Genomic DNA, 57,671 nt, shown 5'->3' on the forward strand with positions numbered 1-57,671 from the left:
AATATTTTCATTAACATTGAGTCAGCGTTTATCTCACGCGCCGCTGGCCTCCCCTCACCGGCTGACGTATCATGGCGCCAGAATATCAAGGTCGTGACTGGCCTGATGAGACGCTTGCCAGGGACCTGACATCCAAATCTGGTGAGCACGAAGCACCGCTCGGCTCGCAAGCCTTCCTCCCTGTCATTGGCAGACGGAAAGCAAGTGAATCGAGAAGTGCTTCCGGACGCCTCCCTCGCGCAAGCGAAGGAGGCGTCTTTTTTTGCGCATAAAAAAGCGGCTCACCCCGTAGGATGAGCCGCTGGCAAGGACCGTAAAACTGTCTGATGAGAAGCCTCCCGGACAGGGGCCTGACTCCGCTGGCCGGGACACCGCTACCCATGGCGGGGAAGCGATGACCCCAGAATATGACCCGCGGGCTCAGACGTCAACACTAATGAGAAATATTTTCATTAGCATTGGAGAGTCAGGCACTTGCCGTTCCCTCTCGCCTCAGCTTCAGCCCTGCTTGTGCCACTCGAACTTCTTGAACGGCTCGTCGATCGGCGTCTCGGCCAGGTGATTGGTGTAGTTGCTCATCACCTTCTGGGACAGGCCCAGAATCACTTCCAGCACATTGCGCTTGGTGTAACCGGCATCGAGGAAGGTCTGCACGGTGGCGTCATCGACGAAGCCACGCTCACGCACCACGGCCAGCGTGAAGGTGCGCAGGGCTTCCAGGCGCTCGGTCGGCAGCGGCGTCTCGTTGCGCAGCGCCTCGATGATGGCGTCATCCACTTTCATCGACTTGGCGATACCAGTATGCGCCGGCACACAGTAGTGGCAGTTGTGCTCGACGTTGATGGTCTGCCACACGACGGTGGTCTCTTCATCATCGAAGCTGCTGTCGAGGAACAGCTGGTGCAGCACCTGGTAGCCTTCCAGCAGGCCCGGCGCTTCCGCCATCACGGCGTGCAGGCCCGGCACCATGCCGAAGGCTTCGACAGACTTGCCGAGCAGCGGCTTGCTGTCCTGCGGGGCATTGTCGGCGGTGTAGAGTGTGAAATCTGTCATGAGAACTCCTTCGGAATGATGAGCGAGATGCGCGGAGCCTCAGGGGCGGGCTGCCAGTCAGTGGCATGAAGCCTTGAGCAGCGCCCCTGGGGATGCAGGGCAAGATATGAGCAAACGCTCAAAATAACGCCTGACAATCCGCTGCACTGCGTTGTCGGGGAACACACTAGCTGGATTTGAGCGATCATTCAAGTTAAACTTGAGTACTCACTCAACACCTTGCTCCTTGCAGACCGTCCGCTTCGCCATACTTAGCGAAGACAGGTGTCACTCGCGAGCCCCATCGTCAGGACAGCCATGCCACGCGCGACCTTGCACAACCGCCAGGATTCCCTCGAACGGGCGCTCAATCTCTTCTGGCAGAAGGGCTTTCATGCCACTTCGCTGAAGGATATCGAGCACGCGCTCGACATGCGTCCCGGCAGCATCTACGCCACCTTCGGCAGCAAGGATGGCCTCTTCCAGGAAGCGCTGGACTGCTACTCCGCGCGCAGTCTGCGCGAGATGGAAAGCCTGATGGCCAGCCACGACTCGCCATTGACCGCCCTCGCCACCTATATCCGCAAGCTCGGCGGGCTGCGCGACTGCGAGGTGCCGTCCCGCGCCTGCATGCTGGCCAAGAGCCTGCTGGAACTCGGCGAGCGTGAACAGGCCGCCCGCGACAAGGTCGAGACGCTGCTCGCCAACATGGAAGCCCGCTTCCGCCAGGCCTTCGCGGACGCCCGCGACACCGGTGAACTCATCGACCCCGAGCGCCCCGCGCACCAGCCGGAACGCCTCGGCCGCCGCCTGCAGGCCGAAGTCATGGGCCTGCGCGCCTACGCCCAGCGTGAAGGCGAAAGCGAAGCCGTCCGCCAGCTCGCCGAAGACATCGCCCAGGATATCGAGGCGCTGAGAGTGCACTAATAAATAAGGGCGATACACCAATCGCCCTTATTTATAAAACATTCTATTTATCATCGCAAAGTGTACATCTATCCAAACCCTCTAACATGATATACAGCTTGTCTTTGCTACTCCTTTTTAGCTCCCCGATAACTAATACATGCATTCCTTCAGGACTATTAGAATTAACAAGCCTGAATTTATCTTTAAACTTCGGATACATCTCGCCCACCACTAGAATACTTAGCTTATCTTTTTTTCCAGTGTTCAGCCATAGACTACCCTCTGAACCATCCCCGGTATCATATATCAACCCCCAAAACCCTAGCTTTTTATTTACAAAGCTGTCATCAACCACACTGAAATTCACGAAAAAATCTTTAATTGGCATTGAGATTTCTTGAGAAACTTCAACAACGGTTTCAGACCGCCTAAAATCATCCGAGGCAATAAGGTTCCGTAAAATAGTGCTGAGTCTTCTTCGGGAGTCTGCCGTTCTTCCGGCATTTTCACTTGTATACCTCATTCCTCGAGGATTAGCACTACCTTCAGGGCCTCCAGGAGCCACATTTGCACCCTCATGTGCGCCATACTGAAGGTCAAGAAGTATACGATTACCTGGATTAGTTAAAATACTCCTATCCTCAAGCTCCCCCTTTAACTCCTCAGTCTCAGGAGTAGCAAATTTACAATCTTTCGCATGGGGCCTTGCCCCAAAACAAGCTCCCTGTCCGCTAGTCGCGGCACGCTTAAAGTAAGCTTGATTACCACAGCCTGTGCATATAAGCGCTCGTCTTTTTTCAGCTAACTTCCCTGTTGGCAGCTCTGAAAACCTATCAACATAATAATTATTACCATCCAAAGTGCATTTAGCCACGTCCATGTCACTTCCTCCAATCAATAATCATATTAAAAACATCCAGAAATCCACCTAGATATCATTACCCCCTTCTTCTCACATTTACCTCCAACAGAAAAAAACCAATTTATAAGATTAAACTAAAACAAAACAATCGAATAAGATGACTATAGCTCACGATATAAATTCTTTCCTGCATTCATGGAATCAAAATGGTAAAATGCCCGCAAAAATCGCTCCCACACCAGCCGATATGACTGCCATGCCGATGACACCGATTGACCGCACCTTTTCCGTTGCGCCGATGATGGAATGGACGACCCGTGACTACCGCGCCTTCGCGCGCGTGTTGAGCCGTCGTACGCTGCTGTACACGGAGATGGTGACCACCGGGGCATTGCTGTTCAATCCGGACCGCGAGCGCTTCCTCGGTCACGACGAGACGGAGCATCCGCTGGCGCTGCAGCTGGGTGGCAGCGACCCGCAGGCGCTGGCCGAGTGTGCGGCGATCGCCGAGAGCTGGGGCTATGACGAGGTGAACCTGAATGTCGGCTGCCCGAGTGACCGTGTGCAGAACAACATGATCGGTGCCTGTCTGATGGGCCATCCGGAGCTGGTAGCCAAGTGCGTGGCGGCGATGCAGGCGCAGGTGAAGATTCCGGTGACGGTGAAGTGCCGCATCGGGATCGATGATCAGGATGAGGACGCCGATCTCGAGCGCTTCATCACCACCGTGGCCGATGCCGGCTGCGACACCTTCAGCGTGCATGCGCGCAAGGCGTGGCTGCAGGGCCTGTCGCCGAAGGAGAACCGCGATGTGCCGCCGCTGAACTATGGCCGCGTGCACCGCCTCAAGCAGGCGCACCCGTCATTGCATATCGGTATCAACGGCGGCCTGAAGCTGATGGACGAGCTGCACGAGCAGCTGGAGCACGTCGACAGCGTGATGGTCGGCCGTGAGGCGTACCACAACCCCTGGTTGCTGGCGACGGTGGACAGCGAGCTGTACGGCGAGGCCGAGAATCCGCACACCAGCCGCCACGATGCGCTGCGTGCCTTCCGCCCCTACATCGAGAAGCGTCTCGCCGAGGGCGTGCGCCTCAACCACATCAGCCGCCATCTGCTGGGGCTGTTCCAGGGTCAGCCGGGCGGTCGCCAGTTCCGCCGTCATGTCTCCGAGAACGCCCACAAGCCAGGCGCGGGCATCGAGGTCATCGATGACGCCATGGCGCGCGTGCCGGAGCACCGCCCTGAGGCACAGGTCGAACAGGCCTGATCGAGCTGGCCTGTTCGCGCCGCTTCTGCTCTCTTCTTCCCTCTCGCTTCTACCCTCTCTCTTGAGAGCAGCGCTTTCAAAAGACCGTCCCCCGACACCCGGCCCTCGCGCCGGGTGTCGTCGTCTCGGCAGTCAGCAAAGTGTCAGTGCTGTACTGGCAGGCGTGACACCTGACGCAACTCTGCGTCGCCATCTAAGCTAATAACCCCTTAAATACCAATAACATGCATGACTTTCGTTTGATTGTCTGACAAAGCCATCTCACGCAGAATGGCTGACCATACGGACAACAACCGGTCTCGACATCGTCACGCCATGCTCGCGTGAGGTCAGCCACACAACTGCTCCGTCATCGGCGATTCCTCCACAGTCCTCCTCTGCAGACCTGTGGGCCGGTCCATGCAGTCCCGTCATCCGGGCTGCGCTGCTTCTGCTGACACTTCCTTCGAGGTTCCATGTCCACACACTCCCCTACCGGAGCCAACAGCCGTGAGCTGTTCGGGCATCCGGCCGGACTCTATCTGCTGTTCTCCACGGAACTGTGGGAACGCTTCTCCTACTACGCCATGCGTGCCCTGCTGGTGCTCTATCTCACCGATGCCGTCACCAGTGGCGGTCTGGGCTGGAATCAGGGCGATGCCCTGCAGCTTTACGGCATCTTCACGGGCCTGGTGTACATCACGCCGATGTTCGGCGGAGCGCTGGCCGACAACTGGCTGGGCGCCCGCCGTGCGATCCTGATCGGGGGTCTGATCATGGCGGCCGGGCAATTCGTGCTCGCCGTGCCGCCGGCCATGAGCGGCCTCGACCCCGAGATGCTGCTGTATATCGGTCTCGGCCTGCTGATCGTCGGCAACGGCCTGTTCAAGCCCAACATCTCCACGATGGTCGGCGACCTCTATCAACAGGGCGATCACCGCCGTGATGGTGCCTTCACCATCTTCTACATGGGCATCAACATCGGTGCGCTGCTGTCGGGCATCGTCGCGGGCTCCATGGCCGAAGGCTATGGCTGGAACGCCGGCTTCCTGGTGGCTGGTATCGGCATGCTGCTTGCGGTCGCCATCCAGCTCATCTTCGCCCCGCGCCATCTGGGTGACCTGGGGGTCGAACCCAGCGCCCGCCGTGAGGCACGCCTGAGCAAGAGCAGCAACCGCAAGACACCGCTGAGCCGCGAAGAGCGTGACCGCATCAAGGTCATCATGGTGCTGGGCCTGTTCACCATTCTGTTCTGGGCCGGTTTCGAGCAGGGCGGCGGCCTGATGGCGCTGTATGCGCAGGACTACACCGACCGCATGCTGATGGGCTTTGAAGTGCCGGCGGCCTGGTTCCAGTCGCTCAATCCGCTGTTCATCATCCTGCTCTCGCCGCTGCTGGCGGGTCTGTGGACACGCATGGACAACCGCGAGCCCAGCTCGCCGGTCAAGTTCGCCTTCGGCCTGATCGCCCTCGGCATCGGCTTCGTGTGCATGATCGGCGCGGTGCTGGAGCAGAAAGCCGCAGGCAGCGCCTCGATGATGTGGCTGGTCGGCGCCTTCTTCTTCCACACTCTCGGCGAGCTGTGCCTGTCGCCGGTGGGGCTGTCGATGGTCACCAAGCTGTCACCGGTGCGCATGGGCGCGCTGATGATGGGTGCCTGGTTCGCCTTCGTGGCGCTGGCCAACTATCTGGCCGGCATGATCGGCTCGCTGGTCGGCGAAGCCGGTGCCATGAGCGTGTTCGGTGGCATCGCCATCACCGGCGTGCTCGGCGGCCTGCTGTTGCTGGTGTTCGCCGGCAAGCTGGTGGACTGGATGCACGGCGCGGAAGCGCGTCATGACGGCCCGCTCGAGACCCAGACCAGCCACGGCTGAGTGCTCCGTGACTGTCGGTTTCGACCCCACGAGATTCTCTGCTGCAACGCAAACGCCCCGCTCAATGAGCGGGGCGTTTGCGTTATCACTGCCAGCAACAGGGCCGTAAAGGGGCGTGATGCGCCTAGATGGAATCCGGCACGAACAGCTGCTGGAAGTTGTCGACGGCGCTCTCGGCATCGTCGATCGCATGGAAGCGCGCCACGTGATAGAGCGCCTCGCCCTCATTGGCCAGCGGCAGATTGGCCATGCCGATGATGATGCCATCCGCGGGTGACAACACCTCGCTTTCGCTGTTGCCGAAGGGGTCGGCGACGATGCCCAGCACCTGATGCTTCTCGACGCGGTCCCCCAGGCCCACGCGGCTCTGGACGATGCCATCGATGGAGGCCCGCGCCCAGCTGGAGCCGTTGGACATCTCCACCGCACGTGAACTGGGCTTGCGGTCGCGGTCCTTGGCCAGCATGCCGATGGAGCGCATCACGCGCTTCACGCCGCTGACACCCGGGCGAATCGCCCACTCATCGAAGCGCAGCGCCTCACCGGCCTCATAGGTGATGACCGGCACGCCGCGCTCGCTGGCATAGGCGCGCAGACTGCCCTCGCGCAGCTCGGCATTCAGCAGCACCGGCGCACCGAAGGCGTCCGCCATATGACGCGTGGCATCGCTGCCGGTCATGGTGGCGCGGATCTGCGGCAGGTTGGTGCGATGAATCGCGCCGGTGTGCAGGTCGATGATGTGGGTGGCCTGATCGGCGATCTGCTCACGGAACAGCGCCGCCACCCGCGAGCCCAGCGAGCCGCTCTCGCTGCCCGGGAAGCAGCGGTTGAGGTCACGGCGGTCCGGCAGGTAGCGCGTGTGCTGCACGAAACCGAACACGTTGACGATGGGCACCGCGATCAGGGTGCCGCGCAGCCGCGCGAGGCTGGAACTCTTGAGCAGCCGCCGCACGATCTCGACGCCGTTGATCTCGTCACCGTGGATGGCACCGCACACCAACAGTACCGGGCCGGGCTGGCGGCCATGCACCACCTCGACGGGGATGTGCAGCGGCGCATGGGTGTAGAGCTTGGCGACAGGCACATCGACCTGGGCCCGCGTTCCCGGCGCGATGCGGGTACCGCTGATTTCAAATGGAGCGCGTGACATCGCCACCTCAGAGATTGTTCGACCAACGAGCGGCAGGCACTACGACATGCCCGCCAGATCAGGCTACTCGCCCAGTGTCTCGAAAGAAAACACTGTGCGACATGCGCCTTTTAGCGCATTGGTGCGCCAAGGGAAAGACTTCATTGCAGCGTGTCGGGATGAAGCGCGGGCAGAATTGTTCAACAATGGGCCTTCACGACTCACCTTGCCCGCCCTCTCGACATGAGATGCCCGTGACCGATCTTCTCGATGCCCTGCTGACACTGCCCGATTACTCTGCGCTGGCCTGGAGCGCGATCGTCTTCTCGACCTACCTGACCGGCATCTCCAAGGGCGGCTTCGCCGGAGGCTTCGGCTCGCTCTCGGTGCCGCTGATGGCGCTGGCCATCGGGCCGCTGGAAGCCGCCGGTATCCTGCTGCCGCTGTTGCTGGTGATGGACTTCCTGAGCTCCCGCGCCTGGTGGGGCAAGCAGCTGTGGTCGGAGGTGCGCATCATCCTGCCCAGCGCCGCCATCGGCATCGCGGTGGGCGTGGTGCTGTTCGATGAGCTGGACGAGAACATGATTCGCGGCCTGCTGGGCGTCATCTCGCTGCTGTTCGCCGCCTATATGCTGTTCAAGCCCACTGCCAGGAAACCGCTGCCCCGCTGGCTGGCCATTCCTGCCGGGGCCACCGCCGGCTTCACCAGCTTCTTCGCCCACGCCGGCGCCCCGCCCTACAACCTGTACATGATTCCGCGCCAGCACCCCAAGGAGACCTTCATCGCCACCACGGTGATCATCTTCGCTGGCATGAACCTGATGAAGCTGGGCCCCTACGTGGCGCTGGGCGAGATCAACCTCACCAGCCTCTCCACCTCGCTGCTGCTGGTGCCGGTGGCCTGGGCGGGGGTCAGAAGCGGCCTGTGGCTGCAATCCCGCGTCAACGAGAAGTTGTTCTTCCGCCTGATCATCATCGCGATGGCGCTGGTGGGTGTGCAGCTGATCTACAAGGCCTGGGGCTGAGAACCGCAAGGCCCATCACGCCCTGACGGCCACTGCCGCCAGCCATTGAAAACTCCCGCCACGGCCCTTGAGTCCGAGCGCTGGAAGCCCCCTTGAGAACGATCGAGACAATGCCATGACACACCACATCAGCTACTACCACGCCCATCTCTATTACACCGATGAGCAGAGCCTGGCCGCCGCTCGCGAACTGGCGGCTCAGGCCGAGCAGCGCTTCACGCTGCGCGTCGGGCGCTTCCACCAGCAGCCGGTCGGCCCGCACCCGCTGTGGAGCTGTCAGCTGTCCTTCCTGCCTGAGGAATTCGGGCGCATCATCCCGTGGCTGGCACTCAACCGTGGCTCGCTGGACATCTTCGTGCACGCCGGCACCGGCGATGACCTCTTCGATCACACCCAGGGCGTGATGTGGCTGGGCAACTCGCATACGCTGAATCTCGCTGCCTTCGCCAGCGAGTGAGACCGCGGCAAGCATTGAGCCCGCGGCAAGCATTGAGACCAGGACAATGGTTGACGCCCACCGCGGGTCTGACACGCTATCATCGCCTGACACCACTGACTCAAGGATGCCCCCATGACGCGACTGCGCCGCCTTCCCTCTCGTGCTGCCCTGCTGGGTGTGATCGCCTCAGGCCTGCTGTTGGCCGGCTGTGATGACAACGAGGTCGGGGATGTCTCGCTGGGCCTGTTCACCACCAAGGACATCAAGATCGAGAGCCTGATCGACCCCAAGGTGCCGGGCGTGACCTGCCACCTGAGCAACATCGAGGCGGACCTCGACTTCTCCGATCCCTCCGACATGAGCATCGCCTGCCGCCAGACCGGCCCGATCACGGCGGAGATGATCGCCGACATCGACACCTCCAAGAGTGGCGAGGAGGTCTATCGCAAATCCAAGAGCGTGCTGCTCAAGAGCCTCAAGATTCGCCGCATTCTGGATCGCGACTCCCAGAGCCTGCTCTATATCGCCTACAGCACCAAGGAAACCAGCGGCAGCTTCAAGCATGCACTGAGCAGCGTGCCGCTGTGGGGCAGCGACGCCTGGCAGGCACCGGCAGCGCAGTGAGTCGCCTCGGCGCCTGAATCAAGCACCGATTGATCAAGCGCTGACTCATCAAGCTCTGACTAAACAAGATCTGACTCATCAAGCGAAAGCTTCACCATCATCCCTTGAAGTTGTGGGCTGTCGCTCCAAGGTCTTGTGCAACGGCTAGCCAGCCGGATTTTCATTCGCATGACGCAAAGGAGTGACACACGATGTCGAGCCCGGAGCACAAGCAGAAGATCTGGAAGCTGATCAAGGATGTGAAGGTCGGCATGTTGGTGACGCAAGGCGATGGCGTGCCCCACGCCCGCCCGATGCATCTGGTGCAGGATGACTACGACGGCACCCTGTGGTTCTTCACCCGCGCCAGCGCCGAGAAGGTGTTCGAGGCCAGGAAGGACAGCGAGGTCTGCCTGAGCTTTTCCGATCAGGATGATGGCGTCTACGTGTCGCTGAGCGGTCATGCCAATCTGCACCGCGATCAGGGCCTGATCGACAAGTTCTGGAACCCGTTCGTGGCCGCCTGGTTCCCGGAAGGCAAGGATGACCCCGACGTCACCCTGCTGGAGATCTCGGTGCAATCCGGTGAGCACTGGAAGGCCAAGGAGAGCAAGGCCTATCAGCTCTACGAGGTGGCGCGTGCCAACCTCGACAAGGACCACACCCCGGACATGGGCGAGAACGAGAAATTCGGCACGGTGTAAGCAGAAGCCCGAGCTCGTCATGGAGAGCTCTTTGCAGTGCCCGCGTGAGAGTCAACGCACACGGCCATGCCAGACACGACAACGCCAGCCCGAGGGCTGGCGTTGTCGTGTCTGGCAGCCTGCCGTTTCCAGCAGACCTGTCATCGGTGGTGAGGATTCAGGCCAACGAACGCCTCAGGCCTTCATGTCGAGCACGATACGCCCCTCGATCTTGCCGTCGATCATGCGTCCGAAGATGTCGTTGATATCCTCGAGCCTGCCGGTCTGCACGGTGGCAGCGACCTTGCCTTCCGCGGCGAAGTCCAGCGCCTCCTGCAGGTCCTGACGCGTGCCGACGATGGAGCCACGCACCGTGATGCCATTGAGCACGGTGGAGAAGATCGGCAGCGGGAAGTCGCCCGGCGGCAGGCCGTTTAGCACCAGGGTGCCGCCACGGCGCAGCATGTTCTGGGCCTGATCGAAGGCCTTGGGCGACACCGCCGTCACCAGCGCCCCATGCGCGCCGCCGATGTCGCGCTTGATGACGCTCGCCGGGTCTTCCTTCATGGCATTGACGGTCACGGTCGCGCCCAGACGGCGGGCCAGTTCCAGCTTGGCATCATCCACATCCACCGCCGCCACGTTCAGGCCCATGGCGCGTGCATACTGCACCGCCATGTGTCCCAGCCCGCCGATGCCCGAGATCACCACCCACTGGCCGGGGCGGGTGTCGGTCATCTTGAGGCCCTTGTAGACCGTGACCCCGGCGCACAGCACCGGCGCGATCTCCACGAAGCCCACGCTGTCCGGCAGGCGGCCGACGTAGCCTGCATCCGCCAGCGTGAACTGGGCAAAGCCGCCATTCACCGAGTAGCCGGTATTCTGCTGGCTCTCGCACAGCGTCTCCCAGCCGCCCAGGCAATGCTCGCAGTGGCCGCAGGCCGAGTAGAGCCAGGGCACCCCGACACGGTCGCCTTCCTTGACGTGGGTGACACCCTCGCCCACCGCCGCGATGGTGCCGACGCCTTCATGGCCGGGAATGAACGGCGGATTGGGTTTCACCGGCCAGTCGCCATGCGCGGCGTGCAGGTCGGTATGACAGACCCCGGAGGCGGCGACATCGACCAGAATTTCGCCACGCCCCGGTCGCGGCACCGCGACCTCCTCGATCACCAGCGGTGCACCGAATTCACGTACCACGGCGGCTTTCATGCTGTTATCCATGACGTACTCCTCATCCATTGAAGACTGACGAACATTCAAGAAAGACGGACATTCAAGACAGACGAACCAGCAGAGTTGCAGCGGAGAGTTGCGCCGGTGAGTGTGGGCTTGCGCCTGCATGCGCCAGCGCCCATGCCAGCGTTTTTTCCAGCACCCAGGCCAGCGCCCATGCCAGCGTTTTTCCAGCGCCCGAGCCAGTGCAAAGCTTGCCTCTCCATTGAAACCAGACGCAGCGCTCCCTGCCCTGCGCCAGATCAAGCAATCGGATCTGGCGCGGGCATCGATGTCATTTTCTCAAGCAAGAATCGCGGGAGGCGTGCAGCACCACCAGTCGCGGTGGCGCTGCCAGACAGGCCTAGAAGAAGCCGAGCGGATTGATGTCGTAGCTGACCAGCAGGTTCTTGGTCTGCTGGTAGTGCTCCAGTGCCATCTTGTGGGTCTCGCGACCGACACCGGATTTCTTGTAGCCACCGAAGGCGGCATGGGCGGGATACTGGTGGTAGCAGTTGGTCCACACGCGACCGGCCTGGATGCCACGACCCATGCGGAAGGCGACGTTCATGTCGCGGCTCCAGACACCGGCGCCGAGACCGAATTCGGTGTCATTGGCGATGGCCAGCGCCTCGGCCTCGTCACGGAAGGTGGTGACGGCCACCACCGGCCCGAAGATCTCCTCCTGGAAGACACGCATCGAGTTGTTGCCCTTGAGCAGGGTCGGCTGGATGTAATAGCCGTTGGCCAGCTCGTTCTCCAGCTGCTCGCTGCCGCCGCCGGTGAGCACCTCGGCGCCTTCCTCGCGGGCGACATCCATGTAGGACATGATCTTGTCGAACTGCTCGCGGGAAGCCTGGGCGCCGACCTGTACGTCGGTGTCCAGCGGGTTGCCGCGCTTGATGGTCTTCACGCGCTCCATCACCCGGGCCATGAAGTCGTCGTAGATACTTTCCTGGATCAGGGCGCGTGACGGGCAGGTGCATACCTCGCCCTGATTGAAGAACGCCAGCACCAGGCCTTCGGCGGCCTTGTCGATGAACTCGGGTTCGGCATTCATGATGTCGGCGAAGTAGATGTTGGGCGACTTGCCGCCCAGCTCCACCGTAGAGGGGATGATGCTGTCGGCGGCGCACTTGAGAATGTGCGAGCCCACGGGAGTGGAGCCGGTGAAGGCGATCTTGGCGATGCGCTTGCTGGTGGCCAGCGCCTGACCGGCCTCGGCCCCGTAGCCGTTGACGATGTTGAGCACGCCCGCCGGCAGCAGGTCATTGATCAGCTCCGCGAGCACCAGAATCGAGGCCGGGGTCTGTTCCGCCGGCTTGAGCACCACGCAGTTGCCGGCCGCCAGCGCCGGGCCGAGCTTCCAGGCTGCCATCAGGATCGGGAAGTTCCACGGGATGATCTGCCCGACCACACCCAGCGGCTCATGGAAGTGATAGGAGACGGTATTGGCATCGATATCCGCCGCGGTGCCTTCCTGGGAGCGCAGGCAACCGGCGAAGTAACGGAAGTGGTCCGCCGCCAGAGGAATATCGGCGTTCAGCGTCTCGCGCACCGCCTTGCCGTTGTCCCAGGTCTCGGCGACGGCCAGCATCTCGAGGTTCTGCTCGATGCGATCCGCGATCTTGAGCAGGATGTTGGAGCGCTCCTGCACCGAGGTCTTGCCCCAGGCAGCAGCTGCCTTGTGGGCGGCGTCCAGCGCGAGGTCGATATCCTCCGCACTCGAACGCGGGATACGGCAGAAGGCCTCGCCCGTCACCGGGCTGACATTGTCGAAGTACTCACCCTTCACCGGCTCGACGAAGCGACCGCCGATATAGTTGCCGTAGATATCCTTGAACGTGACCAGCGCATCGGCGCTGCCCGGGGAGGCGTAGATCATGGCGAACTCCTGTTGGCCGGATTCACGAGTGGCGCTCGTGATCGACGGCCTGTTGTTGTCGTTGTTGCGCAGTCGTTGTCGTTACTGAGAAGTCGTTGTCGCTGCTGAGAAGTCGTTGTCGTGTCAGCGAAACGCCTAGGTTGGCTCTACTTCAGTGGCCCCGTTGGCGCTGACTCGCTGCCCGATCCATCAAGCGGTACTTGATCAGGCGACTCTCACAGTCTTGACCACCGACGCCAATCGCGACATGCCCCCATGGGCGGAGACCGTCTCATCCCTTGGGAGGAGAAAAGCGAGGAGAAACGAACACCGCCATACCGCGAAGGCCGCAAGGCACGACACCACGCCATGACGTTATGCTCAGGCTAGCCATGAACAGAAAAGCCTTGATCAGGATATCGCCCGCCACCGACCAGGAGCCTCCATGTACCGTCTGTTGATCGCGGATGACCATCCGCTGTTCCGTGATGCCATCAGTCGTACCCTGAGTCTGAGCGTCGCTGACGCCCCGGCACCGCCCTACGAGCTGCTGCAGGCCGCCAGTCTCGCCGAGACGCTCAGCCTCATCGACGCGCATGCCGATAGCCTCGACCTGCTACTGCTGGATCTCGACCTGCCCGACAGCCACGGCCTGGAAGGCCTGATTCGCTTGCGCCAGGAGGCAGACTGGCTGCCGGTGGCGATTCTCTCCGCCCACGAGGCACGCGAGACGGTGCTGGAGGCGTTGGCACTCGGCGCGGTGGGCTATCTCTCCAAGTCGAGCTCGGCGGAGGTATTGCGCGAGGCGCTCGCGCGCATGCTGGCCGGTGAGGTCTATGTGCCCGCTCGGCTGATGCGCGCCGCCCCGCGCCCGGCGCTGGCGAGCCAGGCGGCTTCCTCCTCAGCCTCAGTATCGGCCTCAGCACCAGTCCCATCGCCAGCGCCTCAACTCGCGCCGAGCCTCAGCAAGGCGGAATTCGCGCAGCGCTGGCAGACCCTCACCACCAAGCAGCGCGGCGTGCTGGAGCGCATGGTGCTGGGCGAATCCAACAAGATGATCGCCTGGCAGCTGGGCGTGGCGGAGACCACCGTCAAATCGCATGTCTCCGCCATCCTGCACAAGCTGGGGGTCGCCAGCCGGGTACAGGCGATCCTGCTGGCCAGCCACGCCCTGCCTGCCATGTCAGGCGCGAGTGCGCCCCCTGCCGCCCCACAACGCGCAACGCCCCGCCGGGGCGCTCACGAATGAGGCACACAGCGGGGCGTTGCGAGGGCCTGCCACCAGCAGGCCTTTTGGAACTCACCAAGGCCATAGGGCCTGAAGCATAGAACAGAGGGTGCGGGGCCTACATCAGCTCGCCGACCAGCACATAGCCATTGAGCAGGATGATGATCGCCGCGACCAGCACCCCGATGGCCGTCACCCAGTGACGATTGACCAGGTCTCCCATCAGGCGGCGGTTGGCGGTGAACATCAACAGCGGCACCAGCGCGAAGGGAATCCCGAAGCTGAGTACCACTTGGCTTGCGACCAGCACCTGCTGCTCCGGCAGCTCCATCAGGATGATGGCGATGGCCGGCGCCATGGTGATCACGCGGCGCAGCCACATCGGAATGCGGAAGTTGACGAAGCCCTGCATCACCACCTGACCGGACAGGGTGCCGACGATGGATGAGGACAGCCCCGCCAGCAGCAGCGTGAAGCCGAAGATGAGACTCGCCGCATCCTGGCCCATCAGCGGTGACAGCAGCTTGTAGCTCTCGGTGATGGAGGCCACGCCGGTCTCGCCGTTGCCGTGGAAGACCTTGGCGGCCAGCACCAGCATCGCCATGTTGATCAAGCCGGCCAGCGCCATGCCGATGATGACATCCAGCCGGTAGTAGCCCATCACGCGACGACGCTGACCGCTGTCACGCACCCGGATGCGATTCTGGGACAGCGCGGAGTGCAGGTAGATGACGTGGGGCATCACGGTGGCACCGAGGATGCCCGCCGCCAGGAAGATGGCGTGGCTATCCGGGAAGTTCGGCGACAGCAGACCGTAGATGATCGGCTCCACCGGTGGGCGACTGAGAATGATCTCGAGCAGGAAGCCCGCCGAGACCGCCAGAATCATCGCGCCGATGATCATTTCCATCATGCGGAAGCCGAAACGCTGCATCACCAGCACCGCATAGGTGATGGCGCCGGTCAGCAGCGCCCCTTCCAGCATGCTGAGCCCGAACAGCAGATTGAAGGCCAGCGCCGCCCCCAGGAATTCGGCCAGATCGGTGGCGATGGCGACGATCTCCGCCTGCACCCAGAAGGCCCACACCACCGGACGCGGGAAGCGTTCACGGATGACCTCAGCCAGATTCTTGCCGGTCGCCAGCCCCAGCCGCGCGGACAGGGTCTGGATCAACATCGCCATCAGATTGGCCCACAGCACCACCCACAGCAGGGTGTAGCCATAGCGGGAGCCGGCCTCGATGTTGGTCGCGAAGTTGCCCGGGTCGATATAGGCGACGGCGGCGATCATCGCCGGGCCGAGGAATGGCAAGGCGCGGCGCAGGCGGCCAGCGAGACGGACAGGGGAAGCTGTGTGCGCACCCCCGGCAGCAGAGGCGTCGCCTTCGCTGCCCAGTGACATGCTTGCGGCATGACGTACGGATTTATCGGACATGACATTCAGCATGGGGGGAAAACCTGCCAGATCAATGACCCGCGAACAGATAAAGAAATATGCGGGAGGCTATGTGACCAGCATACATGCCGAATACGATTAATTCTCATTAAAAATAAGCGTGGTGCCCGATAGGCTCCTTCAATCACCCCCGTGACGGACGCCTATTTGCCATTGTCTTTGCCTTCCCCCCTTTCCAGTTTCTTCTTGAGGCCCTTTTCCAGCTCCTTTTCCCTCCCCCCTTCCTGCATCACTTCCAGCACTTCTGCGCGCGGCTAGCGACGATTGACCAGCAACTGGCGCAGGCGCAGCGGCTTGACCGGCTTGAGCAGAAACCCGAACCCGAGCGCACGCGCCCTGGCCTTGAGCGGCGCCGAGTGGTCCGCGCTGATCACCACCACCGGCAAGCCCGGCCAGCGTTGCCGCAGGCGTTGCGCCTGCTCCAGGCCGTCGGGCTGCCCTTCCCCAAGCTGATGATCGACGATCAAGACCTGCGGCGCGGCCACGGCCTGCTGCAACAGCACCTCGGCATCATCGGCGCAGTAAACACTCGCGCCCCAGCCCCCGAGCAATGACTGCATGCCGGCACACACCTCCCGATCATCCTCGACCACCCAGATAACGGTATCGAGCAGCGGCTGCGCGAGCGGTGACGCACAAGGCTGGCCAGTAGAAGAGGCATCAGCCGCCGAGCCCACCATACTGGCAGGCTGACGAATCGGCACGCGGACCGCGAAGGCGGCGCCGCGCCCCGGCGTGCTGGTCAACGACAGGGGATGCTCCAGCAAGCCGGTGATGCGCTTGACGATCGCCAGCCCCAGCCCGAGGCCGCGCTGCTCGTTGTCCTGGCGCGGCGCCAGGCGTCGGAATTCCTGGAAGACCACCTCGCGCTGATGCTCGGCGATGCCGGGGCCGTTGTCGGCCACGGTGATCTCCAGCCAGTCACCGCGGCGCCGACACCCCAGCAGCACTCGCCCGCGCGTCGAGCCATCCGGCACATGACGCAGCGCATTGCTCAGGAAGTTGCGCACCACTCGCGCCAGCAATTGCAGGTCCGACTCGATGCTCAGATGACTGGCCACGTAATGCAGCTCGAGCCCACGGGCAGCGCCCAGCTGACGATATTCCTCGGCGAGCACATCGAGCAGTTCACGCACCGGGAAGACGGCGACATCCGCCGTCAGCACGCCGGCATCCAGCCGCGAGATATCGACCAGCGTGCCCAGCAGACTCTCGACATCTGCCAGCGAGCGCCCCAGCCGCGCCACCAGCTCGCCGGGCGTGGAGACGCCCTGCGAAGCATCATTCGGCATGACGTCAGAAATGGCATCGCCTGGCAGGGAAGCATCCAGCGCCAGCCGCGCCAGTTGCTCTTCCAGGGCGCTGGCGAATAGCCGGGCGGCATTCAGGGGTTGCAGCAGGTCATGGCTGATGGCGGCGAGAAAGCGGGTCTTGGAGTGATTGGCCGCCTCGGCGGCGGCCTTGGCGGCGGTGAGGCGTCGATTGAGTGCCCCCAGCTCATCGAGGGTGCGATGCAGGGCATCGGTGCGCTCACGCACCTGATCCGCCAGCAGCACCGCATGCTCGAAGGCGGCGTAGGGCGCGCTCGGTGAAGGGCTGCTGGATTCGACCCGCTCGATCAGCGCGGCGTTGATCTTCTCCAGCTGGCGATTGCGCGCCTTGAGGGCGGCGAGTTCGGCGCTTTGAGCGTCCGTCTGAGTCAGAGCGTCCGGCTCGCTCAGAAAACCCTGCTCGGTCAGCGGCGTATCAGGCGACATCCTGTCCTCCCGTGCCGTCGGCAACCGAGCGGTGCTGGCCGATCACCACGCCGGTGAAGGTCTGGTTGATGTGCATGCCGTGGTGCTGCTCACCGTAGGTATTGAAGCCGATCACCCGGTGCCGCCTGAGCATGCGCGAGGCCTCACCCTCCAGCGCCAGCGCCTCGATCTCCATGCGCCGCAGGAAGCAGTCGCAGCCGATGGTCAGCGCAGGCGGCCCCAGGCGCGCCTCCACCTCGGCCAGTCGCTGCTCGAGCTGCTCGAGAATCGGCGTGGCCTGCATGGCGGTGAGCACGATGCCGGTCTCCACCGCGCAGTAGAAACTCAGGCTGGCATCGTCATTCACGCGCTGGATGGAGCGCACGTAATGCGCCTCGCCGATACGCACCGCCAGCGGGCAACGCGCGAAGACCGCCTCCTCCAGCGCTTCGGGGGCGACGCCGGCCAGCCGGGCGTACTCCTCGGCGGCGGGTTCGGCATTCAGCTCCAGCACGCGGCGCGAATCGCGATCCACCGCCGTCACCACCAGCTTGTCAGCCAGCGGCGTGAGGTGATGGGTGCTGATGACCTCGAACGGCAGCCGCGTATTGACCACCACCACGACCGCCGCCTGATCATGAAAGACGCCGTCGGCGTAGACATAGGTGTGCGACAGGCGATTGTCATCCCCGGCGGAGCCACCGAAGGCGGGGATGCTGCCCAGCGCCGCATCCAGCGTCGCCAGCACCTGCTCCTCGCTGCTCGAGAGCCCATCGAGCAGCGTCAGCGCGAAGCTGTTGCCCATCACCGGCGCCACGGCCTGCTCGCGACAACGCGCCAGCAGCTCGTCACTCAGCGCCTGGGCACGCGGAAGATCGAAACCGCTCAGATCATCGATCAGCACCTGCGCCAGCGCGAAGTCACTGCGCGCAAGGCCGATGGCGGTGATGGAGCCGCGCGCATAGCCCGCGGGCGTGATCTCGCCGGCGGTGGTGCAACCGCTCACCGGCACCTCGCCGAAGGTGGCGGCCAGCGCCTGGCCCAATGCCGCCAGCGGATAATCCGCCGAGCAGAAGAACAGCACCCCGCCGAGCCGCTCACGACTTCCCAGCGCCAGATCAAGCGTTCGGGCAAGCTCGGCCACTGCCGCCTGCGGGTCCTTGAGCTGACTGGCCGCCGTGGCCAGCGCCACGGCATGCATCTCGCTCTGTGGCTGCGCTCTTTCCTTCACGCGACTGCTGACGTCCATCATGTCCCCTCCTCCCGTCGAGCGCGGCGGAGCCGGAGATGACGATCATCCGTCGGTGTCCGGCCTAGAGCACCAGCCCGCTGGCTCTCACCACGCGTCGTTCAATGGCGCCTTCCAGCGTCTCGCGGCGGGTTCCCGCCAGCGTGACCCGCGACTTGGCCCGCGTGATGCCGGTGTAGACCAGCTCGCGGGTCAGAATCGGGTTGGCGCCCTCAGGCAACACGAATAACACATGGCGGAACTCGGAACCCTGCGACTTGTGGACCGTCATCGCGAAGACCGTCTCCACCGCCTCGAGGCGTGACGGCAATACCGCGCGTACGCCACGGTGGAAGCGCTGGATGTCGGTGTCCTGCCCATCACGCTCGGTGTCTGGCGTCGCCTCCTCCTCGACCGGGAAGAACACGCGCAGACGCCCCCCGGCGGCGGGGTCCGGCAGGGTGATGCCGACATCGCCGTTGTAGAGCCCCAGCGCGCGGTCGTTGCGCGTCACCATCACCGGGCGACCGGAGTACCAGCCGCGCTCGTCGGCGATCAGTCCGCGCCGCATCAGCACCCGCGCCACGCGCTGATTGAGGCCATCGACGCCGTAGGGGCCACGGCGCAGCGCGCACAGCAGCTGGAACTCGAGCAGCAGGTCGATCACCTCACGCGCCGGACGCCGCTCACGCACGGCCTCCAGCGCCGGGCGGTAGCCATTGATCACCAGCTTCTCGAGATCGCGGTCCTCCGGGCCACTGAGCTTGAGCCAGGCGATGTCGCGATAACCGGCCTTCCAGACATCGCGCAGCGCCTGACGATCCCCGGCGTTGCTGGCACGAGCCAGGGCACCGATGCCACTGTCGGCAGAGAAGCGATAGCTCTTCTGCAGCACCACCACGTGATCGGCGAGTCGGCCGCGCGTCGCTGATGTTTCCTCCAAGTCCTGGCCATCAGGCACGGCGATGGCCTGCTCCAGTGTTTCGCCGGTCAGGCGGGTGAGATCTTCACACAGCGCCGGTGAGTAGCGCGGCGGCAGCGCATGCTCGCAGAGATCGCCCAGCACGGCGCCGGCTTCCACCGAGGCCAGCTGGTCCTTGTCGCCGAGCAGAATCAGGCGGGCGTGGGCGGGCAGCGCGCCGAGCAGCGCCGCCATCAGGTCGAGATCGACCATCGAGGCTTCATCCACCACCAGCAGGTCCAGTGCCAGCGGGTTGCCGGCGTGATGGCGGAAGTGGCGCGAATCCGGGCGAGCGCCCAGCAGGCGGTGCACGGTGCTTGCCTCGCGCGGGATGGCGGCGCGTACCGCGTCTGGCACCTCGAGCTTCGCCACCGCCCCGCGGATCGACTCCGACAGCCGCGCCGCCGCCTTGCCGGTCGGGGCGACCAGGCGGATATCCAGCGCCCGCCGCTCGTGCGGTTGGCCTGCCTCATTGCTTTCCACCTCGGCCTCTGCACCGTCAGTTCCACCCGCCAGCGCCTGAGCCTGCAACAGCGCCAACAGACGCGTGACGGTGGTGGTCTTGCCGGTGCCGGGGCCGCCGGAGATCACCGTCAGGCGCTGACGCAGCGCTAGGGCGCAGGCCAGCTTCTGCCAGTCCGGCTCGCCATGCGGGTCCGGCCGATTGCTGGCGAACAACTCGCGCAGACGCTCGCCCAGCGCATCGCTGACCCGTGTCTCGCCCTCCTCGCTTGGCCCCATCCGTGCACGCAGCCCCGCCGCGACTTCACGCTCGGCCTGCCAGTAACGGCGCAGATAGAGGCGCTCGCCCACCAGCACCAGCGGGCGCAGCGGCAGATGGCCTGCCGGAGAATCGGCCTGCGCCAGCACGCTGACCAGCCGCGATGCCGCCAGTTGCTCGGCCCAGCGCCCGGCATCGAGATCCGCCAGGAAGGCTTCCGGCAGGGCCACGCTGACCTCGGCCAGATGCGCCTCGGACTGCTCCAGCGGCGGCAACGACAGGGTCGCGCGTGGCTCGGCCAGCGCCCGCGACAGCGACAGGCACACATGCCCGCGTCCCAGCTGGTGGCTGGCCAACGCGGCCGCCAGCAATACGCTGGCCGGGGCCTCCGGCACATGGCGCGCCATGAAGCGCACCAGATGGGCATCGACGCGCCTAAGCCAGCCCAGCTCCACCCACAGGCCGAGCGTGGCGAGCAGGGTGTCGGCAGTCGGGGCGTCAGGGGCAGCGCTGTGCTGCTGCGTTGGCACAGACATGGTGTCAGACATCGAAGGCCCCCTGCTGGCCGCTTTGCGTGAGTGGCGAGGTGTCGGTGGTGTTGAGGAGCAGGCTATCCAATGCGGAGCTGTCGCCGCCCAGCCAGAGATCCAGCGCCTCGATCAGCGCCTGTGATGGCCTGCGCTGGAACACTCCGGGTGTCGCCATTCCGGGCGTCTCCCCTTCGGCGTCCACCGCAAGCGCGGGTGAATCACCGCCGGCATCCAGGCCACGCAGGAAGACATACAGCACCCCGCCCATGCAGCGCTCGTAATCGTAGTCCTCACCGAGGCGCGCCTTGAGCAGACGATGCAGCGCGAGGGTATAGAGCACGTATTGCAGGTCGTAGCGGTGCTCGACCATGGCGCGGGCCAGTGACTCGCCAAGATAATCCTCGGGGCGCTCGCCCAGATAGTTGGATTTCCAGTCCAGCACGTACCAGCGCCCGCCGGACTGGAAGGTCAGATCGATGAAGCCCTTGAGCATGCCGTGCATGCGGCGTGGCGCGAGCCTGGGCCGCGAGCGCGGCAACGGTTCCAGCGCGGTGACCACGGCATCCAGCGGCAGACTGCGTGCGTGCACGGCCGGCAGCCAGAATTCCAGCTCCGGCAACCAGGCCTCCAGCCGGTTGAGCAGGATAGGCTCGCCCTCGAAGCCCTGCAGCGGGCGGGTCAGCGCCTGCTCCAGCCAGTCGGTGAGACGCGGCTGCCAACTGGCATCGAAGCCACCGAAATGCAGCCGTGAGCCCACCAGCCGTTCAAGCTCGCCGCGATAGTCATCCGCACCGAGGCGATCGAGATCCACCGCCTCCAGCAGACCATGCAGGAAGGTCCCCGGGCGCGGTCCGCGCGGGAAATCATGCAGATGGATCTCGCCCACCGTCATCGGCAGGCCGCCGGCCAGCAACGGACCGGACTGCCCTGCCACCTCGCGGTCCGGGCGTGTCAGGCCCTGCTCGCCTTCTTCCAGCGCGATCTCGGTGGCGCCCTCGGGCACGCGGTCATCCGCGGCATCGGCGGTGTCTTCCAGCGCCGCCGTCACCTGACGGGCATCGGTGAGCAAGGCGGTGTAGGAGGCGATCCACCAGTCATCCTCGATGCCGCCCGCGAAGTGGCGCGCGCCATGGAAGTGCTGATCGCGCTCCGCCGGGGGCTGATATTCGTGGCCTACTAGTGCGGGCAGGCCGGAAACGCGCGCCAGTCCGGCAGACTGCTGATCACACCAGCCGTGCAGCGCGGCCTCGATGGCGCTGGCCTCGATATCCGGGGTATCACTCAGGCCGAGCAGGTAGCCGACGGCGGTGGACGGCAGGCTCAGCTGCTTGCTGAAACCGCCCTTGCCGATGGGCGCCAGTCCCAGCCAGCAGGCGAACTTGGGACGCGTCAGCGCCACGTAGAGCAGACGCACATCTTCCATCAGCCGTGCATGGTCGGCCGCCGCGATGGCCTCCCTGGAGGGCTTCTTGACCAGGATGCTGTCATCGAGAGCGTCATCCTCCTGATCGACTCTGTGAGCAGACACTTCCTCGTTATCGTCTTCCTCGTCATCGCTTCCCTCTTCAGCCGTGGCCAGCCAACGCTGCTTGAGGGTCAGCAGGCCGAAACTCCTGTCCGGCTCGGCCGCGCGGAAGCTGGCCATGAACGGCAGCAGGACGATGGGATACTCAAGCCCCTTGGACTTGTGGATGGTGACGACGCGCACCAGCCCCTCATCACTTTCCAGCCGCTGACTGAGGCTGTCGCTGTCCAGCGCTTCATGGCCGGATTCCAGCGCCTGATGCCACCAGCGCAGCAGCGCCTGCTCGCCATCGAGGCGCTGGGCGGCATTCTGGGCCAGCTCGCCAAGGTGCAGCACATCCGTCAGGGCGCGCTCGCCCCCGGCGCGCGCCGCCAACCGCTCACCGACCCTGAAATCGCGCATCACGCCGCGCAGCATCGGCAGCACGCCACGCCGCTGCCAGTCGCGGTGATAGCCATCGAAGCGCTCGACCTCACGCTCCCAGGCCAGCTCATCCACCGCGAGGCGTTCGACCAGCGAGAGATCCTCGGCCAGCAGCCGCGTCGCCAGCGCCGCGCGCAGGCGGCGGTCATCACGCGGATGGGCCACGGCCTCGAACAGCTGCAGCAGCTCGAAGGCCTCCGGCGTGTCGAATACCGAACTCTTCTCGCTCAGATAGACGCTGCGGATGCCGCCTTCGGCCAGCGCGCTACGTACCGCTGCAGCCTCGCGGCCGTTGCGCACCAGCACGGCGATATCGCTGGCAGCCACGCCACGCGGCGTCGAATCGCCTTCGTCCATGAACACCAGCCCCGGCTCGCCCGCCGCCAGACGCTGCTGTCCTTCCAGCAAGGCCTGGATCTGGGCGCGACAAGCACCACTCATGGCGCGGCGGTGGTCATCGGCGCTCAGACGCTCACCGCTGGCCCACCACAGGTTCAGCGCGCAGGCGGCCTCTTCGCGGCCATCCGGATGACGCAGTACCAGCCGGGTGCGCGTGCCCTGGGCCTCGACCGGCTGGAAGGGAATGTCCTCACTGCCGAAGGGCGCCTGATGCTGGGCGAACAGGGCATTCACCGCGGACACCATCGCGGCGCTGGAGCGGAAGTTGCGCGGCAGGGTGAAGCGCGAGCTGGTGACCTTGCGCGCCGCCAGATAGGTGTCGATATCGGCGCCACGGAAGGCGTAGATGGCCTGCTTGGGGTCACCGATCATTAATAGCGTGCTGGGCGCCTCGCCAGCATCGTTGCCGACATCACTGTTGATGGCATCGTCGTCGGACGGAGCATCGCCCGCCGTCTGCGGATAGATGCGCCGGAAGATGCGGTACTGGACCGGATCGGTGTCCTGAAATTCGTCGATCATCGCCACCGGCAGCTCCTGACGGATCTGGCGCGCCAGTCGCTGGCTGGCCTCGCCATTGAGCGACGGGTCCAGTGCGTGATCGAGATCATTGAGCAGGTCCGAGAATTCCCACAGCCCGAGGCGGCGCTTCTCGCAGATCAGGGCGCGGGCGACGCTGTCACGCGCGTGCACGGCGACCTGATCCAGCAGCACGGCGTCCGGGGCGGGCACCTCGGCCAGCATGTCCAGCGCCGCGAAGAAGGGATGGCGCGGCGTCTGGCAGTTCTTCTTGGTGCCCTTCTCGAGCTTGGCCTGACTCAGCCAGCACAGCTTCTTGCTGTCGAGCATGTCGGCGGCGAAGTCGTGCTCGCCGCTGGCCAGCCAGGCAGCCGTCGCCGCCAGTCGAGGCTCGAGCTCGGCTTCCTTGTAGCTGTTGCCGTTGAGCGCCTTGCTGGCGAAGGCCTCGCCCATCACCGCGCGGATGGCCGGCTCATCGAAGCTTTCCTCGACGGCGCGCCGGGCGGCCTCCTGCTGCTGACGCCACTGTTCGGCATTGCCGAGCAGCTCGCTCAGATCATGCGGGGCCTCAAGACATTCGCCGTCGCGGTACAGCGGGCGTGGCGTGCCATCCCGCAGCAGGCCGCGCAGCTCCTCTCCCAGCGCGTCGGGCCCGGCCCAGCGCCCACGGATCAACGCCTGCCACTCGCGGGCCAACGGATAGAACTCGCAGCGCCAGTAATCCTCGACGCAGCGCGCCAGCAGCGACTGGCCATCCTGCAACAGCTCGGCGCCGAAGCGTCCGCCGGCATCGAAGGCATGTCGGCTGAGCATGCGCTGGCAGAAGCCGTGGATGGTGAAGATGGCGGCGTCATCCATCAGGCGCGCGGCCTGATCGAGGCGCCGTGCCGCGGCAGCCTTGAGGCGCGCTGCGTCCTCGGCAGGTGATGGTGTCAGCAGCGGCGCGAGCAACTCGGCCAGCACCGGATCAGGGCTGGCACGCCCCAGCAGCGCCTCACGCGCCTGCTTGAGGCGCGCCCGAATGCGGTCTCTAAGCTCCGCGGTGGCGGCTTCGGTGAAGGTCACCACCAGTATCTCCGGCGGCGTCAGCGGGCGCGGATAGCAGACGCCCGCGTCCTGGCCGGGCAAGGGCCCGAGCACCAGCCGCACGTAGAGCGCGGCGAGGGTGAAGGTCTTGCCGGTGCCGGCACTCGCCTCGATCAGATGCTGACCGAGCAGGGGCAGCGTCGGAATATCGAGGGCCTGGCCCTGCTGGCTCTGATCCATCTCGTCACTCATTGCCGCTTCCTTGTCCTGAGCGATGCCACTCCTCACGCCACTCTCCACACCGCGCATGTCTTCCACTCCGGTATCGCTCATGACGTCGCCTTCCCGGTGGCAAGCTCCACCGCGCGTTCGCCGAGAATGCCCTGACGCACACCGATCATGCTCTCGATCAGTGGCTGATAGAGCTGCACGCTGTTGAGCACGCCGCCGGCCTGTGCAAAGGCCTCGAACTCCGGCCACAGCTCGCCCAGCGCGCCTTCCTGACGCCTGAGCGCCTGGGGGCCCTTGAAGATGTCTTCGCTGAAGCGGGTTTCCATGGCGCGCGTCAGACTCTCACCAAGCCAGGGCTTGTGAATGGCCCCGAGCGCCGTCTCAAGGTTTGCGCTGCCGTCAGCGGCCTGCGCCTTGAGCACGCCGAACAGGGCATTGCGATCCTCCTCGCCCACCACCTCCCAGAGGGTGGTCGCCAGTTCCAGCGCGGCCGCCAGCGGCGCCTGCCAGCCCTGGGCATACGCCTTGACGAGATGGCGCAGCGCGGCCTCGGCCTGCTCGATGCGCAGCGCGGGGAACAGCAGCCAGCGGTCCTCGAACACCGCAAGCCACTGATAGCCTTCACGGCTTGCGCCCTGATCGCCTGCCACCTCCCCGAGGCCGGGACGCGCATTGGCCATCAGCCAGTCGAGGTAGCCGGCCAGCAGACGATGCGGCTTGCCGAGCTTCTTGTAGCGCCCTTCCTTGCCGGGCTTGAGGGTGCCGAAGTGGGTCGCCTCCAGCGTGGCCAGCAGGCGGCTTTCGCCCTCGGCGTCATCGCGCAGCTGCTGACGGCTGACCAGACGCGTGGTGAGGGTCACGCGCAACATCTCGCCGCCCTCATCCTGCATGATCAGCGGTACCTCGAGGGTGCGCGGCGGCAGCGAGAGGGCATCGCTGAGCTGGTCACGCCAGCTGGCCAACTGCTGATCCAGGCGCTTGAGGCGCGGTTCGATCAAGGCATCGGCAAAGCCCAGCGCCGGCAGCCGCCCGGCACGGCGCAGACGTTCGGCGGCCAGCGGCAATGACTGCCCGGCAAGCGCGGCGTCCAGCAGCTCGCGGGTCAGGGTGAAGTTCTCCAGCCCGTCGGGGGCGAAAGGTTCATTGTCTTCATCCGGCACCTCGGCATCGCGGAAGCGCACGCCGACGCGGTCCAGCCCCAGCTGCCAGGGGCGGCGCAGGAAGCGCGCCAGCGAATCTGCGCCGAGGCGCAGATGGGACTCCGGCGCCTGCTCCACCAGCTGCCTCAAGGCAGTCGCTGCCGAATTCGCCTCGGCCTCACTGGAGTTTTCCTGATTCTTTTCAGTTACTTGAGCCTGACCCGCCGCGCGATACAGGCTCGACCAGCTGGCGTCATAGCTGAACAGATCGACGGCCGCTGCCTGGGAGGCATGGAAATAGCGCCGCGAGAACGGCTGCAGCGGGTGTTCGGTGATCAGGCGCTCTCGCAGCGCCGCCTCCCGCGAACGCTTGGCGGAGTGCGGCTGCTCGGGCTCCCAGCCCAGCTCGATGTAGTCGAGCAGTTCACCGACCAGCACCGAGGGCGGCCGCTCGCCGTTGTCGCGCTGGTCACGCCCGACCCACGAGATCGACAGGCGATCCCGCGCCGCCAGCAGCGCCTCCAGGAACAGGTAGCGATCATCGTCGCGGCGTGAGCGGTCGCCCGCCTGCGGGCGGCTGGCCATCAGGTCGAAATCCTGCGGCATGCGCACCCGCGGGTAGTCGCCATCGTTCATGCCCAGCAGGTGCACTTCGCGGAAGGGAATCGCACGCATCGGCATCAGGGTGGCGAAGTTGACGCGCCCGGCGAGGAAGCGCTGGGCGAGACCGCCGCTGTCCAGCTCGCCGCGCAGTGCCTCGCGCACCACCTTGAGCGACAGACAGCCCTCGAAACCGGCCTGCTGCCAGCCCTTGTCGAGGCGTGAGAGCGCCGCCTGCAGACGCGCCAGAATGTCGAATTCCTCGGCGCTGTCCGGGCTGAGGCTCTCCTCCCACAGCCGCTGCAGCGTGGTGGCCCAGTCCGCCGGCGTACGCGAGGTATCCAGCCAGCGCCGCCAGCGATCCAGGCTCTCGATCAGCTCGCCGACCTTGCCTGCCAGCTCGGCCTCGAGACCGGCCACTTCATCGAAGGGCACCACGCCGTCGAAGCTCAGGCCGTTCATGTCGACAAGGCCGTCCATCAGATCATCCACCTGGCCATCCATCAGGTCGGCGCTCTGCTCATCGCCAACTCCCCCCTGCGGCGGTCCACCGGCCGCCGGGGAGCCGGCCTCCGGGGCGCCGGCCGCCGGGGTGCCGGTGGCGTAGCCCAGCAGCATGCGCTCGAGCCCGAAGCGCCAGCTGTTCTCGTCGAGGGGCATGAAGCCGAGCTGCTCGCGGTGCTCGCCGGAGAGTCCCCAGCGCACGCCGCTGTCGGCCAGCCAGCGCCGCAGACGCTCGAGCTCGCCCTCCTCGATGGCGAAACGACGCCGGAAGGCGGCGACATCCAGCGCATCCAGCACCTCGCTGACGCCGAGACGGCGCTCCGGCAGCTCCAGCAACATCAGCACCAGCCCGAGCAGCGGATTGGCCTGACTGGCCACGCGGTCGGCGATGGTGAAGGGAATATGGCGCGGATTGCCCGACGGCAGCTGACCGAACACCGCCTCGATATAGGGGGCATATCGGTCGATGTCCGGCACCATCACCAGGATGTCGCGCGGCCGCAGCGGCTCGCCCTCGCCACGTTTCTCGGCATCATGGGCGCGCTCGAAGGCCGCCAGCAGGCGGTCGTGGAGGATCTCGACCTCACGCAGCGCCGAGTGGGCGCTGACCAGACTGATGGAGTCGTCATCGGCCGCGAGCACCCGCGGACTGCCCTCGGCCAGCGCACGCTCGCCGGGGTGGACCAGCTCGAGTATCTCGTCCTGGATCTGCTGCAGCAGCGGTGCCTGCTCGGGTGGCGTGTCCTCGCTGATGCGCGGCACGAAGACGTCCAGCTCGAGATCGAAGCCGCTGTCGCGCCCCGACAGCGCGCTCTCGAATTCATACAGGCTGACGATGAAGTCACGCCCCTGTGCGCCAAGCCCTGCCAGCAGCGGGTTGGCCTTGAGGTGCAACTCCTCCTCCGCCAGCCCGATCAGCGCCGGCGCCTCGGGGTGACGGGCACGCTGTTGCGCGAGGCGCTCGCTGTCCATGCGCTGGCTGTCTGCTCGCGAACTGCGCCGCACGGCTTCTCGGTCGGAGACGATATCGCCCCAGTAATGGCGGCAGGGATTGGTGATCATCAGGTAGATGTCCATCACCCCGGACAGCGCATGCAGCGCATCCAGCGTTTGGCCCGGCAACGCCGAGATACCGAACACGAACAGGCGTGGCGGCAGTGGATGACGACGTGTCGAGGGCAGTGTCTCCAGCGCGCGCGCCGCCGCGACGAAGCGACCATGCAGGGCGGCGCGGTGATGCTGGCGGCTGCTGGATGGCGCATCGGCCAGTACCGCTCGCCACAGTGCCGGCTGCCACTGCTGGCTGTCCGGCAGGTTGTCGGGCAGCAGATTGGCCGGCAGCTCGCTTGCGGCCTGCTGGCGCGCGAAGGCATCCCGGAAGTTGTCGTCTTCAAGCCCGCTCTCCCAACTGCGCACCCACTCGGGGCGATAGTTGAGGTACTGATCGAACAGGTCCGCCAGCTGGCAGGCCAGCTGCCACTGCTGACGCTCAGCCTCCGGGCCTTCGGGCAGCGCTGGCAATGCGTCCTCACCGACCGCCTCGATCAACTGGCCACGCTCATCGCGACACAGATAATCCCTGAGCGGCGCATAGCATTCGGCCTGGGATTCATCGGCCAGCAGCCCCGGCAGCAGGCGCAGCAGACGCCAGGCAAGCGGGCCCTTGTCGAAGGGCGACAGTTCCGGAATCTCGTCGCCCAGCACGCCACCCAATACCCCGCGATAGGCACGCCACACGAAGCTTGAGGGCAGTGGAAAATCCACCGAGGCGGCGATGCCATCGGCCTCGGCCAATGACAATCTCAGCCATTGGGCCATGCCGTTGGACTGGACGAGGAAGGTTTCCGGCACCAGCGGAGGCTGAGGCGCGGCCTTGATCACCTTGAGGGCCAGATCGCGCAGGTCCTCGAGGTGATTGGCGTGAAGAACGGTAAACATGCGGGCATCCTGCTGGGAGTGACAACCCGGCCATCGTGGCCGTGGCAAGCCGCTGCGCGGAAGAGACAATGAATGGTTCTATCCTAGCGTCGCCGTGGCGCCGGCCCAAACGAAAAACGCGCACCACCCAGAGGGTGATGCGCGTTTTCAGGCAGAGGCAGGCCACAAGGGCCTGCCTCTCATCCTGCGATAGCAGACACGCTGATCAGACGATGCGCATCAATTCACGGCCGCGCGGGCTGATCGCCAGCCACAGGCCGAGCACCACGCCCATCAGCGACAGCGCCGCCACGTACCAGGTGGGCGACAGCGGCGAGACGGTCATCATCAGCGAGACCAGAATCGGCGTGAAGCCACCGAAGATGGCGTAGGCGACATTGTAGGAGAACGAAAGGCCAGTGAAGCGCACCGCCGGCGGGAAGCCGCGGATCGCGATGCTCGGCACCGCGCCGACGATGCCGACGCTGAAGCCGGTCAGGCAGTAGAGCGGCACCAGCAGGCTGGGGTCTGAGTGCATGGTGGCGAGGAAGACCCAGTAGGTGATGCCCAGCAAGGCGCTCCACAGCACCAGGGTGACGCCGGCGCCGATGCGATCGACCATGTAACCGGAGACGATGCAGCCGACGCACACCGCCACGATCGCCAGACTGTTGGCGGAGAAGGCCGCGGCACGGCTCAGGCCCTCGAGGCCCGCGATCAGGCTCGGCGTCATCAGGATCACGACCACGATGGCAGCGGTCAGAATCCAGGTGACCGCCATCGCCACGGCAATCGCCGGACGCTGTTCCCGCAGGATCATCTTCAAGGGCAGCTCGGCGGCCAGCGCCTTCTTCTGCTGCATCTCGGCGAATACCGGCGTCTCGTGCAACCAGCGACGCAGATAGACCGAGAACAGCCCGAACACGCCGCCGATGATGAACGGAATCCGCCAAGCGAAATCACTGACCTCTTGCGGGGTGTAGACACTGTTGATGGCGCTGGCCATCAACGAGCCGAGCAGGATGCCCCCCACCAGACCCATCGAGAGCGTGCCGCAGGCCAGGCCATTGTGACGCGGTGCAACGTGCTCGCTGACGAACACCCAGGCACCCGGCACCTCACCGCCTACCGCCGCGCCCTGGAACAGACGCAGGATGATCAGCAGCAGCGGCGCCCACATGCCGATGACGGCATAGGTCGGCAGCATGCCCATCAGCAGGGTCGGCAGCGACATCATGAAGATGGAAAGCGTGAACATCTTCTTGCGGCCGAGCGTATCGCCGAAGTGGGCCATGATGATGCCACCCAGCGGGCGCGCCAGATAACCGGCGGCGAAGATGCCGAAGGTCTGCACCTGACGCAGCCACTCGGGAATGTCGGGCGGGAAGAACAGCTGGCCGACGACGGTGGCGAAGAACACGAAGATGACGAAGTCATAGAACTCGAGGGCGCCGCCGAGAGCGGACAGACCGAGAACCTTGATGTCACCACGCTTGAGCGAATTTTCGTTTGGCAAATCGTGTGCAGCGGGGGCGGAGCCCGCTGCGGGGACGGAATCGTTCATGGATCTCTGTTTAGCGGGGGCTGGTGTCCAGCGATGGTCAAGGGTGATTCACGCGTCGCACATCTTGTCTTGGAGGCTTTCAGTCGGGGAGACATCATCTTGTCGGGAGACATCATCCAACCGAGAGACATCATCGATCACGGAGCGGAAGTCGTGCTGATGATGACTGAAAGCACCGGGGTTGCCCCGGAGGCGTGGCGATCATGCGGAATCCTGCCAGCGTACGACGCATCACTGTATTGCAAAAAACACAATACAGATCGATGCAATCATGCGTCTCATGTATCGCGTCCAGAGTAGCAAAGGCGACCTTGGCTGGGTAGCGTTCGCTCACTGTTTGGCAGGGGTATTGCGGGAAATCACGCCGACCTTGCCAAGAGTTGGCATGAAAAACCCCGGCGCCTCGAGAAGGCGGACCGGGGTGGTGATCGTCATCCTGTGCAGTTCAAGCAATGAGGGACGTGGTGGGTGTCATGCAGTGAGTCATCTTCTCTCGCCTGCCGGGCGACGCCCGAGGCTCAGGTTCAGGTTCATCGACAAGCGTCAGCTGCAGTAGCCCCAGCCTTCCAGGCGCTGGCGAATGTCCTCGACCCGCTGGCGGTTCTTGCCGAGATCGGAATGCCCTCTGCGCGAGACGCTGCGCACATGGCAGACCCCCTCCTCTTCATTGCAGACGATTTCCACATCATCGACGAAGCCCAGCACGGGGGTGTGGAACTCGGCGTGCAGATAGCCGCCATCTTCGCTGACGATTTCAGCATGACCCATCGATTCTATGATGCCGTGCAACTTCTCCATCGCACTGACGCAGCAATCCTGCGGCATCGGGAGTGGCGCGACATAATGCTTGCTGTCAGTGGCCTGGGAACTGACCCCGTTGGGGGTGCTGGGAGCCGGAGCCAGCATGCCATCATGCAGGCCGAGATTGTCGGGACGAGGTGAAGCAAAAAGACCTTGGCGCATTTCGAATCCTTCCTGTCATCTCTGGGCGTCGGTAACAGCATCCTCTGTCACCAGCCTGATTGTTATCCAAGTCAGCTTGAAGACGTTGCGAAGACTGTGCGCAAGAAAGCCCCGTGCGGGCTTCTCCGCTGATGTGATTCGCTTGAGGCAACTCCCACACGCTGCCATCGCGTGGGTTTGTCGGTGAATGACAAGGGCCTCGACTTTCAGCGTAGCGACTTTTGTCGATTTTGCCCGTGGAAGGCCTTGATCCAGATCATCTGCCTGATAATGCGCCGCACCTTGAGCGGCTTGAGGCCGCGCCCTCTTCCGCCCCAGCGAAGCCAGACCGTACACTGGGCAGCATTTCACCCGGCCCGGCTTGCCCCAGCCGCCGGCCAGACGACTTCGCAAGGACCCCATCGTGAGCTTCCGCTTTCTGCACACTTCCGACTGGCATCTCGGCCAGAGCTTTCACGGCCAGAGCCGTCACGTCGAGCATGCTGCCTTTCTCGACTGGCTGCTCGGGCAGCTCAAGACTCTGGCGCCGGATGCGCTGCTGATCGCCGGAGACCTGTTCGATGTGGTCAACCCGAGCCTGGCCGCCCAGGAACTGCTCTACGACTTCATCGTGCGCGCCCACGAGCAGGACGCGGCGCTGGAGATCGTGATGATCGCCGGCAATCACGATTCCGGCTCGCGCATCGAGCTGCCGGCCGCGTTGTTGGCACGTCTCAAGACCCATGCGCTGGGTCGCGTGCGCTGGGTGGATGACTCCGCCGACGGCGGCGATGCCCACAGTCTCGACTGCCAGCATCTGCTGGTGCCCCTGCATGATCGTGACGGCAAGCGCCGCGCCCTGTGTCTGGCGGTGCCCTTCCTGCGCCCGGCCGAGGTCACCGGCCTGAGCAGCGGCGAGCAAGCCGAGCAGGGAGGAGAAGCAGCAGGCAAGGCCGAACGCACCCGCAGCGAGGCCTACCGCGACGGCGTGGCCCGCGTGCACCAGCAGCTGGTCAGTGCTGCGCGCGCCGCCCGACAGCCCGGCGAGGCGCTGATCGCCATGGGCCATGCCCACATGCGTGACGGCGAGGTGTCCGAGAACAGCGAGCGCCCGATCCTGATGGGCGGCGAAGAGGCGCTCTCGACCAGCCTGTTCCCCGACGACATCGCCTATGTGGCACTGGGCCACCTGCATCGCCCGCAACGCGTAGGCGGCGAGGAGCGCATCCGCTATTGCGGCACGCCGCTGGCGATGGACTTCTCCGAGGTCGACTACGGTCACCGCATCCTCGATGTCACGCTCAACAATGAAAGCCTGGAGAAGGTCGAGGAGCATCGCGTGCCCTGCCATGTCGCGCTCACGCGCGTCGGGCCTGCGCCCCTGGCCGAGATCACCACCCAGCTCACGGCACTGGTCGCCGAGGCGCAGGCGGATCTCGAGCCGACACGCTGGCCGTGGCTGGAAGTGACCGTGCAGCTGGAAGCCCCACTGATCGACCTGCGCGCCCGTATCGAGGCACTGCTGGAAGGCGCGCCGCTGCGTCTGATCAAGCTGGTCACCCGCTACCCGGCACCCAGTGCCGAGCATCGCGCGCCGAAAGGCGTGAAGCTCGATGAGCTGGGGCCGATGGGGCTGTTCGAGCGTCACTATCGCGCCACCTATGACAGTGAGCCGGACCCGACGCTGATCGAGGATTTCGCCCAGCTGCTCGAGGAGGTCGAGGCCGCGCGCGAGACGCGCCTCGAAGGCGAGCCGACCACCCGGCCCGCTCGCAAGGCCGACAAGGCGGCTTCGATAGACAAGGCTGGCACGGCAGACAAGGCCAAAGGAGGTCAGGCATGAAGATTCTCGCCCTGCGCCTCGACAACCTGGCGTCGCTGGCCGGCGCACATGAAGTCGACTTCGAGAAGGCGCCGCTGTCCGATGCCGGCCTGTTCGCCATCACCGGTCCCACCGGGGCCGGCAAGAGCACGCTGCTCGATGCCCTGTGTCTGGCGCTCTATGGCACCACGCCGCGCCTGCGCCAGACGCCGAGTGGCGGCCAGCTGGAGGATGTCGGCGAGCATCAGTTGACGCTCAAGGACCCGCGCAGCCTGCTCCGGCGTGGCTGCGGCGAAGGCAAGGCCGAGGTGGATTTCATCGGCCGCGACGGCCTGCGCTATCGCGCCAGCTGGACGGTCAGCCGCGCGCGCGGCAAGCCCGGCGGGCGCCTGCAGAATGCCAAGCAACATCTCCAGCTGCTGCCCACCGGCGATGACACCCAGCCGGCTCAGACCCTCAACACCACCAGCAATGACGCCAAGGCGTTGATCATCGACAGGCTGGGGCTGAATTTCGAGCAGTTCACCCGCGCCGTACTGCTGGCGCAGAGCGAGTTCAGCGCCTTCCTGCGTGCCAATGACAATGAACGCTCGGAGTTGCTGGAGAAGCTGACCGATACCGGCCATTACTCCGAGATCTCGATGGCCGCCCATGAGCGCGAGCGCGCCGCCCGCGAGGCCGTCAATGAACTGGAGCGCAAGCTGGAGGGCCAGCTGCCGGCCAGCCCGCAGGAACGCCAGGCGCTCGAGGAGGAGGTCCGTCTGCGCCAGACGGCCATGACCCGGCTCAGCGAACAGCATGATGCGCTGACGGCCTATCACCAGTGGACCACCACGGCGGGCGAGCTCGAACAGGCGCTGCGTCAGGCGCAGCAGGAGCAGACCGAGGCCCACGCCGCCAGTGATGGGCTTTCCCGTCAGCGCGAGCAACTCAGCGCCCTGGAGGCCCTCGCGCCGATTCGCCCTGCCCTGCTGCGTCTCAAGGCGATCGCGCCGCAGCATGCGCAGCTGGTCACGCAACTGGCCCAGCTGGAGCAGCAGCTCGGCACTCTGTCGCCTAGGGTTGAGCAGGCCAGAGCCGCCAGGCACACCGCCGATGAACGCATGCAGCGCTGTGATACCTGGCGCGGCGAGCAACTGCCGAAGCTTGAAGAGGCACGTCAGGTGGCCTCGCGCCTTTCGCAACAACGCGAAGCACACGCCAGCCAGCAGAGTGAACAGCACCGCCTGCGCGACACGCTCGGCCAACATCAGCAGGAGCTGGAGGCACAGGATCGCCAGCGCCAGCAGCTGGAGCAACAACTCCAACAGCTGCAGGCGACGCTGGTCGACGAGTCCGGCCAGCCGCTGAGCGATGCCGAAGATTATCGTGACCAGCTGCAACGTCAGCGCGATGCACTACTGGAGCTCAAGCCCGTACTCAGCGAGCAGATCAGTGGTCTGGCCCGCCGTGATGAGGTGCAGCAGCGTCTTGTCGAGCTGGAGCAGCAACTGCCCCGACAGCAACAGGCGTTGCGGGATGTGGCTGCCCGGCAGGCGCAGGCATTGCAGGCCCGCGATCAGGCGCGTCACGAGGAAGACGCCGAGCGCCGCCAGCAGGAGCAAGAGCGTCTGGCGCGCAGCGACAACGTGATGGCGCTGCGCCGCGGGCTGGTCCAGGGCGAGGAGTGCCCGGTGTGCGGCAGCCACGAGCACCCCGCCGCCGGCCAGGCCGCACCGGCCGAGGCGCTGATCGCTCAGCTGGAGCAGCAGGCTCGCGAGCGCCTTGACCAGCGCCGCCAGGCCACGGCTACCGCGCAGCAAGCCATGGAGACGGCCGGTCACGAGCACGCCCGCCTCGAGCAGCAGCTCGGCTATCTGCAGCAGGAACAGACCCAGCTGCACACGGAGCTGCAACGCCTGCAGCAGCAGGCGCAGAGCTGCCAGACGAATCTGACCGACCTTCTGGCCCGGCACTCGCTGTCAGAGCAACCCCAGCTTGCCCCCTTGCCGCAGCTGCCGGCTGCCCACGCACTGCAACTGATCGAGCAGCGCCTTGGGGAACTGGACGCCCGCCAGAACACACTGGTGACGACACTGCGTCAGCTGACGCCGCTGCGTGAGCAACGCCAGGCACTGGCAACACGCCATGCCACGCTGACGACGCAATGCCAGCATGGCGAAGCACAGCTTCAGCAGTGCGAGACGCACATCACTGCGCTGGCGCGCGAGATCGAGCAACTCAGCGCCACGCTTGCCCAGCAGCTGAGCGCAGACCCCAAGCGGCAGCATGCCAGCGTGAGCGACTGGTCCGACTGGATCGAGTCGCTGACCACTCGGATGCGCAACGAGCAAGAGGATGCGCGGCAGGCACTGCAGGAATTGAGCGACCAGCAACAGCAGCTGACGCAGCAGCAGGCCAACCTGCAGCAACGCCAGACGGAGCTGCGCGAGGAGCAAGACTCGCTCGACCGCGAACGCGTGCATTGGCAGGCCGCGAATCCCGGCCTGGATGACGCGCGCATCGCGGAGTTGCTGGCCGTCGAGGATCACGAGCTGCAGGCACTGCGCCAGCAACTGCGCAGCGCCCACGAGCGCGTCGCACGCGCGGATGCCCTGTGTGATGAGCGCAATGCGCGTCAGCTCAAACACTGGCAGGCCGCTCGGACCTCCAGCTGGCAGGCAGCACTCGAACAGCTGGCAGCACTCGAGCAGCTGGCAGCGCCCGCCGTGGAGACGTCAGGAGCAGGTACCGCTGGAGAAGGTCCGGCGAGAGTAAGCACGGCGAGAGAAGGCACCGCAGGAGACGGAGCTTCAGGTACGGAAGAGACGGGCGTCATTCGCGCCCAGGCCCAGCAGGCCCTGGCGCTGCATGCTCGCTTGCAGGCCCATGTGCAACCCCCGCAAGAAGATGCCGCTGGTGCGCCGGAGGATGCGAAGCCACAGCCCGAGGAAGATACCCACGCGCTTGGCGAGGCGTTGGTCACTCTGATCGCGGCGCTCAAGACACCCCTCACTGCCGTGCGCGAGGCCCATCAATCGGCGCAGGCGGCGATACTCAATGATGATCAGCGACGCAGCGGCAGCGCCGAACTTGGCGAGCAGCTGGCCCGCGCCCGCGCAGTCCATGAACGCTGGGGCGCGCTGTCGGAGCTGATCGGCAGTGCCGGTGGTGCCAAGTTCCGCACCATCGCCCAGGCCTTCAACCTCGAGCGCCTGATCGAGCATGCCAATCTGCATCTGGCCAATCTGGTTCGTCGCTATCGTCTGGCGCGCGGCGCCAGCCCGCTGGGACTGGTGGTGGTGGATACCGAGATGGGTGACGAGCTGCGCAGCGTGCATTCGCTGTCTGGCGGCGAGACCTTCCTGGTCTCACTGGCGCTGGCGCTGGGCCTGGCGGGCATGGCCTCCGGTGAGCTGCGCATCGAATCGCTGTTCATCGATGAAGGCTTCGGTAGCCTCGACCCGGATTCGCTGGCCCTGGCGATGGAGGCGCTGGATGGCCTGCAGGCCAGCGGCCGGCGCGTCGGGGTCATCTCGCATGTGGCCGAGATGCATGAACGCATTCCGGTGCGTATCGCGGTGCGCCCCTCGGGCAACGGCCAGAGCCGACTGGAGATTGAGGGCTGACTGTCGCTAGGCATTACGTAGCCGCTTGAGGCGCCGGCTGGCGAGCTGGTCCGCCAGTCGGGTCGGCTCGGGCAGCTTGGTCTTGCCCAGACAGTGCAGGGTCATCGCCAGCGCCGTGTCCAGGTTCATGCGCTGGCCCGGCGAGACGAACACCGGCTTGACCTTCGCGCGCGAGCGCAGCACGGCGCCCAGCTGGCTGCGCTGTTCGCGTTTGGGCAGCTCGCTATTCTCGATGATGCCGAGCTCGCCATCCGCCTCACGCACGCGATCGGTCAGCGCGACCCAGTCGCCGCGCTCATCGCCCGGTTCGCCATGCTTGCCACACAGACGCTTCTTGGCCACGCCGAAGGATGGCAGGTCACACCACAGGCCGAGATGCGCCGCCACGCCCAGGCGGCGCGGGTGCGCGATGCCATGGCCGTCCACCATCAGGCATTCGGGCGCACGCTCCAGCGATTCGAGGGCGGCGATGGCGGCGGGCAGCTCCCGAAACGACAGCAAGCCCGGAATATACGGCATGCGTGTCGGCTGACGGATCAGCTGCTGCTCGAGGGGCTCCAGCGTCGCCAGATCCAACGTCACCACCGCCGCGCGTGTCACCTCGCCCTCATCCTCGAAACCGATATCGACACCGGTGATGGTCGCTGGCCACTCGCCGGGGCTTGCTCCCCAGGGCGGTGTCAGCGTCAGTCGAGTGGCCATTTCGCGTTGCTTGGCAACGGCGGCGGCAGGGTCGAGATTCCAATCGTGCAGTGCTGTCATCCACTCACTCATGCATTCCCTCTCGGTGGTTGCGGGTCTCTCTCCACCAGATGCTATCGATCGCCCTCACCTTCAAGCTGCTTGCCCAGTGAACGCAGCACCTCCGCCGCCTGATTGCGGAAGGTGTCCAGCCCGTTGCCGACCTCCCCCATGCTGCGTTCCAGCTGGCGTGACAGGCGATTGGAAAGCGGCTGGTCCGCACGGGCCATCAGCTGCTCCGGCGTAATGTCGAGCACCAGGCGGTAACGGATGTCGCCGGGCGCCGCGGCCGCCAGCGGGTCACTGACCGCCTCACGGGTGAAGCGCGCGAAGTCGATGCTGGCCGCCTTGTCACCGCCGTCAGGGCGAATCAGCAGGCGATGGATCTGACCACGCGTATCGCTGAGCACATCCTCGACCTTGCCCAGCGCCTCGCCCTGCGGTGAGACCACCGGCGCCAGACGCAGGGCCTCCAGCGAGACCAGCGGGACGCGAATCTCCGGCGTGGCGCTGCTGGCGGGCATGCCGGATTCGGCGTGGGCCGCACTGAGTGGCAGCCAGGGGGTCGCCAGCAGAGCGCACAGCAACAGCTGGCGGGCAGGCGTGGCCTGCAGGCCACGGCGCAAGGCATCGAGTGAAGAGATCATGTGGGCATCCTCGGGAAATGATGAGCGGTGGAGCTATGATGAGCGGTGGAGCTACGATGAGCGGTGGACCTATGCCAGCACAGGATACCAGCCCCGGTGACGCCTTTCGTCCAGGCACAAAAAAACCGGCACCTCGTGAGAGGTACCGGTCTTTTCAGAAGCCGTGGCCAGCACTGCGATCAGTGCCGACCCGACTCAGGCCTGATCAGGCGCGACGACGGTCGTCGTTGCCACCTTCACGGCGCTGCGGACGAGCGCCCGCACCGTCTTCTGCCAGTTCCAGCGGGCGGCCAGCGACGCGAGCACGCGCCATCTTGGACACGATGCTGGTCGGCAGACCGCTCGGCAGTTCCACGACACTGTGCGTGTTGCGGATGTCGATGCGACCGATGCGTGAACCTTCGATGCCGCCTTCGTTGGCGAGAGCGCCAACCAGCTGGCCCGGCTTGACGCCGTCACGATGGCCGACGGCCACACGGTAGAGCTTCATGCCTTCACGCGCGACCGGCGCGGAGTTGCGACGCTCACCGCGTTCCGGACGCTCGGTGCGCTCACCGCGCTCGGAACGCTCGTTGCGACGCGCACCCGGCTTCGGCAGAGACTGGATCGGCGTCTCTTCGGCGCGAGCCATCTTGACGAAGACAGCGGCCAGCTCGACCGGATCGTGACCTTCTTCGACCAGGCTCTGGACCAGAGCGCGGTGACCGTTGGAGCTGCTGCCCAGGGCTTCGACGACGCGAGCACGGAAGGCGGCGTCACGGTGACCACGGATCTCTTCTTCGCTCGGCAGCTGGCGTTCAGTGATGCGCTGGCCCAGGGCCTGCTCCATCCAGCGAACCTTGCGCATTTCGCGACCGCTGACGAAGGTGATGGCGCGACCTTCACGACCGGCACGGCCAGTACGGCCAGTACGGTGGACGAAGGATTCGCTGTCACCCGGCAGGTCGTAGTTGAAGACGTGGGTGATACGCGCCACGTCCAGACCACGAGCGGCGACGTCGGTCGCGACCAGCACGTCGACCTTGCCACGCTTCAGGCGAGTCACGGTGCGCTCGCGCAGGGACTGGTCCAGATCACCGGACAGCGCTGCCGCGGAGATACCGCGAGCGATCAGCTGTTCGACGACTGTGGTACAGGCGGCACGAGTACGCACGAAGACGATGGCCGCATCGACGGTCTCGACTTCCAGCAGACGGGACAGCGCTTCGAGCTTGGCGCCGCCTTCGACACGCACCATCATCTGTTCGATGGTGGAAGCGGTACGCGATTCGGACTTGATGGCAACCTTGACCGGATCAACCAGGTAGCGGTTGACGATACGCTCGATCTCGGTCGGCAGCGTTGCGGAGAAGAAGACGCGCTGCGCTTCCTTCGGGGTATCGGCGACGACGCGCTTGACGTCATCGATGAAGCCCATGCGCAGCATCTCATCGGCTTCATCCAGCACGAGGGCTTTCAGGCCGTTCAGGTTCAGGCTCTTGCGGTCCAGGTGGTCGATGACACGACCCGGGGTGCCGACGACGATCTGCGCGCCGCTCTTGAGGCTACGCATCTGCTCGCGGTAGTCCTGACCACCGCAGAGAGTGGCCACTTCCAGGCCACGCATGAACTGACCGTAACGTGTGAAGTTGACGGCGACCTGTTGGGCCAGCTCACGGGTCGGGGCCAGCACGAGAACCTGCGGTTCACGGCGGTCGAGGTCCAGACGGGTCAACAGCGGGAGTGCAAAGGCAGCGGTCTTGCCGGTACCCGTCTGTGCCTGGCCGATCATGTCACGGCCTTCGAGCAGACTCGGGATGGTCTGAGCCTGGATCGGGGACGGAGTTTCGTAGCCCAGCTTCTCGAGAGAGGTCAGGACGGCAGGCAGCAGGGCAAGATCGCTGAAGCGATCGACGACGGAAGTCGTGGTCATGTATATCTCACACCTAAATGGCTACAAGTAAGGCTTGCAGCTGAAGAATGGGTCGGGTTGAACCGACACGAAGCGTAAGGGCTCCGTCTGGCGATGCAGTCAGGCACGAGGCGCTGGCATCATCAGAAAAAACGTACGAGTGCTGGACGTCTTGGCATGGACGGGCCCGGGTTGCTCTGAAGGTGGACGCAATTCCACTTTCAGGCACAACGCTGCGGCGACCGTACAGCAACCAGAGGCTCTTCTACTCAGAGTCTCGGGGCGCTCCATCATGCACACTGTGGACAGGGACGGGTCTTGCATCGCGGCGGCCGGACATCGATCGAATCGAGGGGTCACGGATGGCTGGGGCAAGCTACGCCACGCGGTCCGGGAGGCGCGAAATTTCCGTCTGAAGGCCTGTCAATAAAGGCGATCACCGGCTTCGGCTACTCAGGATGGTGGGTCACTACATGCGAGGAGCTGGCATTCTAGCAGCCTCTCACGCATTCTGCATCCTTTCTTTTGACCTTGGTCGCAGGCCGCCCGCCCTCGGGCAGGCATGCGCCCCGCCATCACGACTCGCTGAACAGCCACCTGACAGGAGCCTGCATGACTGACGCGCAAGACCATGACGCCCCCTCTCCACAACATCCCGCCGAGCATGTCACCACGCTGTGGGTCGACGCCGATGCCTGTCCGCGCGCCGCGCGTGACATCCTGGTGCGCGCGGCGGAACGCACCGCGACCCCCACCTGGTTCGTCGCCAATCATCAGGTGCCGCTGCCGCGCTCGATGCACGTCAAGGCGCTGTCGGTCCCACAAGGGGCAGATGCTGCCGATCAGTTGATCGTCGAGCGCGCCCACCCCGGTGACATGGTGATCACCTCCGACCTGCCGCTGGCGTTGGAAGCGATCGAGAAAGGCGCGCTGGTGATGACGACCCGCGGCGAGGCGCTGGATAGCAACAACATTCGCGCCAAGGTGCAGATGCGCGATTTCATGGAGAGCATGCGCTCCAGCGGCGAGCACACCGGCGGCCCGTCCGCCTATGGCCAGCGCGAGCAACGCGACTTCGGCAATGCGCTGGACCGCTGGCTGGCCAAGATCAGACGCCCGACACCGCGCGCCTGACCCAACCACCGCTGCTCGTCATCAACTCGGGCGCCACCAGCTCGGCCGCGATCAACTCGGGCGCCATCAACTCAGACTTCAAGACCTCAGGCGTGGCGACGAATGCCCTGGCCCGGCAGACGCTCGCGGTCATGGGACGCGTCGAGCGCCAGGCTCGGGCCGACCGGCACGATAGCGGTGGGATTGATGGTCTGCTGACTGGCGTAATAGTGGGTCTTGATATGCGCAAGATCACAGGTCTCGGCGATGCCCGGCCACTGATACAGCTCGCGCAGATAGTGCGAGAGATTGGGATAGTCGGCGATACGGCGCTGATTGCACTTGAAGTGTCCGAAGTAGACGGCATCGAAGCGGATCAGGGTGGTGAACAGGCGGATGTCGGCTTCGGTCAGCCATTCACCGGTGAGATAGCGCGAGTCGGCCAGCCGGCGCTCCAGTGAATCCAGGCACTCGAACAGCGCCGTGAAGTGACGCTCGTAGACCTCCTGCCGCGTGGCGAAGCCGGTCTTGTAGACGCCATTGTTGACCTTGTCATAGACCTCGGCATTGAGGGCATCGATCTCGCCGCGCAGGTCTTCGGGATAGAAATCCAGATCATTGCCGGTCAGCGAATCGAAGGCGTCATTGAAGATGCGCACCAGTTCCGCCGACTCGTTGTTGACGATGCGACCGGTCTGCTTGTCCCACAGCGCCGGCACGGTGACACGGCCGGTGTAGTGCGGGTCAGTCAGGGTGTAGAGCTGGTGGTGATAGCGCACGCCATTGATCGGGTCACCGTTGGAGCCTTCTTCCTCAAGATAGCTCCAGCCATGTTCGAGCATCAATGGGCTAGTGTAGGACATGCCGACCAGCGGCTTGAGTCCCTTGAGAGAGCGCATGATCAGCGCGCGGTGCGCCCAGGGGCAGGCCAGCGAGACGTAGAGATGGAAGCGGTCTGCACTGGCGGGCACGGCCGCTTGTCCCTGCGGCCCTTCGAGCGGGGCATCGGGCGCCACGACCCAATCCCTGAGCCGCGCGCTCTCGCGCTTGAATTCACCGCCGGTGCTGTCGGTGTCATACCAGCGATCCTGCCACTTGCCGTCGACCAGTAAGCCCATCTTGCACGCTCCTTATATGGCTTGAGGGGATGCCACCAGCCTAAGAGCCGAGCGCGACAGCGCAAGCGAATTCACTGCGTGGCAACGATCGAGTTTCTCGAACGATCACGCCGCGCGCTCTTCTCAAGCCCTCACGCTTTTCAGACCCTATACGCTTTCAGGAGCGCCGCTCGCTTGCCTCCTGCTCGACGGCAGCGTGCAGCTGCGCCTTCATCGCCCGGACGGCAGGGCCCGCGCGATCATCGTCCGGCAGATAGAGCATCAGCGACACTTCGCGTTCGCCGCCATTGGCCAGCGGCAGTGGCAGCAGCCGCCCTCGGGCCAGGGCCTCGCTCATGCGGGTACGGGGCAGCCAGGCGAAGCCCAGCCCGCGTTCGGCAAGATCGACTGACGTGGCCAGGTGGCTCACCGTCCAGCGCGCCTCGGCCTTGAGCCAGCCGGCATCCATGCCGCTGGAACGACTGCTGTCGCGTACCACCAGCTGGCGATGCTGCACGAGATCACGCAGATCCAGCGGCCGCCCGAGGGCGTGCAGCGGGTGCCCCGGCGCCGCCACGGCGATGAAGGTTTCACGCAGCAACGGGGTGCCGAGATGGCCATCCAGCATCAGACCGCTGATCAACAGGTCCGCTTCCTTCTCCTCGAACAGCTCGCGCCCGCCGGTCAGCGTCGTCTCGTGCAGCTGGACACGCACCTGAGGGTAGGCCGTCGAGAAGGCTTCCAGCGCCCGTGCCAGCACATCCGGCGGAAACAGCTGATCCACCGCGATGGCGATCTCGCTCTCCATGCCCGCCGACAGCGCATCGGCCACATCCTCGAGTGCCCGCGCATTCTCGATCAGCTGACGCGCCCGGCGCAGCAGCAATTCACCCGCCTCGGTCAGCCGGACATTGCGCCCGACCGGCTCCAGCACCTGCACGCCCAGCAAGGCCTCGAGGCGATGCACGGCGTGATTCAGGGTCGAGGGGCTCTTGTGGATCGCGGCCGCCGCGCGCGCGAAGCTGCCGTGGTCCACCACGGCAGCCAGCATCTGCCACTGAGCCAGTGTCACGCGTGACGACATCGGGATTCCTCTTGCGGGGCGTGCGGGAATGCACGGGGCAATCGTGACATGCCAGACGCAAAAAACCAGACATCTGATACTGCGACCCGAGGGGAGCAAAAGAGCATTCTGTGCTGTCAGACTCCCGACAACTGGTCGCAATCCTCGGACATCAGGTTGGCATCCTCTAAATGCAGGAGGCCAAGTACGCTATTTTGCGTAACTTTACAAAATTTAACACTAAGCAGAATTTACTGCCTGAACAGCGTTTCCTAAGCAAAAATGGCGCTATTTTCGCCAGACCTCATGTTGCCGGTACCGCCAATTGCACCGTCAATGATCTAAACAGGGTTGAATTACTCATACTGGACATGCGTCCAGCCTATCGAACGATGGGAACCTTGGTTAAGGTTCGAATGCCTCATTGTTGCCATCTTTTCATTTCACATAACTTTATCGGTCACATATGCTGCGAATCCTTCATTCGCTCCCTCGCGCGCACAAGTATCTTCTTTTACCTGTTGCCACCATGGTTACCGTGCTGGGTGCTCACAAGCTTCTCGAAACATTCGATGCTCCGAATGTCTCTACGGCCTCACAGTCCATCGCCATCGACCTGGCCAGTGCGAATTCCAGCACCCCGGCCAAGCTGCCGCTGGCGATTGCTGCCGCCGATGACACTCAGTCTCCCCTGAGCCCGGCACAGCTCGGCAATCAGACAGCGGCCAGCTCGGCCTCCGGTGATATTCCGCTGGCAGCGCTGACGCCCAGCGAGATAGTCGCCATCGATTTCGACATGCCGACGCTGCTGACGGATGCCAACTATCATCCCGACAATCAGACGGCAGGCCCGATCGTGGCACTGGCGCCGGCGGCGGTGAAGACCGCAGAAGCCGTCATCGGCACCGCGACCGATGAACAGGCCGGCGGCACCTCCTATGACGACCTCTCCGTCGACCCGGTCGAGCTCGGCGAAAGCCCGACGCTGCAGACCGAGCTGGCAGCCGAGGAAGTCTATGTGCCCGAGTGGCAGACCTATACCGTGCAGGCCGGCGACACCTTCGCCGTGATGGCGGAGCGCTCGCTGGGCCTTGGCTACAGCGAAACCACGCGCATCCTCAAGGCCCTGCCTGACAAACGTGCGCTGACGCATTGGCGCATCGGCGACAACTTCGATTACAAGCTGGATGAAGACGGCAACCTGCTGGCGTTGCGCATCATGAAGGACGCGCGTCGCGGCTTCATGGTCAAGCGTGAGGCCGGCGGTGAAAGCTTCAATGTCGCCAAGATCGAGAAGGCGACCCAGGCCACTCAGCGCATGTTCGCCGGTACGGTCAGTGGCAGCTTCTCCCTGTCGGCAGAAGCCACTGGCCTGGGCGTCTCGGAAGTCAGCCAGCTGACCCAGGTGCTGGGCAAGAAGATCGATTTCCGTCGCGATACGCGCAAGGGTGACAAGTTCCAGGTGCTGGTCGAGTCCGACATGATCGACGGTACCAGCATGGATTCCCGCATCCTCGCCGCACGCTATGAAGGTTCTCGCAAGTCACTGACCGTGGTGCGCAACAGCAGCGATGGCCGCTACTACACCCCTGATGGCAAGGGCCTCGACCCGGCCTTCAATCGCTACCCGCTGGCGCACAAGGCGCGCATCAGCTCGCCGTTCAACCTCAGCCGTCGCCACCCGGTGACCGGACGCATCAGCCCACACAAGGGCACTGACTTTGCGGTGCGTACCGGCACGCCGGTGCTTTCCACCGCGGATGGCGTCGTCGAGCTGGTCGGCAACCACCCGCTGGCCGGTCGCTATCTGGTGCTGCGCATGGACAACGGCTACAAGACCCGTTATCTGCACCTTTCACGCCCGCTGGTCAAGAAAGGCGAGCGCGTGACCATGGGTGAGAAGATCGCCCTGTCAGGCAACACCGGCCGTTCCACCGGCCCGCACCTGCACTATGAGGTGATGGTCAACAACCGCCAGGTCGATGCCATGCGCGTTCAACTGCCGAACAACAAGTCTCTGTCCGGCAAGGCGCTCGCCAACTTCAAGCGTCAGTCAGAGAACATGCTGGCCAAGCTGGAAGCCGCCGACAACACTGGCGCCATCGCCAAGGCCTCCACCCCGAGCCAGGGTGACGAGAGCTAGACGCGAACTCAGGCGCGGGCCCGCAAGCACAGGGCCTGCGCCTGACATGAAATGCGCCTGACAAAAGAAAAGGCCCCTCACCTCACGGTGGGGGGCCTTTTCTTTTGTCGGTGTCTCATTGCCAGAGATCAGGTCACTTCTTCATACCCTTGTTGGAGGCCTGCTCCAGCAGCTCTTCCGCTTCGCTGCTCGCGCCCTTTTCTCGCATCCTGGCCACATCGGCATACAGGCAGACGTAAGCACCGCAGGACGCACAGAACACCTTGTCATCGGGATTGTGGACCTGCGAGACGCGGACTCGCTGGCTGCCACAGTCCGGGCACGGCTTGGGAATACGCAGTTCCTCGGAAAGATCGGACATGAAGCATTCTCCTGTTCGGTGTCTGGGCCGCTCGCCTTGAGGCTGGTCGATTGGCGTCTCCCCAATACATGGGGCCACTCACACGGCATGCAACCCCGCTGGCGGGGAGTCGCTCGTCATTCGGCTCGAGCTACCTCACCGAGATACCTCACCCAGGCACTGCCAGGCACTGCGCTCAGACGCAAAGCCCCGGCACGGTGGCCGGGGCTTGAGGGGCAGACGCGAACAGACAGATGTCACGCAGCGCTGATGCTGCCGGCAAGCGACTCATGGCTGGTGGCGTGGCTTGCGGTGTTGGACATGCGCGCGACGGGGCGCTCCGGCACACGATGCTGGCAGTGTGACCTAGCGCCATCACGCGTCAGGCGGAACTCTTCCTGCAGCGCCATCTCACGTGCCGCCAGGCGAAAATCGCCCATTGAACACAACGCATGGCCGTTGGGGCACTTGAGGATGTGATCATCCGGCAGATCACGGGCAGGCCAATCCAGCGCTTCGTTGCATTCGGGACACTGAGGGCCATTACGGGTCGGGACTGATGAGGTAAACATGCGCGAACTCCTTTTCGACGCAAAAGATGACGATGTCATGACCAGATTCTCAGTACAGAAAACATCAAGACGTGGCTCGGTTTGCGTGCGCATGATGGAGACAGATAGCGACAGACTCCATTGCACTTTCGGTTAGATGCCACAATTTTATCGCTGGTCAGTCTCTGCGCTCACGACTGCGAAAGGTATCGCGCAGAGCGCGGAACACACTTCATGGCAGAGCGACCGGCAAGAGTCTGACAGCACTATCTTACAGTCTGATAACACCTCGCGAATGACGCAGATCAAACGCATACCAGATCAGGAGGTATCCGCCGCATCGTTCTTCAGACGGGCGTCAGACGGGCATTCATGGGCTTGAAGCCAAAAAAATCCCGGCCAAAGGCCGGGAAAACACTCTCAGGCAGAACAGGACCTAGCGCGGAAGCAACGCGGCTCGCCCCAGGTCGACCAGGACGCTGAACGGTCGTCAGCGGTATCACGGAAATATCGACTCCACCTGCAGTGCCAGAAATTCAGTTTCGCTGCCTTGGGCAACAAGCCCGCTACCAGGGCGAAACAGCGAATCCGACTGGCACTGAGGTAAAAATTATTGTGCGCCCTCACACGCACTGGCGAACACTGGACCTGACAGGCGCTTGCTTCAGGCCGAGACGTCCAGCTGCTGGACCACCTTCTGCGCCATCAGGGCCGGGTCAATCACAGCTCGCTTGCGGGCACTGACTTCAAGGCGATCACGCAACATGAACCAGACACCCAGAAACTCATCACATTCTGCACAACTGACGATGTCATCATCTGCCGGGGAATCTTCGAGGTGAACCCGGTTGCTGCCACAGCGTGAACACTCCATGGGAACCTTGCGTACTGTGTTCATCTCGATGCCCTCCATTGGATCCATGATGAAAACCTTGTGCTCGAAACCGGTGGAGCGGGCGGCATGACGATGTGAAAACTTGCTGCAACCTGACAAGGGATTGAAAAAGCGGCTCAGCGGCTCCATCAATGTTGTATCAGGGTGATCTCCTGCCCCGCCGCGCTTCGACAGTTGCAAAGTTAGACACTTCCAAAACCTTGTACAAGTTTTAACACGTATCAGAACGTATCTGTATAGCTAATGTAGACGCATTGGCAGGCGTTTTCGTGTGCGCTGATCAAGCGTTTACCTCTCCCCATGCGCCCGCTATAGCACGAGAGCGCCCCGCCAGAGCTGTGTAACACTTCGCTACAAAAAAGCCTCTTTTGACGTGCAAAAACAGCTTGCTCCACTCGCCAGGCAGCCAATCAGCGAGCAGAAAAAGCCTTGGACGAGCACTGATTGCGACATATCCACGTGCATCGCCTCGACTTCATGCTTGAACGGCGCGGGCCTTGGCATGCACGCAATCCTTCAGCACCTCATCTCTCTGCTCGCCCCCTCTACTCGAACCCTTCGTCAGAGCCCTGCTGACAGAGCACTTGCGGGCGGCCTGTTCGCGACAGTTATGGAGCACCAGAAAGCTCACTCTCTTGGCACGACGACATTGCCCCTTTACACCTTGCATATGACAGACAGAGGAATTCTCGTACAAGTTTTTCTTCCACCCCCTTGAAACTTGTCGGTCTCGTCAAGATCTCAGTGGGTAGGGTCATGGTTCTGGCGATTCATTTGCGCCACGAGCGAGAAGAAAGCGCTTGATGGACCGGACCAGAAGTACCGATTCAACACGCAAGGAGTACGGCATGAGCAATATGAACCGCAAACAGATTCTGGGTGCGATCACCGCGACCACGCTGCTGTCCACTACCAGCATGGCCATGGCTAGTCCGCAGGGGCTCTACTCCGCAGATGAGCTGATGGATGCCGATGTCTACCTGCAGAACGATGACAACAACGTGATCGGTGAAGTCGAGGACGTCCTGCTCGACGACAATATGCAGGTCGCCGCTCTGGTCGTCGAAAGCGATGACTCCATGGGACTGGACGAGAACCAGTACGTCGTGGAAACGGGCAAGTTCACCCTCGAGACCGAACAGGGCGATGATCTGGATGCCCTGGAATACCGCATCCACCTCGACATGGATGTGAGCGAGTTCGAGCAGCAGCCGAACTACACCACCGACTGGTGGCAAGACACGCGCAAGAGCGCCGCAGCGGCCTGGGATGAAACCAAGAACACCGCTGCCAGCGCCTGGCAGGACACTCGTCAGGCGACCGCCAATGCGCTGACCACCGCCGGCAATGCCATCAGCGGTGCCGCCAATGACACTGAGCAGGAAATGGAAGAAGAGACTCAGTGATAGCGACCCTGCAAGAGATCACCCGAACCGGATGATCCGCGCCAATGCAGAGGAAAACGCCTCATGCCCCACGGCATGGGGCGTTCGTGGTTCAGGACCACGAGAAATCACGCCATTGATGCACTGGTGGGGGGAAAGAAGGGAAACAAGAGAAAGAAAGAACAGCAAGAGAGGCCGAAGTGACAGGCACAAAAAAAGCCGCCATTGGCGACTTGTCGGGGCACTGGATCTTTTGAGCATCAGCTGAATGTAACCCCACTGGAAGGCATGCATGGTGGGCCCAGCAGGACTTGAACCTGCGACCAATCGATTATGAGTCGAGTGCTCTAACCAACTGAGCTATGGGCCCATGCAGCGCGCATATGATAGCGAAAGCATGAGCCTCGGGAAAGCCCGAAAACTCAACAACATAGCGATTTCCCCCTCCCGGCTGCGGCGCGAGATGTGCGTTGATCATCCCCGTCAGCCTGCGGCTGCGACGAGTGTCGCGAACCCTTGGAGCCGCCGCCTGTCCAATGTCCCATCTGCAGCATCGAATCTTTTCCAGGCGCTCATGGCGGGCCTCGCCCGATCAAGCCCCTGGCCATCAGGAGTCATGACATGTCATTGCCTTTCTCTCGCTGGACCCGCGCCCTGAGTCGCACGCTTGCGCGTCGCTCGACCGGCAAACCCGCCAGCCGCCTCACCGCCACAGCCGCCAAAAGCCGCTTCGGCGCCCCGATCAAGGCCGCGGCACTGGCCTTCGCCATGAGTGGCATCGGTGTCAGCCTGCCGACACAAGCCGCCTGGCAGCTGGTGCCCAATAGCAGCGGCGCCACCGCGACGCTGACCGCGCAGGGCAGCCAGGGCAATGTGGAGCACGTGCATCACCTCAATGGCCTGAGCGGCACCGTGGGAGATGACGGCAAGATGAGCATTCCCTTGAGCGTCGGCCAGACCGACCTGCTCGACAAGGTCGGCGAGCTGCCGCCGTGGCTGTCCGGCGTCAGCCAGATGCGCCTGGCCACGCTGACCCTGAATCTTGATCCGCTGGCCATCGCGGCGCTGGAGCCCGGTCAGACGACGCGCATGCAGGTGCCCTTCTCGGCAACCGATGGCAACCGCACCCACCGCGAGACCCTGCCACTGGAGGTCACCCGTCAGGATGCCACCCACCTGACCTTCATCAACGCCGACCCCATTTCACTGGACAGTGCAGAAGTCGCCAGGAATCAGGTCGGCAGCACCCTGCTCAACCTGCTGGGCTACGGCAAGCTGGTCGGCGACATTCCCGTCACGCTGCAGGGCGAGATGGTCGACCAGTAACCTTCAGCGCGACGCCGCCAGGCAAGCACGGCCACGTCGCGAGCACGTTCATCGAGTCATCAGAACCGCCCCACGGGGCGGTTTTTTTGTGCCGGTAGCAGTCGAGGATGACGGCCTGCGCCAGCCAGCGAGGGCGCGCATGACGGCGATGGTCAGCCCTCATGGCCCCACGACATAAGAGAATGATAAAAATAATTCTCATTCATGGTTCAGAAAGCTGTCATCTGAACGTCTACCCACAGGAGAGAACGACGAACAAGAATCATTCCTATATAAATCATTCCGGATGGAACACCGCGCTCATGAAAGACTCCGCCGCACATAAAGCCACTCGCTCCCTGCTGATGACCCTGCCCAGGCACCCTCTGGCACTGGCGATTGGCCTTGGCCTGCCCTTCGCCGGTCAGGCCATGGCGGCCGACCACCGTGAGTCTCAGGACGAGACCCTCGACACCATGACGGTGACCACCACAGCGGCTACCAAAACCGACACCGGCTATCTGGAAACCCCCCAGGCCGTCTCCACCATCACGCGCGACGATATCGACAAGCGCGCAGCCGAGACAGTCCAGCGTGCCGCGGACTACACGCCGGGCGTCTTCACCAACCAGATCGGTGCCTCCAACCGCTATGACTATCTGGTGCTGCGTGGCTTCTCCGATGGCAGTGTCAGCAACACCTTTCTGGATGGTCTGAAGCTGATGGGCGACTCGGGCTCCTACAGCTCGATGACCATCGACCCCTACTTCCTCGACAGCATCGAGGTGGTGAAAGGGCCATCTTCCGTCCTCTACGGTCGCTCCTCCCCGGGCGGTCTGGTCGCGATGCAGTCCAAGCGCCCCGAGTTCCAGGACTCCGGCCAGGTCCGCTTCACCGTCGGCGACGACAACGAACGCAGCGCGGCCTTCGACCTCACCGGCCCACTGGATGACGAGCAGCGCATCGCCTATCGCCTGACCGGCCTCGCCAGTGCCGAGGACACCCAGGTCGACTCCGTCGAGGAAGAGCGTTACGCCTTCTCGCCGCAGATCACCATGGACGTCACCGACGACACCACCGTCACTCTGATGGGCTACTTCCAGAAGGACCCGGAAGGCGGTTACCACTCCGGCCTGCCCTATGAAGGCACGGTGGTCAGCTACAACGGCACCAAGCTCGGCAACGACTTCTACGAAGGTGACGAGGACTACGAAGAGTTCGATCGCACCGAGCGCATGCTCGGTTACGATTTCGAGCACCGCTTCAATGACGCTGTCACTGCACGCCAGAAATTCCGCTATCTGCGCTCCGATGTGGACCTCGAGCAGGTCTACGCCTATGGCTGGGCCTCGGACACCGAGCTGACCCGCTACTACTCCGGCGGCGAAGAAAGCCTGCGCGCCTGGACCGTCGACAACCAGCTGGAAAGCCGCTTCTCCACCGGCGCCTTCGATCACACCCTGCTGTTCGGCGCCGACTATCAGACGCGCACCAATGACGTGGACTGGGAATACGGCACCGCCAGCACGCTGGATGTCTCCAGCAGCAGCGATGCCGATGTCTCCATCTATGCCACCGAGAACCAGAAGCGTGAACTGGACCAGACTGGTGTCTACCTGCAGGACCAGATCAGCTGGGGTCGCTGGAACCTGGCCGCCGGCCTGCGTCAGGACTGGGTCAACATCAAGAACACCGATCGTGACTACAACACCACCAGTGAGCTGAACGACAACGAGATGAGCGGCCGCATCGGCCTGATCTACGGCTTCGACAACGGCATCTCGCCCTATGTCAGCTACTCCACGTCCTTCTCGCCGAACTCCTACACCGATGAAGACGGCGACCTGCTCGACCCGACCACCGGCAAGCAGGTCGAGGTCGGCATGAAGTACCAGCCCAACGGCACGCGTGATCAGTACAGCGTCTCGCTGTTCCGCATCAATCAGGAAAACGTCGCCTCCAAGGACCCGGAAGACAGCTACTACACCGCCTACGGCGAGATCGAGTCCCAGGGCCTGGAGCTGGAAGCCCGCACTCAGGTGACCCGCGACTTCGCGCTGCAGGCCGGTTACAGCTACACCGACGTGACCTATGCCAAGGCGGAAGATGGCACCGAAGGCAACGATGCCAACCAGGTGCCCAAGCACCAGGTCAGCGTCTGGGGTGACTACGCCTTCAATGAAGGCCCGCTCACGGGGCTGAATGCCGGCCTCGGCGTGCGCTACTACGCCGACATGTGGGCGGATTCCGAGAACACCGAGAAGGTGCCGAACTACGCGCTGGTCGATGCCCTGGTCGGCTACGACCTGAGCCAGATCGGCTGGAGCGGCACCAGCGTGCAGCTCAACGTCAGCAACCTGTTCGACAAGGAATACATCGCGTCCTGCTACAACACCAGCTTCTGCTACTACGGTGCCGAGCGCAGCATGACCGCGACACTGACCTATGATTTCTGATTTCGAAAACTCCGCAGTCCGTCGATTCTGAATCGACCCGCACGACCCGCCGGCGGCAAGGATGTCGCCGGCACCATCGCCCTGAACCACTCATCGTCTGATAGCTCTGGCGTGTCCAGCACATGACACCGGGATTGCCGGCCACCGGGATTGCCGGCCGCCGGGATTGCCGGCCACCGGGATTGCCGGCCACCGAGATTGCCCGACACAGGGGTGCTCGGTGACGACTCACTCTGCCGATGCCCACGGCAGACGTGACTGACCACGCCGACGGCTTTGCCAACAGCTTCACCAACAACAACGACCGCAAACGCGGCACTTGATGAATGTCCTGACTGGTCCTCGCACCTGAGCCATCTGTCCCAGCTGGCTGCGAGTCTCTTCCAAGTCTTTATCTGCGAACATTCGCATAAGGTTATGTAATGCACAGCCTTCAAGATTCCGCCGCCACCTACGGCGCTGCCGCAGGATCCTCCGTGTCTGACGCCCAGACCGACGCCTGTGCGCGCTCACTGTCCAGCTCGCCGCGCGCCGCCTTGTTCTCGCCTGCCAACATGGATGTTTGGCAGACAGGCATGGACCGCATCAGCCAGCTGGTAGCCGAACAGCTCGACAGTGTTCAAAAGCCGTTCAGTGGCATCACCCCGGAGGCCCTGCGTCCGGCCTTTGCCGACCTCGACCTCGAGACGCCCCTCGAGAACCTCGAAGCCGGTCTGGAGGAGCTCAAGTCGCTCTACCTGAAGGATGCCGTCTACTTCCATCATCCCCGCTACATCGCGCACCTCAACTGCCCGGTCGTGCTGCCCGGCGTGTGGGCCGAGAGCCTGCTGGGCGCGATCAATTCCTCACTCGACACCTGGGACCAGAGCGCCGGCGGCACCCTGATCGAGCAGCGCCTGATCGACTGGACCACCGAGCGCCTGGGCCTGGGCCCGACCGCCGATGGCATCTTCACCAGCGGCGGCACCCAATCCAATCTGATGGCACTGCTGCTGGCGCGTGACGCGGTCTGCGAGAAGCTGCCCAACCACCCCGGCAACCAGACCCACGGCCTGCCGCCGGAAGCCGGACGCCTGCGCGTCTTCGCCTCCGGCATCAGCCATTTCAGCCTGCAGAAGGCCTGTGCCCTGCTCGGCCTCGGCCACAACGCCGTCATCCCGGTCGCCGTGGATGAGCGCCGCCGCATGGACCCCGTGGCCCTGCGTGACGCCCTCGACAATGCCCGCGCCGAAGGCCTGATCCCGATGGCCGTGGTCGCCACCGCCGGTACCACCGATTTCGGCAGCATCGACCCGCTGCAGGCCATCGGTCGTGAATGCCACGCCCGCGGCATCTGGTTCCATGTCGATGGCGCCTATGGCGGCGGCCTGATCACCTCGCGCCGCCATGGTCACTGGCTCAAGGGCACCGAGATGGCGGACTCCGTCACCATCGATTACCACAAGACCTTCTTCCAGCCGGTCAGCTGCAGTGCCTGTGTGGTACGTGATCGCACCCAGCTGCGCCACGTCACCTATCACGCCGACTACCTCAACCCGGAGCTTCAGGCCCGCGAAGGCACGCCGGATCAGGTCAACAAGAGTCTGCAGACCACGCGGCGTTTCGACGCCCTGAAACTGTGGATGACACTGCGCCTGATGGGCGCCGATGCCCTCGGCGACATGCTCGATTGCGTGATCGACCTCACCCGCGAGGGCTACCAGCTGCTCGAGGCGGCGCCGGACATCGATGTCGTCCAGGCGCCGGAGCTCAGCACCCTGGTGTTCCGCTTCCATGACGCCAACGAAGAGACCCTCAGCGCCGAGCAGTGGGACGCCTTGAACCGCGAGATCCGCAAGCGCCTGTCACGCAGCGGTGAGGCCATCGTCGCCGCCACCAAGGTCTCGGGCCGTCAGTACCTGAAGTTCACCCTCCTGAATCCGGAAACGCGCCAGGAAGACCTGGCCGCCGTGGTCGAGTTGATCCGTCAGCACGGCCAGGCGCTGGTCAAGGCGCATCATCTGGCCGTCAGCACCACCGCCCAACCGAACCATGGCGCACCACTGGCCGACATTCCGGCCGCCAGCCGTCGCAGTCACACCACAGAAGCCAAGGAAAGCCGTCATGCATGACACCTCGAACCCTCACGTCACAGACACTCTGGAAGCGCGTGATGATGTGCTGGACTTCGTTGCCATCGGCATCGGCCCCTTCAACCTCAGCCTTGCCTGTCTGAGCGAGCCGCTGGAAGACGTCCAGGGCGTCTTCCTCGAGCGCAAGGCCGCGTTCGACTGGCACCCGGGCATGCTGCTGGAAGATGCCAGCATGCAGACGCCCTTCATGGCGGACATGGTCTCGCTGGCCGACCCGACCAACCACTTCAGCTTCCTCAACTATCTGAAGCTGCATGACAAGCTCTACAACTTCTACATCCGCGAAGACTTCTTCCTGCTGCGCCGCGAGTACAACCAGTACTGCCAGTGGGCGGCGCGCGAGCTGAGCTGCCTGCGCTTCGATCACGACGTCCAGGACATCCAGCATGTCGGCGACATCTATGTCGTGCGCGGCACTCGCCCCAGCACCGGCGAAGCCTTCGCCTATCGCGCACGCAAGCTGGTGCTGGGCACCGGCACCCAGCCCTACCTGCCGCAAGCCGCCGATGCCGTGCGTGACGTGGTGCCGGTCGCGGGCAGCCGCGTGTGCCACAACGCTCACTATCTGGCGCGCAAGGAGGAGCTGACCTCCCAGCCGGCCATCACCATCATCGGTTCCGGCCAGAGCGCCGCCGAGATCTATCTCGACCTGCTGCGCGAGATCGACCAGCACAGCTACCAGCTCAACTGGATCACGCGTTCGCCGCGCTTCTTCCCGCTGGAATACGGCAAGCTGACGCTGGAGATGACCTCGCCGGATTACATCGATTACTTCCACGCCCTGCCGCGTGAGCAGCGCAACACTCTGCTGGCGACCCAGAAGGGCCTCTACAAGGGCATCAATCTCGAGCTGATCGACGAGATCTACGACACCCTCTACGCCAAGCAGCTGCAAGGCGTGGTGCCCACCACCCTGATGACCAATACCGAACTGACCTCGCTGAACAAGCAAGAGACCGACGGCGACTTCACGCTGGGGCTCTATCAGCGCGAACAGCAGCAGGCCTGGCGTCATGACACCAGCGCCGTGGTGCTGGCCACGGGCTATCACTACGTGGCGCCGCCCTTCCTGCGCAGCATCGAGTCACGCATTCGTCGTGACGAGGAAGGCCGCTACGCCGTCGGTCGCTTCTACGCCGTCGACACGCAAAGCACCGCGGATGCCGACGGCAACGAAGGCGATCAATCACCGTTCGCCGGCGAGATCTTCGTCCAGAATGCCGAGCTGCATACCCACTCGCTGGCTGCCCCGGACCTGGGCATGGCCTGCTATCGCAACAGCTGCATCCTGCGCGCCATCACGGGTCGTGAGGTCTATACCATCGAGCGCCGCATCGCCTTCCAGAGCTTCGGTACTCCGGGCAGTGAAAAGGGCAGCGGCAATGGCTTCACACCGCTGCCCGCCGCACACCTGCCCTACGGCGAGACGGATATTCACGCCGGCACCGCCTCTACCGACAGCTCTTCTATCGGCACCGTCTCTGACACCCAGGCCGACACGACTCACACCGCTGCACCGCAACACCGGGAGACCACCGCATGAACATGCCAGTCGACATCACCAGCGCCGCAAGCGCCGAACAGTCCAGCAGCGCGGCAAGTTCTCACAGTGCGGCGATCCCGTCACAACAGATATTCGGGACGACCTCACTCGCCGTGCTGGCACCGCTCGATCTGCTCAGCCCGGCACCGGGAACGCGCTTCACCCGCCGCGCGGTTGAGCTGGAGCAAGCCCAGGCTCGCCTGCGCAAGCCGCAGGACGACAGCACGAGCGAGCGCGCCGAATTCGCGCTGCGCCCGCTCGACCTTGCCGCCGACATGGCGATGGTGGATGAGTGGACCAGCGGCGAACGCGCCAGCTTCTGGGGAATGAGTGATGACCTCATCACCACCAAGTACGACTTCTACCAGGGCCTGGAAGACAGCCAGCACGCCCAGGGCTGGGTCGGTTTCTACAATGACCAGCCGGCCTTTCTGGTCGAGCTCTATGACCCGGCGCACGACCCGCTCGGCAAGCATTACAGTGTGCAGCCCGGCGACTTCGGCATGCACTTCCTCGTCGCGCCGCGCAGCGAGGACCAGGCCCCCATCAGCGGCTTCTCGCGGGCGGTGATCGAATCGATCATGGCAATGATCTTCGCCGGCCAGTTCCGCGATGAGCATGCCGATGAAGGGAAAGATGCAGTCCGTCCCGTGACCCGTGTGGTGGTGGAGCCGGACAGCCGCAATCGCGCCATTCATCCGCTGAATGCCGCGGTGGGCTTCGTCGATCATGGCCCGCTGGATCTCGACGGCAAGCCGGCGCGCCTGTGCTTCTGCACCCCGCAGGACTTCCGCGCCGCCCTGGCCAGCCGCAGCCCGCGTCTGGACCGCGGCGTGACCGCCAACCCGGCCGCGGCCAGCCAGCATCTCACCGGGCCGGACTGGCAGCAGGCCAATCGCCTGCTGGTGCGCAAGGCGCTGGCCGAGTTCAGCCACGAGCGTCTGATCCACCCGCAATGCGCCGATGACTGCGGCACCCGCACCGCCTGCCAGAGCCATGACAACTGGCATCATTTCCGCCTGCCGCTGGCAGCGCAGGTCAGCGACACGCCACCGGTCAGCCGCCGCGCGGCGGAATATCGCTTCGTGGCGCGCCGTTTCCAGCTCGATCACTGGCTGATCGATGCCGCTTCCATCCAGCGCCTGGATGCCGACGGTAACGCCCTGCCGCTGGACGCGCGTGAGCTGATTCTGGAACTCAACGACGTGCTGGAGATTCCGCCGCGTCTGCTGCCGGTCTATCTCGAGGAGGTCAGCGCCACGCTCGCCTCCAGCGCCTGGAAGATGCAGCGCGCCGTGCGCGAGAATCAGTCCGCCCGCGTGCTGGCAGGTGCCTCCTTCCAGACCCTGGAATCGGCGATGAGCGAAGGCCATCCGTGCTTCGTCGCCAACAATGGCCGCATGGGC

At 64.1% G+C, this 57,671-nt stretch carries 39 protein-coding genes and 1 tRNA gene (1 of these 40 only partly in view); 18 read left to right on the forward strand and 22 right to left on the reverse strand.

What is annotated here, in order from left to right:
- Positions 1-498 precede the first annotated feature (498 nt).
- Positions 499-1,053, reverse strand: a complete 555-nt coding sequence (locus ACJJV2_RS14595) for a carboxymuconolactone decarboxylase family protein (RefSeq protein ID WP_043333113.1) — start codon at positions 1,051-1,053, stop codon at positions 499-501.
- A gap of 297 nt (positions 1,054-1,350) precedes the next feature.
- Between ACJJV2_RS14595 and ACJJV2_RS14600 the strand changes: the two genes are divergently transcribed.
- The gene (locus ACJJV2_RS14600) at positions 1,351-1,959 is read left to right on the forward strand and encodes a TetR/AcrR family transcriptional regulator (RefSeq protein ID WP_405281919.1); all 609 of its coding nucleotides are present in this window, start codon (positions 1,351-1,353) and stop codon (positions 1,957-1,959) included.
- 43 nt (positions 1,960-2,002) lie between these two features.
- On the opposite strand, the gene ACJJV2_RS14605 is transcribed toward ACJJV2_RS14600, so the two are convergent.
- The gene (locus tag ACJJV2_RS14605; RefSeq protein WP_405281921.1) at positions 2,003-2,821 is read right to left on the reverse strand and encodes a hypothetical protein; all 819 of its coding nucleotides are present in this window, start codon (positions 2,819-2,821) and stop codon (positions 2,003-2,005) included.
- A gap of 244 nt (positions 2,822-3,065) precedes the next feature.
- Between ACJJV2_RS14605 and dusA the strand changes: the two genes are divergently transcribed.
- Together dusA and ACJJV2_RS14615 are read left to right on the forward strand one after the other, a co-directional pair.
- Entirely contained in the window at positions 3,066-4,073 is a 1,008-nt protein-coding gene (gene dusA / locus ACJJV2_RS14610; RefSeq protein WP_052384479.1) for a tRNA dihydrouridine(20/20a) synthase DusA, read from the forward strand.
- Between the two features lie 455 nt (positions 4,074-4,528).
- Positions 4,529-5,926: a peptide MFS transporter gene (locus ACJJV2_RS14615; RefSeq protein WP_405281923.1), complete on the forward strand. Its 1,398-nt coding sequence runs from the start codon at positions 4,529-4,531 to the stop codon at positions 5,924-5,926.
- A 124-nt stretch (positions 5,927-6,050) separates the two neighbouring features.
- Here ACJJV2_RS14615 and ACJJV2_RS14620 read toward each other — a convergent pair whose 3' ends face one another.
- Entirely contained in the window at positions 6,051-7,076 is a 1,026-nt protein-coding gene (locus ACJJV2_RS14620; RefSeq protein ID WP_405281924.1) for a succinylglutamate desuccinylase/aspartoacylase family protein, read from the reverse strand.
- A gap of 233 nt (positions 7,077-7,309) precedes the next feature.
- On the opposite strand from ACJJV2_RS14620, the gene ACJJV2_RS14625 reads away from it, so the two are divergent.
- The 4 genes from ACJJV2_RS14625 to ACJJV2_RS14640 all read left to right on the forward strand — a co-directional run bounded on the left by ACJJV2_RS14625 (position 7,310) and on the right by ACJJV2_RS14640 (position 9,826).
- A complete protein-coding gene (locus tag ACJJV2_RS14625) occupies positions 7,310-8,080 on the forward strand; it encodes a sulfite exporter TauE/SafE family protein (RefSeq protein WP_405281926.1) in 771 nt (256 codons plus the stop codon).
- A 115-nt stretch (positions 8,081-8,195) separates the two neighbouring features.
- Positions 8,196-8,537, forward strand: coding sequence for a DOPA 4,5-dioxygenase family protein (locus ACJJV2_RS14630; RefSeq protein WP_043333117.1), 342 nt, complete (start codon positions 8,196-8,198; stop codon positions 8,535-8,537).
- Positions 8,538-8,651: 114 nt separating this feature from the next.
- A complete protein-coding gene (locus tag ACJJV2_RS14635; protein WP_248380051.1) occupies positions 8,652-9,143 on the forward strand; it encodes a CreA family protein in 492 nt (163 codons plus the stop codon).
- 191 nt (positions 9,144-9,334) lie between these two features.
- Positions 9,335-9,826 carry a pyridoxamine 5'-phosphate oxidase family protein gene (locus ACJJV2_RS14640; protein ID WP_284726732.1) on the forward strand — a complete coding sequence of 164 codons (492 nt, stop codon included), beginning with the start codon at positions 9,335-9,337 and terminating at the stop codon, positions 9,824-9,826.
- A gap of 174 nt (positions 9,827-10,000) precedes the next feature.
- Here the strand turns inward: ACJJV2_RS14640 and adhP are convergent, their stop codons facing one another.
- Positions 10,001-11,029: an alcohol dehydrogenase AdhP gene (gene adhP, locus ACJJV2_RS14645; protein ID WP_405281929.1), complete on the reverse strand. Its 1,029-nt coding sequence runs from the start codon at positions 11,027-11,029 to the stop codon at positions 10,001-10,003.
- Between the two features lie 355 nt (positions 11,030-11,384).
- Complete coding sequence (locus ACJJV2_RS14650; RefSeq protein ID WP_405281931.1) at positions 11,385-12,905, reverse strand: aldehyde dehydrogenase family protein; 1,521 nt, start codon at positions 12,903-12,905, stop codon at positions 11,385-11,387.
- Between the two features lie 424 nt (positions 12,906-13,329).
- Between ACJJV2_RS14650 and ACJJV2_RS14655 the strand changes: the two genes are divergently transcribed.
- On the forward strand, positions 13,330-14,133 hold the full coding sequence (locus ACJJV2_RS14655; protein ID WP_405281933.1) for a response regulator: 804 nt from the start codon (positions 13,330-13,332) through the stop codon (positions 14,131-14,133).
- 97 nt (positions 14,134-14,230) lie between these two features.
- Here ACJJV2_RS14655 and ACJJV2_RS14660 read toward each other — a convergent pair whose 3' ends face one another.
- The 8 genes from ACJJV2_RS14660 to ACJJV2_RS14695 form a co-directional block, all read right to left on the reverse strand.
- On the reverse strand, positions 14,231-15,547 hold the full coding sequence (locus ACJJV2_RS14660) for an Nramp family divalent metal transporter (RefSeq protein WP_240548686.1): 1,317 nt from the start codon (positions 15,545-15,547) through the stop codon (positions 14,231-14,233).
- Positions 15,548-15,822: 275 nt separating this feature from the next.
- Positions 15,823-17,325 carry a hybrid sensor histidine kinase/response regulator gene (locus tag ACJJV2_RS14665; RefSeq protein ID WP_405281935.1) on the reverse strand — a complete coding sequence of 501 codons (1,503 nt, stop codon included), beginning with the start codon at positions 17,323-17,325 and terminating at the stop codon, positions 15,823-15,825.
- Positions 17,315-18,505, reverse strand: a complete 1,191-nt coding sequence (gene nosP / locus ACJJV2_RS14670; RefSeq protein WP_405282240.1) for a nitric oxide-sensing protein NosP — start codon at positions 18,503-18,505, stop codon at positions 17,315-17,317. Before nosP ends, ACJJV2_RS14665 begins: the two co-directional genes overlap by 11 nt.
- 112 nt (positions 18,506-18,617) lie before the next feature.
- On the reverse strand, positions 18,618-20,750 hold the full coding sequence (recD, locus tag ACJJV2_RS14675) for an exodeoxyribonuclease V subunit alpha (protein ID WP_405281936.1): 2,133 nt from the start codon (positions 20,748-20,750) through the stop codon (positions 18,618-18,620).
- Positions 20,751-20,754: 4 nt separating this feature from the next.
- Positions 20,755-24,969, reverse strand: coding sequence for an exodeoxyribonuclease V subunit beta (gene recB, locus ACJJV2_RS14680; RefSeq protein WP_405281938.1), 4,215 nt, complete (start codon positions 24,967-24,969; stop codon positions 20,755-20,757).
- Positions 24,966-29,048: an exodeoxyribonuclease V subunit gamma gene (locus ACJJV2_RS14685; protein WP_405281939.1), complete on the reverse strand. Its 4,083-nt coding sequence runs from the start codon at positions 29,046-29,048 to the stop codon at positions 24,966-24,968. Before ACJJV2_RS14685 ends, recB begins: the two co-directional genes overlap by 4 nt.
- A gap of 205 nt (positions 29,049-29,253) precedes the next feature.
- Positions 29,254-30,591 (reverse strand): MFS transporter, encoded by a 1,338-nt coding sequence (locus tag ACJJV2_RS14690; protein ID WP_107335530.1) that lies wholly within the window; start codon positions 30,589-30,591, stop codon positions 29,254-29,256.
- Between the two features lie 543 nt (positions 30,592-31,134).
- Complete coding sequence (locus tag ACJJV2_RS14695; protein WP_043333122.1) at positions 31,135-31,554, reverse strand: DUF1499 domain-containing protein; 420 nt, start codon at positions 31,552-31,554, stop codon at positions 31,135-31,137.
- Between the two features lie 403 nt (positions 31,555-31,957).
- Between ACJJV2_RS14695 and ACJJV2_RS14700 the strand changes: the two genes are divergently transcribed.
- Both ACJJV2_RS14700 and ACJJV2_RS14705 read left to right on the forward strand, forming a co-directional pair.
- Entirely contained in the window at positions 31,958-33,376 is a 1,419-nt protein-coding gene (locus tag ACJJV2_RS14700) for an exonuclease SbcCD subunit D C-terminal domain-containing protein (protein ID WP_405281942.1), read from the forward strand.
- Entirely contained in the window at positions 33,373-36,963 is a 3,591-nt protein-coding gene (locus ACJJV2_RS14705; RefSeq protein ID WP_405281944.1) for an AAA family ATPase, read from the forward strand. Before ACJJV2_RS14700 ends, ACJJV2_RS14705 begins: the two co-directional genes overlap by 4 nt.
- Before the next feature lie 6 nt (positions 36,964-36,969).
- Here ACJJV2_RS14705 and ACJJV2_RS14710 read toward each other — a convergent pair whose 3' ends face one another.
- The 3 genes from ACJJV2_RS14710 to ACJJV2_RS14720 form a co-directional block, all read right to left on the reverse strand.
- Positions 36,970-37,725: an endonuclease V gene (locus ACJJV2_RS14710; protein WP_405281946.1), complete on the reverse strand. Its 756-nt coding sequence runs from the start codon at positions 37,723-37,725 to the stop codon at positions 36,970-36,972.
- Positions 37,726-37,778: 53 nt separating this feature from the next.
- Positions 37,779-38,351 carry a hypothetical protein gene (locus ACJJV2_RS14715; protein ID WP_405281948.1) on the reverse strand — a complete coding sequence of 191 codons (573 nt, stop codon included), beginning with the start codon at positions 38,349-38,351 and terminating at the stop codon, positions 37,779-37,781.
- Between the two features lie 205 nt (positions 38,352-38,556).
- Entirely contained in the window at positions 38,557-40,263 is a 1,707-nt protein-coding gene (locus ACJJV2_RS14720; RefSeq protein ID WP_043333127.1) for a DEAD/DEAH box helicase, read from the reverse strand.
- 591 nt (positions 40,264-40,854) lie between these two features.
- Between ACJJV2_RS14720 and ACJJV2_RS14725 the strand changes: the two genes are divergently transcribed.
- Positions 40,855-41,376, forward strand: coding sequence for a YaiI/YqxD family protein (locus ACJJV2_RS14725; RefSeq protein WP_084589335.1), 522 nt, complete (start codon positions 40,855-40,857; stop codon positions 41,374-41,376).
- An 86-nt stretch (positions 41,377-41,462) separates the two neighbouring features.
- On the opposite strand, the gene ACJJV2_RS14730 is transcribed toward ACJJV2_RS14725, so the two are convergent.
- Both ACJJV2_RS14730 and ACJJV2_RS14735 read right to left on the reverse strand, forming a co-directional pair.
- Positions 41,463-42,473, reverse strand: coding sequence for a glutathione S-transferase family protein (locus ACJJV2_RS14730; RefSeq protein ID WP_405281951.1), 1,011 nt, complete (start codon positions 42,471-42,473; stop codon positions 41,463-41,465).
- Positions 42,474-42,630: 157 nt separating this feature from the next.
- Complete coding sequence (locus ACJJV2_RS14735) at positions 42,631-43,536, reverse strand: LysR family transcriptional regulator (protein WP_284892618.1); 906 nt, start codon at positions 43,534-43,536, stop codon at positions 42,631-42,633.
- 508 nt (positions 43,537-44,044) lie between these two features.
- Between ACJJV2_RS14735 and ACJJV2_RS14740 the strand changes: the two genes are divergently transcribed.
- On the forward strand, positions 44,045-45,658 hold the full coding sequence (locus ACJJV2_RS14740) for a peptidoglycan DD-metalloendopeptidase family protein (protein WP_405281953.1): 1,614 nt from the start codon (positions 44,045-44,047) through the stop codon (positions 45,656-45,658).
- Between the two features lie 133 nt (positions 45,659-45,791).
- Here the strand turns inward: ACJJV2_RS14740 and ACJJV2_RS14745 are convergent, their stop codons facing one another.
- The 3 genes from ACJJV2_RS14745 to ACJJV2_RS14755 all read right to left on the reverse strand — a co-directional run bounded on the left by ACJJV2_RS14745 (position 45,792) and on the right by ACJJV2_RS14755 (position 47,624).
- The gene (locus ACJJV2_RS14745; protein WP_405281955.1) at positions 45,792-46,019 is read right to left on the reverse strand and encodes a hypothetical protein; all 228 of its coding nucleotides are present in this window, start codon (positions 46,017-46,019) and stop codon (positions 45,792-45,794) included.
- Positions 46,020-46,255: 236 nt separating this feature from the next.
- On the reverse strand, positions 46,256-46,570 hold the full coding sequence (locus ACJJV2_RS14750; RefSeq protein ID WP_405281957.1) for a hypothetical protein: 315 nt from the start codon (positions 46,568-46,570) through the stop codon (positions 46,256-46,258).
- A gap of 643 nt (positions 46,571-47,213) precedes the next feature.
- Positions 47,214-47,624: a hypothetical protein gene (locus ACJJV2_RS14755; RefSeq protein ID WP_405281958.1), complete on the reverse strand. Its 411-nt coding sequence runs from the start codon at positions 47,622-47,624 to the stop codon at positions 47,214-47,216.
- A 668-nt stretch (positions 47,625-48,292) separates the two neighbouring features.
- On the opposite strand from ACJJV2_RS14755, the gene ACJJV2_RS14760 reads away from it, so the two are divergent.
- Positions 48,293-48,850 carry a PRC-barrel domain-containing protein gene (locus ACJJV2_RS14760; RefSeq protein ID WP_405281960.1) on the forward strand — a complete coding sequence of 186 codons (558 nt, stop codon included), beginning with the start codon at positions 48,293-48,295 and terminating at the stop codon, positions 48,848-48,850.
- Positions 48,851-49,122: 272 nt separating this feature from the next.
- On the opposite strand, the gene ACJJV2_RS14765 is transcribed toward ACJJV2_RS14760, so the two are convergent.
- Positions 49,123-49,199 (reverse strand) — tRNA-Ile (locus tag ACJJV2_RS14765).
- Positions 49,200-49,450: 251 nt separating this feature from the next.
- Between ACJJV2_RS14765 and ACJJV2_RS14770 the strand changes: the two genes are divergently transcribed.
- The 5 genes from ACJJV2_RS14770 to ACJJV2_RS14790 form a co-directional block, all read left to right on the forward strand.
- Positions 49,451-50,155 carry a hypothetical protein gene (locus tag ACJJV2_RS14770; protein ID WP_054555345.1) on the forward strand — a complete coding sequence of 235 codons (705 nt, stop codon included), beginning with the start codon at positions 49,451-49,453 and terminating at the stop codon, positions 50,153-50,155.
- A gap of 302 nt (positions 50,156-50,457) precedes the next feature.
- Positions 50,458-52,590, forward strand: coding sequence for a TonB-dependent siderophore receptor (locus ACJJV2_RS14775; protein WP_240548683.1), 2,133 nt, complete (start codon positions 50,458-50,460; stop codon positions 52,588-52,590).
- A 476-nt stretch (positions 52,591-53,066) separates the two neighbouring features.
- Entirely contained in the window at positions 53,067-54,701 is a 1,635-nt protein-coding gene (locus tag ACJJV2_RS14780) for a pyridoxal phosphate-dependent decarboxylase family protein (protein ID WP_405281962.1), read from the forward strand.
- Positions 54,694-56,265, forward strand: coding sequence for a lysine N(6)-hydroxylase/L-ornithine N(5)-oxygenase family protein (locus ACJJV2_RS14785; protein ID WP_405281964.1), 1,572 nt, complete (start codon positions 54,694-54,696; stop codon positions 56,263-56,265). Before ACJJV2_RS14780 ends, ACJJV2_RS14785 begins: the two co-directional genes overlap by 8 nt.
- On the forward strand, positions 56,262-57,671 hold the 5' portion of the coding sequence (locus ACJJV2_RS14790) for a GNAT family N-acetyltransferase (RefSeq protein ID WP_405281965.1). 1,308 nt of this gene lie beyond the right edge of the window; 1,410 of the gene's 2,718 nt are visible here — the first part of the coding sequence; its start codon is at positions 56,262-56,264; its stop codon lies beyond the right edge, outside the window. Before ACJJV2_RS14785 ends, ACJJV2_RS14790 begins: the two co-directional genes overlap by 4 nt.

It is taken from the genome of Cobetia sp. Ld8, assembly GCF_045066615.1.
In the GTDB taxonomy this organism is placed as follows: Bacteria; Pseudomonadota; Gammaproteobacteria; order Pseudomonadales; family Halomonadaceae; genus Cobetia; species Cobetia amphilecti.

What these genes read in the sequence shown, in the direction of transcription:
- ACJJV2_RS14595 (WP_043333113.1), bottom strand. Translation starts at nt 1,053, where the DNA reads ATGACAGATTTCACACTCTACACCGCCGACAATGCCCCGCAGGACAGC.
- ACJJV2_RS14600 (WP_405281919.1), top strand. Translation starts at nt 1,351, where the DNA reads ATGCCACGCGCGACCTTGCACAACCGCCAGGATTCCCTCGAACGGGCG.
- ACJJV2_RS14605 (WP_405281921.1), bottom strand. Translation starts at nt 2,821, where the DNA reads ATGGACGTGGCTAAATGCACTTTGGATGGTAATAATTATTATGTTGAT.
- dusA (WP_052384479.1), top strand. Translation starts at nt 3,066, where the DNA reads ATGACACCGATTGACCGCACCTTTTCCGTTGCGCCGATGATGGAATGG.
- ACJJV2_RS14615 (WP_405281923.1), top strand. Translation starts at nt 4,529, where the DNA reads ATGTCCACACACTCCCCTACCGGAGCCAACAGCCGTGAGCTGTTCGGG.
- ACJJV2_RS14620 (WP_405281924.1), bottom strand. Translation starts at nt 7,076, where the DNA reads ATGTCACGCGCTCCATTTGAAATCAGCGGTACCCGCATCGCGCCGGGA.
- ACJJV2_RS14630 (WP_043333117.1), top strand. Translation starts at nt 8,196, where the DNA reads ATGACACACCACATCAGCTACTACCACGCCCATCTCTATTACACCGAT.
- ACJJV2_RS14635 (WP_248380051.1), top strand. Translation starts at nt 8,652, where the DNA reads ATGACGCGACTGCGCCGCCTTCCCTCTCGTGCTGCCCTGCTGGGTGTG.
- ACJJV2_RS14640 (WP_284726732.1), top strand. Translation starts at nt 9,335, where the DNA reads ATGTCGAGCCCGGAGCACAAGCAGAAGATCTGGAAGCTGATCAAGGAT.
- adhP (WP_405281929.1), bottom strand. Translation starts at nt 11,029, where the DNA reads ATGGATAACAGCATGAAAGCCGCCGTGGTACGTGAATTCGGTGCACCG.
- ACJJV2_RS14650 (WP_405281931.1), bottom strand. Translation starts at nt 12,905, where the DNA reads ATGATCTACGCCTCCCCGGGCAGCGCCGATGCGCTGGTCACGTTCAAG.
- ACJJV2_RS14655 (WP_405281933.1), top strand. Translation starts at nt 13,330, where the DNA reads ATGTACCGTCTGTTGATCGCGGATGACCATCCGCTGTTCCGTGATGCC.
- ACJJV2_RS14660 (WP_240548686.1), bottom strand. Translation starts at nt 15,547, where the DNA reads ATGTCCGATAAATCCGTACGTCATGCCGCAAGCATGTCACTGGGCAGC.
- ACJJV2_RS14665 (WP_405281935.1), bottom strand. Translation starts at nt 17,325, where the DNA reads ATGTCGCCTGATACGCCGCTGACCGAGCAGGGTTTTCTGAGCGAGCCG.
- nosP (WP_405282240.1), bottom strand. Translation starts at nt 18,505, where the DNA reads ATGCATGCCGTGGCGCTGGCCACGGCGGCCAGTCAGCTCAAGGACCCG.
- recD (WP_405281936.1), bottom strand. Translation starts at nt 20,750, where the DNA reads ATGTCTGTGCCAACGCAGCAGCACAGCGCTGCCCCTGACGCCCCGACT.
- recB (WP_405281938.1), bottom strand. Translation starts at nt 24,969, where the DNA reads ATGAGCGATACCGGAGTGGAAGACATGCGCGGTGTGGAGAGTGGCGTG.
- ACJJV2_RS14685 (WP_405281939.1), bottom strand. Translation starts at nt 29,048, where the DNA reads ATGTTTACCGTTCTTCACGCCAATCACCTCGAGGACCTGCGCGATCTG.
- ACJJV2_RS14690 (WP_107335530.1), bottom strand. Translation starts at nt 30,591, where the DNA reads ATGAACGATTCCGTCCCCGCAGCGGGCTCCGCCCCCGCTGCACACGAT.
- ACJJV2_RS14695 (WP_043333122.1), bottom strand. Translation starts at nt 31,554, where the DNA reads ATGCGCCAAGGTCTTTTTGCTTCACCTCGTCCCGACAATCTCGGCCTG.
- ACJJV2_RS14705 (WP_405281944.1), top strand. Translation starts at nt 33,373, where the DNA reads ATGAAGATTCTCGCCCTGCGCCTCGACAACCTGGCGTCGCTGGCCGGC.
- ACJJV2_RS14710 (WP_405281946.1), bottom strand. Translation starts at nt 37,725, where the DNA reads ATGACAGCACTGCACGATTGGAATCTCGACCCTGCCGCCGCCGTTGCC.
- ACJJV2_RS14715 (WP_405281948.1), bottom strand. Translation starts at nt 38,351, where the DNA reads ATGATCTCTTCACTCGATGCCTTGCGCCGTGGCCTGCAGGCCACGCCT.
- ACJJV2_RS14720 (WP_043333127.1), bottom strand. Translation starts at nt 40,263, where the DNA reads ATGACCACGACTTCCGTCGTCGATCGCTTCAGCGATCTTGCCCTGCTG.
- ACJJV2_RS14725 (WP_084589335.1), top strand. Translation starts at nt 40,855, where the DNA reads ATGACTGACGCGCAAGACCATGACGCCCCCTCTCCACAACATCCCGCC.
- ACJJV2_RS14730 (WP_405281951.1), bottom strand. Translation starts at nt 42,473, where the DNA reads ATGGGCTTACTGGTCGACGGCAAGTGGCAGGATCGCTGGTATGACACC.
- ACJJV2_RS14735 (WP_284892618.1), bottom strand. Translation starts at nt 43,536, where the DNA reads ATGTCGTCACGCGTGACACTGGCTCAGTGGCAGATGCTGGCTGCCGTG.
- ACJJV2_RS14740 (WP_405281953.1), top strand. Translation starts at nt 44,045, where the DNA reads ATGGTTACCGTGCTGGGTGCTCACAAGCTTCTCGAAACATTCGATGCT.
- ACJJV2_RS14745 (WP_405281955.1), bottom strand. Translation starts at nt 46,019, where the DNA reads ATGTCCGATCTTTCCGAGGAACTGCGTATTCCCAAGCCGTGCCCGGAC.
- ACJJV2_RS14750 (WP_405281957.1), bottom strand. Translation starts at nt 46,570, where the DNA reads ATGTTTACCTCATCAGTCCCGACCCGTAATGGCCCTCAGTGTCCCGAA.
- ACJJV2_RS14760 (WP_405281960.1), top strand. Translation starts at nt 48,293, where the DNA reads ATGAGCAATATGAACCGCAAACAGATTCTGGGTGCGATCACCGCGACC.
- ACJJV2_RS14770 (WP_054555345.1), top strand. Translation starts at nt 49,451, where the DNA reads ATGTCATTGCCTTTCTCTCGCTGGACCCGCGCCCTGAGTCGCACGCTT.
- ACJJV2_RS14775 (WP_240548683.1), top strand. Translation starts at nt 50,458, where the DNA reads ATGAAAGACTCCGCCGCACATAAAGCCACTCGCTCCCTGCTGATGACC.
- ACJJV2_RS14785 (WP_405281964.1), top strand. Translation starts at nt 54,694, where the DNA reads ATGCATGACACCTCGAACCCTCACGTCACAGACACTCTGGAAGCGCGT.